This window comes from Shewanella subflava (assembly GCF_025971955.1).
Classification (GTDB): Bacteria; Pseudomonadota; Gammaproteobacteria; order Enterobacterales; family Shewanellaceae; genus Shewanella; species Shewanella subflava.
The window spans coordinates 1-57671 of record NZ_JAPDMX010000005.1 but is presented as its reverse complement, the minus strand read 5'-3'; the positions used below and the strand labels follow the sequence as shown (position 1 = coordinate 57671).

Genomic DNA, 57671 nt, shown 5'->3' with positions numbered 1-57671 from the left:
TTCTCTCCAGAAACCTTCTGGATTAACAATGGATTCCTGGTACATTTTTTTATATTGATCATTATCGACCAGTGCATTTTCAGCGATAGCGCTAGGCACTTTGTAAAGAGACTGCGAGCTCATAGGGGCTTCCCTTTCTATAAATGGCGTGGTGAAAGTATCATCTGCAACAGGCTTATAACACTATTAGACCTTGGTCTAGTTTGATAAAGTCCTTATTATTTAACCTGTTGCACGTGCTAAACTGTGACTCTTTTAAAAATGAATGTTGTGAATTTTATTGCGCAGCATGATATTGATTGTTTAATGGACAATCATCGAAGGCTTTGAAAAGATAACCAAATAATAACAAGAATGATATCGGATGACTCATTCAATAATTCAAGGTAATAAATCGCGTTATGAATTTAACCCTTTTTGTGGCAATTATTGCCGTGTGTTATGTGTCGCTGTTGTTTATTTTGGCTTGGGGGGCTGAGCGCTGGTTCACTAAAATCACCCAAAAAGCGCAAGTGTGGATTTATGGCTTAAGCTTGGCTGTGTATTGTTCATCTTGGAGTTTTCTTGGCACCGTGGGGCAGTCTGCCAGCAACCTGTGGTCTTTTTTACCGATTTTTATTGGTCCGATCATCATTTTTACCTTTGGTTTTGGTTTGCTTCGCAAAATGGTGGTGGTGTCAAAAGCACAAAATATTACCTCGGTGGCTGATTTTATCGCCGCTCGCTACGGTAAATCCCAGTTGCTCGCTGCTTTAGTCACTCTGATTGCTTTATTCGGCATCATGCCTTACATCGCGTTACAGCTAAAAGCCATGGTGTTTTCACTGAATTTATTCCAACCCAGTGACGCACCTTTAAATCATCAAGGGGTGCCTTTACTGATCACCTTTATTTTGGCTGTATTTGCCATTTTATTTGGAACCCGTAAGTTAGATGCCACCGAACACAATCCTGGCATGATGGTGGCTATTGCTTTTGAGTCACTGGTGAAGTTAACCGCCTTTTTGTTGGTGGGGGGGGTTATCAGTTTTGGCTTTTTTGATGGTTTTGATGACATTTGGCAGCAGGCAAATGAGCGCGATTTAATTGAATTTGGTCAATTAAGAATTGAGTCACTTTTACCCGAGTTAGTCGTGGGGATGGCGGCATTTTTGTGTATGCCAAGACAGTTTCATGTGATGGTGGTTGAGTGTGGTGGTGAGTCTATTCTCAAAAAAGCCCGCTGGATATTTCCTATATACTTAGCGTTATTTGGTATTTTCGTTGCACCTTTAGCCTTAGCAGGCAAAATATTATTAGGTGACAGTGTCGCCGCCGATACTTATGTTATCAACTTACCGTTGGCACTTGATCAACCCATTTTAGCGGTCATTGCTTTATTGGGTACTTTATCTGCGGCAACGGGTATGGTGATTGTGGCAGTGGTCACTATCAGTGTCATGATCAGTAATGAGTGGCTAGTGCCAATCATGCTTCGCACCGGGCAAATCAGGCAGAAAAATTTCAGCCAATTTTCACAGTTACTCCTCAATGCCAGACGTTTGGCGATTGTCATTATTTTAGGTTTTGGTTATATAAGCTACTTAACCTTAGTCGACAGTGATTCGCTGTCACATTTGGGGATGTTGTCATTTGGCGCATTCGCCCAACTTGCTCCTGCATTAATTGGTGGCTTGTATTGGAAATACGGTAATCGTAATGGGGTTTATTTTGGTTTAGGTGTGGGTTTTAGTTTGTGGTGTTACATTTTGTTTTTCAGTAACAATGATGTTAGCGCACTGGCACATTTTGGTGCTAATCAAGGGATATTAGATACCATCAAACCCAACGTGAGTGACATTCTGACCGCGCTATTGGCCAATATTGTTTGCTATGTTTTAGGGTCTTTGTGGTTTAGAGCCGGTGTTGCTGAGCGTATTCAAGCCAGTAACTTTGTAAAACCCTGGCATCTGGAACAAAATGACAATAAGCGTCAGGGACCTATTGCCCAGCAGGACTTGTTGATCCTTGCCAGCCGCTTTGTTAGCCCAACCCGCGCCTATGAAAGCTTTAGCCGCTTTTCAGCCGACGCCGTTAAAAGTGACAGTTGGCATAAAGCAGCACCGGATGAATTAATTGCTCACACAGAGCATATGTTGGCAGGGGTGCTTGGTGCATCAAGTGCAAAGTTAGTGATGGACTCTGTTATGCAGGGACGTGACTTGGCATTAGATGAAGTATTTAGCTTAGTAGATGAAGCCTCATCAAAAATCATTTTAAGTCAGGACATGCTCCGTGGCGCAATAGAGCACGCCTATGAAGGCATGAGTGTTGTTGATAAAGACCTTAATCTGATGGCGTGGAACTACAAATATGCCGAGCTATATCAATACCCTGAAGGCTTTTTGAAACAAGGCATGCCAATTAGTGAAGTGGTAAGGTTTAATGCCTCCAGAGGGTTTTGTGGATCAGGTGATATCGACCATCAAGTTGAGGTTCGTGTACAGCATATGCGCAATGGTACGCCGCATACTTCTGAGCGTGAACGAAAAGACGGCAAGGTCATAAAAATTCAAGGCAATCCAATGCCCGATGGCGGTTTTGTTATGACCTTTACCGACATTACTCAGTATCGGTTACAGGAAAAAGCCTTAAAGGAAGCCAATGAAACATTGGAAGAAAGGGTTAAAGCACGAACCTACGAGTTAGCCCTGCTCAACAGTGAATTACTTGAAGCGAAAGCCCAAGAAGAGCTTGCCAATGCTTCAAAAACGCGCTTTTTAGCGGCAGTCGGCCATGATTTAATGCAGCCACTCAATGCGGCAAGATTATTCACCGCGTCTTTATCTCAATATCCTAACTTGGATTTAGAAGCACGAACCACGCTCACCCATGTGAATAGTTCATTAAAAACGGCAGGTGAGTTACTGACAGATTTATTAGATATCTCCAAGCTTGATTCTGGCATGGTTGAGGTTAATCGTCGTGACTTTGCCGTCGGTGAGGTACTAAATGCTTTGGCGGTAGAATTTGATGCGATGGCGCAGGATAGCCACATCCATTTCACTCTAGTGCCTTCAACGTTAACGGTTAATTCTGATCCAGCATTACTTAGACGTATTTTACAAAACTTTCTCACTAATGCTTATCGATATGCCAGAGGCGGCAGGGTGTTAATGGGTTGTCGTCGTCGCGGTGAGCATATCGAAATACAAGTGTTCGACACTGGTTGTGGTATTGGTGCCGATGATATTAAAGAGATATTTCGTGAGTTTAAACGCTTAAATCATCCAAGTAGTCGCAATGTTAGCGGCCTAGGGTTAGGGCTAGCGATTGCTGACAGGATCAGCAAAGTGCTTGATCATGATATTAATGTCACATCCCAGTTAGGTGATGGTTCCATGTTTTCAATATTAGTGCCATTAGGTAAAACGGTACATGAGGTTGAAACAAAATCCCATTCCAGTTTGTTGCAACCATTAGCAGGTGTCAAAGTGTTATGCATTGACAATGAAGAAGCCATATTAGCAGGTTTAGAGTCATTATTAACCCGTTGGCAATGTGAAGTTGTGTGTGCCAAAGATTTAGCAGATGCGCGTATTAAACTTGGTTTGAAAGGCGTGGCTCCTGATATCGTACTGGCGGATTATCACCTTGATGATGACCAGAATGGGGTCGATGCAATGGATGGTATTCGTGCCCGCTACGGACAACAGTTACCGGGTATTTTGATCACGGCAAATACCAATAAACAATTAGTGGAAGATGTTGAAAAACGTGGTTATCACTATATGGCTAAAATGGTTAAGCCTGCGGCATTAAGAGCGCTAATTTCCAGTCTGGTGAAAAACTGATCGAGTCTATAACCCTTTGGGCATAAAAATATGTGGAGCAAAAGCAAAATATGTTAACTGTTTATGGTGATATTAAGTCAGGCAATTGCTACAAGGTCAAACTGGTATTAAGCCTACTTGGAATAGCGCATCGCTGGCATGATATGGATATTTTACAGGGCGATACGCAGGATGATTGGTATCTTCAAAAACACCCTTTGGGCAAAATTCCATTAATAGAAACAGCAAACGGTCAAATATTATCAGAATCGAATGCCATCATGGGATATTTGGCTGAAAACTCTGCACTGATCCCCAACGATCCTTTTGATAAAGCCAAAATGTATCAGTGGATGTTTTTTGAACAATACAGTCATGAGCCATATATCGCCGTCGCGCGCTTCATTCAGTATTATTTGGGCATGCCAAATGACAGACTTAATGAATATAAAGCTATCCATAAAAAAGGCTATAAAGCGTTAGATTTTATGGAGCAAACCCTTAAAAACTCAGCTTTTCTAGTGGGCGAGCAATTTACCTTAGCCGATATTGCACTTTTTGCTTATACCCATGTTGCTCATCAAGGTGGATTTGATTTAAAAGCCTATCCATCAATTAAACAATGGCTTGCTAATGTTGAGCAACAACGCGGATTTGTAGGGATGATGGCGTAATGTCCGCCTCTAAGTATATGATGATATTAATTTTAACTAGCCAATCGCAGATTCAGAACCGAAGAGATATATATGGAATTCATTGCTAAAAGTGTCTCAATGACAGTCTATCTTAGTTGCTCACAGCTGTGCTAATTGTTCCACTTTAATTAAACAGGACACTTTAACCATCTAATAGTCACCAACTATTGAGGTGTTAAATGATAAAAAAGTGAAATGTATGAACTTAAATGAAATGAGTTCAGTTGTTTAATCTGATTGCTGTATTGTCTGCTTATCGTGCAGCTAAAAATAATAACGGTAAAAGGGGCGCTATTTAGATTTAAATTGCGTTAAAAACGGGCCAAAAGTTTCATGCTTAATTTGATTATCTCGTCAATATTAGCTCATTAATGCCGCATAAGATGTTGAGCCTTGATTTATATTTGAAAAAACATGTTTTAACTCCTAATGTTAATTGGGTTTACTTTTTTTCGTATACAAAGTTTTCACAAATGCAGTAGATTAACTAAAAATAGAAAATAAAAATGTTGATTACTTGAAAGGGGATTTATGAATATAAGACGAAAATTAGTACTTGGTGCGACTGTGATTGGTTTTGTCCCAGTATTAGTGGCTGCTCTTGTGCTTTCTTGGGAGGCGAATATTAAAGGAAAAGTGCTGCTTGAAGCGCAAGCAAACAATCAGCTGATATCCGTCAGAGATGTGACTTTGGAAAATGTTGAAACCTATTTTGACTTAGTGAAAAAAAACATCAATTCAATCACAACGAGTCAAACAACAATAGAGGCGATGGCTGACTTTAGTGGCAGTTTTTCATCGCATGCCCAAAAAGCAGATTTACCCGTTGAGACAACAACCTCTTTAGTTTCACAATTCTATCAGCAAAAGTTTGCACCATTATATAAAAAATATAATGCAGAAGAGCCTGCTATCTCGTCTAATTTGAATAAGTTAAATGCAAATGCGATGGCATTACAATATAGCTATATCAGTCAGAATGATGCCGATTTAGATAAAAAAAATGCCCTTGTATATTCTCCTGATTATTCTGCTTACTCTGAGTCGCATAGTTTTTATCACGTTAATTTCCGTGAATTAATTGCAAACTTTGGTTATAAAGACTTATTACTTATTGATCCTAAAACCTCTGATATCGTCTACTCAGTTTCAAAGAATATTGATTTTGCCACAAACTTACAAAACGGCCCATTTGCTAATACGGGTTTAGCGCAAGCTTACAATGCCATTGTGGCGAATCCGGTGAAAGGTGAGGTATCAATAACGGATTTCTCAAATTATGAACCCAGCCTGGGGTTTCCTACCATGTTTATCGCCGCACCTGTTTTTGATATGGATAATTTCATCGGCGTGATAGTTGTTAAGTCTTCAATTAAACAATTAAATGATATTTTTACACATCATCAATCCTGGCAAAATATTGGTCTTGGTGAAACAGGTGAAACCTATGTTGTAGGGCAGGACTCAAAGCTGAGAAGTGTCAGTCGTTTGTTTATTGAAAACTCAGATAAATACCTATCAGATCGAGAGAGCCAAGGCATGTCTAAGCTTGATTTGAATAGAATTAAATTGAGCGGTTCGCTTGTTGGGGTGGTGCCAGTCAATACAGAAGCTGTCCAACTTGGTTTAAAAGGTGAAATTGGGTCTACTCGATATCAGAATTTGGCGGGAGACGTGGTGTTATCTGCATATCGTCCGTTTAAAATTGGTGATGCGAATTGGGTTTTAGTGAGCGAAATTAATGAAAATGAAGCTTTTGCAGCAACGGTGGAGTTGCAAAATGCTATTTTGAAAATCTCGATCGTAGTGATCTGCATTGCGTTAATGGTGTCAGCGTTAGCGGGTTATATTTTCTCTAAATCAATGACAAGCCCAATTATGTCAACGATCGATACACTGAAGAATATCGCCGAAGGCGATGGCGATCTGACTCAACGATTAGATGATAAACGTCAAGATGAAATGGGCGAGTTATCTAGGGAGTTTAATCGTTTTATTTCCAATGTGCATAATATTGTCATTCAAGTCGCTTCGAACTCTGCTGGTATTAAAAGTAATATTGATAAGTTAAATGAAATTAGTCATTCCACTACACTTGCCATGGTTGAGCAACGTAAACAAACTGATAATGTTGCAATATCATTTGGTAATTTGAATACCACGTCACAAGATACTGCCGAAGTGACATCTCAAGTGATGCTTTCGGCAAAAGAAGCGGCTTTAGTCACTGAAGATGGCCGGCAAGTTGTTAATAATAATCAAGAAACAATTCTTAGCCTTGCCACCAGTCTACGGGAAAGTTGTGGCACAATTGAGGCGTTGGGTAAAGAGGTAGAGAATATTGGTAGCGTACTTGCGGTAATACAAAGTATTGCAGAGCAAACCAATTTATTAGCTTTGAATGCTGCAATTGAGGCAGCAAGAGCAGGAGAGCAAGGAAGGGGCTTTGCTGTTGTGGCCGATGAAGTTCGCTCCTTGGCCGCTAAAACCCAAGATAGTACTGCGCATATTCAAGAAACGATAAACAAATTAAAATCTACAGCCAGTATGGCGACTAAAATGATGCACCAAAGTGAACAAATTGGATTAGACACTGTTGAGCAAAGTAGCCATGTTGGAAATGCGTTAAATGATATCTCTACTTTAATTAACAAAGTATCTGATGCATTAGAAAGAGCAGCAGCAAATACAAAAGTGCAATCTAGCTTAGTGTTTGAAATGGATAATAACATCCAATCCATTGCAACCTCTGCAGAGAGTGTTTCGTCTCAAGCACTCAAATCTGAAAATTTAAATGCAAATATTCAACAAAATTCAGATCGATTATTTGAGTTAGTAGGCCGTTTCAAAACATAACTTTAATAAGTATTAAAAATATTTGCTTGTTCATACTCAGTAAACCGCCAATTGCTGGTGGTTTTGTCGTACGCAGTTGCAAAAAGCGTGTTAATGTCGAGGTAATTTGCCTTGTAACTTGTAACGAGCGAGTTATTCAAGTTTAACTTAAGTTTTAGCGATTGAATTTAGACCATTTTAAGCTGAATACACTTACCTGTTACACAAAGCGTAGAAAATCCTCATCAGCAATTATCACCATTATTTATTGGATCATGGGAAGTTTTCATCCGATGAAAATGGATGTTTATACTATTTCAGCATGCTAAAAATACAGATGAGATAAGCTTTTAGATTTAGCTAACCAGTAGTTTGATAATACAAGTCAGTTAATACAGAAAAAGACAAAGGGCTTTACAAATTATTTTAATGTAAACACACTTGCAGGCAGTATCAGCCAGTTTGTTAAATAATGTTCGCCAGATTAATGGTTTAACTTTCCTAGCCCAATATGAAGCTTGTTCAAATCGAGAAGCAATGATGATCCAACCACACGTTTATTTTATCCCGTTAAATAACCCGCTTAGTCTAATTGAGTTTCAACAGGGGTTGGCTTTGGGCTGGTTAACTGACCATGAAATAAACAAGATACATCGTTATAAAGCTGAACAGGCTCAACATAATGCACTACAAGTTCGTTTAGCATTGCGGGCTGTTTTATCCCTGCACAGTTATGTGCTGCCGCAGCAGTGGCAATTTGAATATGGCGATAAAGGCAAGCCGAGTTTAGCTATTGAGCAATTCACGCAAACGGGGTTGCATTTTAACCTAAGCCACAGTGGTGACTGGCTAATGATTGGCGTGTTGCCGTGTGCTAATTTGAGTTCCCTAAATGTTGTAGATAACGCGGTTTTATTTGGTCTTGATATTGAGCGTCTGCGTACCAATACCAATATTAAGCCGATTCTAAATCACTATTTTTCTGCCAATGAAGTGGCTGATTTAATTGCCTTACCTGAAGCGCTACAACGGCAGCGTTTTTTTGATTTATGGACACTAAAAGAGGCGTACATTAAAGCAACGGGTGAAGGATTAGCGCAATCATTAAGCTCCTTTTCGTTTTCATTTAATAATAATCATGTGTTTCAAGCAGACTGTTTTTCTGACATGGCTCCATCGCCCAGATTATGCCGCCATGATGAAATCCACTTTAGTGCTCCGGTTAGCGATAACGGTCACTGGATTTGCCGCTTTGGGCGTTTGACTGATACCTATCGGTTCAGCATTTGTATCGGAATGAATGGTTTAGTGAAGGATAATAATGAAAAAAGCCGTGATGATGCAGCGAAACAAGTCAATATCTCTGAGCCAATAATGAGATTAACATCATTGGCTCAGTTGGTAGCCGTTTAGTACTTAGCCGCTTGATTTGGTTTAGGTAAACTTGAGAGAATAAATTCGCGTAAATCTTGGTTAGATTGTTTTAAATCCTCATAACGCAAATACATCATATGGCCACTTCGATAGCCTTTAAACGACAGTCTGTTTTTCATTTGGCCGCTGCGGTCTAACTGCCACATAGTGTACTTGGCATCAAAATAGTTGGTGGCGCCATCATAATATCCTGATTGGATCATGACATTGAGGTAGGGGTTTTGAGCCATCGCTAAACGCAAATTCTCTCCAGAATTATCATTACTTCTATCCCACGGATGAACTGGGCCAAACATGTTGTATTTAATATCTGTTTTATAATTTAGTTCAGTGCGAAGGTAGTCATTAATTGCAGGGGTAAAGCTATGCAACCATGATGTTAGCTCGGCGTTGTAATCTGGGCGTGCTCCGACCGTTTTTTTATCAATCCCTAAGTAGCGCGAATCTAATCGACCAACCGTTTGCTGACGTTCACGCAGTAAGGTTTTCCAAAAGTAGTCGGTATCAATATCTAGATTACTTTGCAACACCTCTTTGACGCTCAGACCTGAGTAGCGGGCAACTTGCTTAGCAATACGTTGTTTTTCTTCATCATCGATAAAACTTCCCTTGGCTAATGCGGGTAAATACTGGTTAATGGTAAAGTTTTCCACCTCAGCTAATAGCGGGGTTAAATCCTGTTGTTGTAGATCTTCTGCGAGGGCTTTATGGTACCACGCGGTTGCGGCAAAATAGGGCAGGCGATTAGCGGCTTTCACTGGCCCATTACGCTCAATACCTATGTCTGTAGGCGACACAAGGATGACACCATTAGGATACATCCACTGGTTTTTTTGTAGCTCTAGTGCCAATCCCGATACCCTTGTGGTGCCATAACTTTCACCAATTAAAAACTTAGGTGAACGCCAGCGCTCATTGCGTGACACAAAGGTGGTGATCCATTCTGCTAAATAACTCACATCAGCATTCACACCAAAAAACATTTTTTGTTGTTCATCTTTTGAGGGCATTTTGCCGTCGGCATCGGGCAGAACGCGTGAGTAACCGGTATTTACTGGATTAACAAAAACAATGTCGGCCACATCTAAAATAGAATAATCATTACTTTTTACCCCATATGGTTGTAGTGGGTAGCCTTCATTATCAACATTGAGTACCCGCGGGCCGGTGTAGGCAACATGCATCCACACCGACGCCGAGCCTGGTCCACCGTTAAAAGATATGACCAGAGGGCGGCTGCTATTATCTTTAATATCAGTGCGTTGGTAGTAAGTATAAAATAGTGTGGCAGTTGGATTACCTTCATTGTCCCAAACCGGTTGTGTACCGGTTGTGGCGCTATAAGCAACTTTTTTATCTAAAATAGTGGTTTTATGTTGAGTGATAACATGCTGATCTATTGGAATTTGTCGTTTTTTTCTGTCGGCGATATTGATGTTATTGCTGTGACTAAGATTATTGGCACCAATAGTATTATTGTTGTCAGCAGCGTGACTGACAGAAATCGATAAACTGAATTGCATGCAAATTAGCACACCGCAGAATATGACCAGAATTTTGCGCATGGTAACGTCTCATTTTTATTAGGATTTGACTGAAGAGTAACATGTAATTAAACAAAGTGAGTTTCGCTTACATCAGCAATTTGTAACACTTTATATAACAAAAAGCCGTCATCAAGAAAATTGATGGCGGCTATTTATTGGCAGTAGATCTTATGAAATATGCAACGGTAAGGGAAAAGTCTTTCAACCGTTAAACAAACTTACCATTGTGACTATAACCACATCATTTGATTAATAGCTCATATCTGTAACTTACAAATTGAATTTAATGATTAAACATTTTTGCTAATTTATCTGTCAGTGTGTGTAGCCGTTTTATACAGTAAAGTTGCTGGTAGTAGACGACTTTACTGCAGCACAACCAACCCAAAAGATTAATCGCAGCAGACTTATTGCCTTGCTAAGCGATTTGATTCCGGTGGATGTTCAAAGTCACTGCGGTAAGGGTTAATGTCTAAACCGCCTCTGCGGGTATAACGCGCATAAACCGTTAGTTTTGAACAACCACAGTACTTTTTCAAATCAACAAAAATACGCTCGATGCATTGTTCATGGAATTCATTGTGTTGACGGAATGAAATCAAATAGCGAAGTAAACTCTCGCGATTAATTTTGGCGCCTTGATAGCGGATCATCACGCTACCCCAATCGGGTTGCGAGGTAATTAAACAATTTGATTTTAACAAATTGGAATTTAAGGTTTCAGCAACATTTTTTTCTTCAGTGCTATCAAGTAAATAATCAGGATTAAATCCATAGTCATCGACTTCGATATCTAAGTCATCGATGCAAGTACCGGGTAATTCTACAATGCGTTCAAGGTTAAACTGTTTTGGTTCAATGACTTTGACTGAAACATCACCTTGGGCGCAACGTGACAGGTCATTTTTCAGGGTTTCTTCAACCACATCGACACTGTCAAATTTCGTTTGATTAAAGCTGTTCAAGTACAATTTAAATGACTTAGATTCAATTAAATTGAGGCTATTGATGTCTAATTGCACTTCAGCAATCGCCACCATAGGCTTACCTTTGCTGTTCAGCCAAGATAATTCATAAGCAGTCCAAATATCGGTGCCATGAAAAGGCAGTTCACCGGTTAATTCAATAGCGTCACGGTTAAGTTTACGCGGGACCCCTTGCAGCAGTGATGCATCATATTCAGCTTGATATGCAGTGGATTGGCCTAAAGTTAAGCCTTTAAGTGCTTCAGCATCACTATAAGGATCGTGATTTTGTGTCATCTAATCGGTTTCCATGTCAAAATATGGCTTTATTATAAACCACGAGAAGCACTAGTGTCTTGTTCAAACGCACTTGAAATTTTTATAAATAAGTATCTTATTGCCTATCAAGATGCTTTATCAGAGCTGCCCCGCTATTATGCCATGGGAGAGGATTCTGCCTGTATTCAAGAGCCGTTGAGTGATGATCTTGATAAAGCAGTATTTTTTACGCCATTCAAACGAAAAAACTGTGCAGATTTTCATAATGTTGAACATGCATTAAGCTTATCGCTTCATGGTGATATTCATCCGTTTTATGGGCAGTTTTATAGCGCACCGCTGATGTTCACTTCCGAATGGGGCGAGGGTGAACTACTGCAAGCATGGAATCAGCAAGATTTTGAGTATTTGCAGCAAAACATGATTGGTCATTTGATGATGAAGAAAAAGCTGAAACAACCACCGACTTGGTTTATTGGGGTGTTAGGTGAGGGCGATCAAATGCTAACGGTGGATAATGAAACTGGCGCGGTTTGCATTGAAATTCCAGGTGAGAAACCTTGCCAGAAGTTAGCGGATTCTCTTGAAGTGTTTTTAACTGCGATTACTCCAAGAATCACACCGCCAGTAAAGCCTGATACCTCGGAAGATGCCCAATGGCAACATCCGGGTATTTGGCAACGTATTAAATTAATGTGGCAATATTTATTACGTAAAAAGTAAGCTGTGGATGTTATTGATGATCCCACGATAGGTTAGAAATAATCCGGCAGGGTTCACAACGAAAGTGAAACATATCCAGTAAAGGGCTATCCAGTTTCCAATCTTCACAGCCACATTTAGGGCAAGGTCTATTTAATTCACTTTGAAGACTTTGCCCACCCACACGATACACATAATAATATGTTGGAATTTGGGTTAAATATTCAATTCTGCCGCGTAGGTCCCAACCACGTCTAAACATATCGCTGTCAACAGAGCTTATTTCATCTAATGCAGCAAACTCGGCTTTTGTGGCTGCCGCCATTTGTAATTCATCACATGCTTGCCATTCGCTTTGCCATTTAATAATGCGTTTATGGTCACCATTAAACGTCGCGGGAATGTGATATAGGGGAATAGGCAGTAAATTGTCACCGCTTCTCAGTGGTGAACACATGTGTACGTAACTGGTATAAAGCAGTTGCCAGCTCGCGGGCTCAGTATTACTGACCTCTGAATTGATATCCTGGCCAATAAATTTTTCTCTTGGCGCCAGCAGTTTAGCTTCTGTTAAGCCTGCTAATGTTGCTTTAACCCAAGGGCTATTGTGTCTATGCGCTAAACTGGTTTTTTCTGGCATCATTAAACGTACTTTAAATTCACCATCATTGTACGCCACAGCAAATTCACGTCCTAAAATTTGTCCGTTTGCCCTTAGGGCCTCTAGGTATTGATTAATGGCCTTTTCAGCCAAACTAATCGTGGTATCTGCAAAAGGTTCAAATCGTAATTCAATCACAAACATTATAGGGCCTTGTCGTTCAGCTGTTGTTCGAGAAGTGCCACACGTTGAAGTAATTCATTGATTTGCTGTTGCATTAACTGTTGATGCTTCATGATAGGTTCAAGTAGGGGGCTTTCGGTTGCTTCAACTTCATGTTGTGGTGCAACAAAGTCAGCAATGGTTTGCCATTCAGATTTAGGTAAGGCTTTAAATTGTTGAAGTCCTTGAACAATGATTGGCATGGGAATCTTTCCCACTCGAGCTTTAATTAACGCAACACTGGGTGTGTGACCATTGATGGCAATAGATTTTGCCGCCGAAATAACGTGTTCAATTGGACTCATAAATGGTGAAAAACCTCAGTTGTGGGTGGTAAAAATAACTAACCTTGTAATATTTGTATTATTGGTCTTTTAAAATCAATAGCTTAAAGTTGGCATAAAATTAGCATTTAGTTAAGTCACATATTGAGTCAGATAAGACTTAAACATGATTCGTTTATTCTAACAAAAAGGACATCACATGAAATCAAATTTGATTAGTGCAGCATTGATCACCGCAATATCTTTAGGCTTGAGTGGTTGTGTATTAAACGTGGGCGACCATGAATCAAGTAAGAGTCACGATTACTGGGAAGTACAACAAGAAAAAAATCGTACCAGTTTAACTCAGTTATCCCTGGGGATGACATTTGAACAAGTGCAGATCATTATGGGCACAGCGGATTTCAGTGAAGCATTTGTCAGCCAAAATAATGCTCAGTCAGATAAAGAACAAGTGAAAGTGTTATTTTATCGTACCCAATGGGCCAAAGGCGATGGCAAAACGACTAAAGATGAATGCACTCCGATTGTATTTAAAAATAATGAGTTAATTGGTTGGGGCGACGCTGCTTACAAGCAAATTTAATCCATTTAAGGTTATTCATTTCTTAACATCACGTCCAATTGGTCTATTACTTCCGACCATTGGGCGTCTTCATTTAACGCTTCCAATAAAAAGGCTTTTTGAGCTGATGTCCAAAATGGCGCTTCTGTTAAACGAGTTTCAGCGGGTAATTGATGTGCAATGATAAAATGATTGATGTCATCAGATTTATTCGATAAACCAAGCTGTTTAAATAAATGGGTTAAATCAGTTTTTGTTGTATCCATGATGCTTTCCTTGGATCTGTGGTTGAGCGCATTTTATTACTATAGAGCATTATTGACTGCTCAGCTTGCATGAACTCAATTTGATGATTGTTTCAACCTTGTTAACTTGCTAAGTTAGTTTTGAACGTAAAATAGTCAAGGAACAAACAAGAATGGAAAATAACCCCTTGGAAAACTACAAAGCAGTATATTTAACGGCTGAAGATTTACGTGTTGCAGCTTCAATTATTTACAATGCATATCATGATGACCCTTTTTTTCTAGAAGTATTTGGCCGAGAAGATAACAGTGTATATGAGCAGAAGTTAAGAGCCGCAATTCGAGAAGAGTTAAACACTTTATGGCAGCAAGACCAGCCACTGATAGGCTTGTTTGATGGTGAGCGTTTAATTGGCGTTGCGTGTGTGATTACCCAGCAAATACCTATTGGACAATCACGATACTGGCATTGGCGTTTAAAAATGGTGCTAGGTACTGGCTGGAAATCTACTCAGGGTTTAATGGAAAAAGAAACCTGTTTATTGAGTCATCTTCCATCTGAAAAATGCGGTATTTTGCAGTTTATAGCGTTAACGCCAACGGAGCAAAAAAAGGGCAATGGCGCTAAATTAGTCGAAGCCGTACTAAGTTGGTGTGATGAACAGCCAAATTTAGAGGGAATGGGCGTATTTGTTAATCACCCCAAGCATCATAAAGTTTTTTCAAATCAAGGTTTTAAAAGTCTGGCCCATGTAACCATCGGGCAAGTTAAAGGCGAAATCTTGTTTTACGCCAAATGAGGCTGGTGACATGAGTAAGCAATATCAAAGTTTTAAAGAATTTTATCCATTCTATTTATCTCAACACCAAGATCCCGTATGTCGGCGATTACATTATCTCGGCAGTACGATAATTATCGTGGTGCTAATTAATACATTGATTAACCAAGATTGGTGGCAATTAGTGTGGCTGCCATTTATCGGGTATGGGTTTGCATGGTTAGGGCATTTTGTGTTTGAAAAAAATCGCCCGGCAACCTTCACTTATCCGATATATAGCTTAATGGCAGATTGGGTCATGTACTGGCAGATGATAAAAAATAGACTAGCGAGTGCCTTTATTAAAAGTCATAAATCGTAGGCAGAGATATTATCTGCTGTAAAATGTAATTAGTGTGGCTGTGAAATCACGGCCACGGTTATTTGATGGCTATTAAACTCAGCTTTAACACCATTCTTAGTTTATTCCTCAATCTTGTCTTTTATTGCCATTTAATGATGTTAACTGAACTCGCTGAATAATTTATTGTTATCGTTAATCATTAAGTTGATAATATTTCAGAATCACTTCGAGTGGGGATCTACAGATGTTAAATCAACAATGGCTCACCACGTTTATTACTTTAGTGGAACTTGGGCATTTTACTCAAACTGCTGAAACGCTTTTCATGACTCAGCCAGGTGTTAGTCAGCATATTAAAAAACTTGAGCATCAGGTGGGGTGCGCCTTAATTAACCGTATTGGTAAGCGATTTGAGTTAACTGAGGCTGGCATTGCAATTTACGAATATGCGTGCGATTTGCAACGTCAACAGCTGGAGTTACTAAGCAGCTTACATGTGGATGAGACTTTTGCTGGCGAGTGTAAAATAGGTTGTTCAGGCTCAATGGCCGCCCTGTTATACCCATACTTGATTAACGATCAGCAAGCATATCCTGAGTTAATTATGTTGCTGGAGGCGGGGCCTAATAAACGTACCTTGGACGGTATCTTATCCAATCAATTAGATTTAGGTATTGTGACCCAGCAAGTTGTGCAACCTGAACTGACCAGTATTGATATTGGTAAACAATCATTGTGTTTGGTGATCCCCAAATGTGTTTCGGGCAAACCTATTGATGCGAAGGTCAACTATGAATTATTAAGCCAACTTGGGATGATTGATCACCCCGATGCCAATTTTTACTGGCAACAAATATGTTCAGCGTTTTTTAATTCGGAATCAGCAAAAAACATCAGAAAATCAGGATATGTTAACCAGTTAAATCAAATTCTTTTGCCGGTGGCTAAGGGGCTAGGTTTTACGGTTTTACCTGAATTTGCGGTGCGGTGTTTTGCACAATATGATGACATTCAAATAGCTTATATCGCCAATGATAAACCAGTCATGTTATTTGAGCCTTTATATTTAGTTCACAAACAACATCGTAAATTAGCAAAGCGATACCAACGTATAATTCAACTTATCAAATCACTTGTTAATAATGACTAAGGGGTTAAACGATGCTTTTTAATGCATCATTTATATTGGTGAATTGAAATCTAAACCCTTGTTCAAGAGCGCGAGTCGGGATCACATATTGGCCTTCAGTGAGTAATTCAGACATCTCCCCCATAGCTAACCTCAAAGCCAGTGGTGGGGTAATGATTTTGGCAGGGCGGTTTAAAGCCTTGGCTAGAGCTTGTGAAAAAACACTATTGCTAACCGGATTTGGCGCCGTGGCATTATAAACACCTTGAGCGCTGGGGGTATTGAGCATCCAGATAATGAGCGCAATTAAATCATCTTGATGCACCCAACTCATACCTTGTTGACCTTTACCTATCGGGCCACCTAAACCCAATTTAAATGGCGGTAACATTTTGGCTAAAGCGCCGCCATTTTTACCTAAGACAATACCAATGCGAGGGATACACACTCTGGTGGCTGCTGATTGTGCTGTCAAGGCTAATTGTTCCCACTTATGGCAAATCTCGTGACTAAATTCATCATGAAATCCACTTTGTTCATCGACCGGCTCATGGCCTTGTCTGCCGTAGTAGCCAATCGCTGATGCACTGATAAATGTTTTGGGTGGGGTTTGACTCGATTGAATAAGTTGGCTTATTTGTTGGGTGATATTCCAACGGCTATCACAAATAGACTGCTTTTGTTTTTTAGTCCAGCGTTTGGCGACGATCGGCTCTCCGGCTAAATTAATTACCGCATCAAATTCGTCTAAATTATTGAGTTGGGAAAGGTCTTCAATGAAAACATGTTGTCTGCCCAATACCTTTATTGCATTGTCTACATTACGAGAGAGAACGGTTAACTTGTGTTGCATAAGATGGGCAACTAAATGCTTACCAACAAATCCAGTTGCACCGGTAATTAATATATTCATACATCCTCTCGCATTCAGTAAATACAACTTATTTAAAAGTACGCTTTAGTTAGCTAGATTGATCAATGATCAGCTGGATGTTTTTTGATAACTCAGCTCCATTGAAACGGAATCGGCAAACCTTAGGGCGTGCGGTTTGTCAATTTCGACACTGGCAAATTCAACCCAATCGTGCTCGCTAGCAATGGCTAGGGTTTGGTTGGTTAGGTTTTCCAGCAGTGAGAAGCGATTGTTTTCAATTAAAGCAATGATTTTTTTTGTGATAGTGCGATAATTCAGTGCATCAGCCACATTGTCGCTGTTTCGTGCTTTATCTGCGCAATAATGAATGACAACATTGATGATGACATCTTGCTGATTTTGAATTTCATCTTCTTTGATCCCAATATAGGTGCGTAATCGAAGATTTTTTATGCGTATAATGGCAGTTTCTGGTTTCATAGCGTCTTCTAGTAATAAATATTGTTTTCAATAGGTAAGCTTAACATAACTAATTTGACTCTTAGGTAGCAATAAGGATTTTTTTCGATGAAGGGTATACATCAATCGTCTATGGCGGTACGTAGTTTTATCGTGATGGCGTGTGTTGTCATTGTGCTTGCAGGTATAAAAGCGGCCAGTCCGATTGTCGTACCTTTTGTATTGTCCGCATTTTTAGCGATGATTTGTAATCCAGCCATCAGGTTGATGTGTCGATTTAAAATACCAAAAGCATTATCAGTGATGCTGTTGATGTTATTTATCGTACTGTTAGGGCTTTGGTTGGCCAGCCTTGTAGGGAGTTCAATTAATGAATTTTCAAAGCAGTTACCTGTTTATCGAGCACAGCTTATTGAGCAGTTTGCTTGGGTACTTGATAAATTACAGTCGTTTAATATTCATATTTCTCGCCAAAAAGTCTTAGAGTATTTCGACCCAGGCATGGCATTGAGTATGACAACGAATATGTTATCAGGCGTAGGCAGCGTGATGGCGAACCTGTTTTTGATTATTTTGACGATCGTATTTATGTTATTTGAAGCACAGGATATGCCGAAAAAGCTGCATTTAGCACTCGATGATCCTGATATGCGCCTAAAGCAAATTGATAAATTTTTACATTCTGTTAATCAATACATGATGATCAAAACTCTAGTGAGTTTAGCGACGGGTATAATCGTTGGGATTGGTTTGACAATAATCGGTATTGACTATGCATTGCTGTGGGCTGTCATTGCCTTTTTGTTTAATTATATCCCTAATATTGGGTCGATTATTGCTGCAATTCCTGCGGTTTTACTGGCATTCATACAATTTGGACCCGGCGCGGCAGGTGCCACAGGTTTGTTATACCTTGGTACCAATATGGTAATGGGCAATGTCATCGAACCTAAGTTTATGGGTAAGGGATTGGGTCTTTCTACCCTAGTGGTGTTCTTATCCTTAATTTTTTGGGGCTGGCTACTAGGTTCTGTTGGCATGTTATTGTCTGTTCCACTGACAATGGTGGTTAAAATTGGTATGGAATCAAGCCAGTCAGGGATGTGGCTAGCAATATTATTATCCGATAATGTTGAGGTCGCAGAAGATAAAATGTCGGAGTTAGACGCTAATCCTCAGTCTGAAAACGCACTTTTAGCCAATGAGCATACAATTAAGCAAGATAATGGCGCAGAGTAAGCTAACCCAAGTAACGAACACAATAAAACTAGCCGAAAAAAGTTAAATACTTCTGGCTAATTGATACTTCAAGAGAATAAAGCATATTTATGTCAGGACTAATTTCTGCGCTTAACGAGTTTACTTTTAATCACCAAGTACAACGCATTTTTCATGGACGTGGTGGCTTATTTAAAGGAGAGGAACACCTGTGTTTAGACTGGTATCCTCCCGTGCTGTTACTTACAAGCTTTAAATCATTAGATGAAGCGCAGCAACAGTCTTTGTTCAATGAAATTATTCATCAAGTTAAAACGATGAGACCTGAGCAAGCTGTCAACTTGGTATTTCAGCATCGTAGTGGTGGACAAACTGTAACGGATTTAATCTGTGGTGAAGTACCAGAGCAGCATGTAGTAAACGAAAACGGAGCCTTATTTAACGTTCATATTTTACGGGGTCAAAATCATGGTTTGTTTTTGGATATGGCCAACGGGCGCAAGTGGGTAAAAGAGCATGCAAAGCATAAAAATGTCCTTAATTTATTTGCATACACTTGTGGGTTTTCAGTTGCGGCATTGCAGGGGGGAGCTGATGAAGTCGTCAACATGGACATGAGCAAAGGTGCACTTAGCATAGGTAAGCAAAATCATGTACTAAATGATCTCCCCCATGGCGCCCGATATTTAGGTCATGATATTTTTAAATCTTGGGGAAAATTAACAAAGTTGGGCCCTTATGATTTAATCATTGCGGATCCCCCAAGTAATCAAAAGGGCAGTTTTGTTGCCACCAAAGACTATGAGCGTTTGTTAAAACGTTTACCGAGCTTATTGGCTGAAGGCGGTGAAGTACTGTTGTGTTTAAATGCCCCAGAATTAAGCAGTGACTTTTTGATGCAGCAAGTAGAAACAACGGCACCACAACTGCAGTTTATTGAGCGTATTGCTAACCCGAAGGTTTTTGCAGATATCGATGAGCAAAAATCGTTAAAAGTATTACGCTATTCCCTGATTAAACCTTAACCCAGTTTAAAAGACGATTAAACGAGATTTATATTCACTATCTGATAATCCAATTTGAACTTTGTTTTGATAATAAAGCCATTTTCGCCTCTCTAGCGTTCTTGGCTTTGGTTCAAACCTAGCTCTATCTAGCTTATTGAACGGGGATATTGCACGTCAATTCAAGGCCGTAAGCGCGGCAAAGTGTTGTTTGATTTGCAATTATTATCTCGAGTGTCGGTTATTTAAATGTCTAACCCTCAAGTCAATTGAATGAGGGCTTTGTGATAGCCAACGATCATCAAACCCCGTTTATTAAATTCCATTATCGCAACACAGATCACAGTTTTATCTAAATTCGGACTTATCTCACCTCTTAGTTGTGAAGTTAATGTTAATTTAAGCTATGCTTATCTGCGTATAATTTGTTGTTAAAATTATTTTATTTAATCGATGTTTACGTTTAGAAACTGAGAGTTGAGTAATAGTTTGTGAATTTTGATGATCTAGATCAACTAAACACCTGTTTACCAATTTGTGAGTATATAGATCACAATTTGTTTAACGATAGAATCCACGTAAATCGAACAAATGACATAAACCAATAGGTTATGTCGTCATTCTAACCACTCTTGGAGGCTCCATGAGTAATGAGACCGCAAGTGAAAAAAGTCTAGAATTGAAGATTTTCATCTTCCTGACTGTATTTCTCGCCCCCATTTTATCTGTACTGCTTGTTAGCGCCTTAGGATTTAGCATTTGGTTTAGCCAAATTTTAACCGGCCCACCAGGCGTAAGCTAAATATAAAAATAAATAATAAATTGATGTGAGTGTGATTAATGAGCAATGAACTTCACGTAACCAGTTTAATTGTCCAAGTTCAGCCAGACAAAATGGCAGATGTAAGACAGCAAATAATGGCAATCGAAAACGCAGAGCTTTCAGCAAACAATGAAGTTAAATTAGTTGTTGTTATTGAAGGACCGAGTCAAAAATCACTAATGGATGATATATCAACCATTAATGCATTACCTGGCGTGTTATCTGCAACCATGGTTTACCACCAAAGTGAAGAGCTTGAAGAAGGTGAGATATGAAAATGAATAGACGTGATTTTATGAAAGCCAATGCCGCAATGGCAGCGGCGAGTGTTGCAGGGTTAGCATTACCCGCAACAGCAAGTAACTTGATTACAAGCTCTGAACAAACGAAATTAGAATGGAACAAGGCACCTTGTCGTTTTTGTGGTACGGGCTGTTCAGTTATCGTGGCCACCCGTGATGGTAAAGTAGTTGCTACCCACGGTGATGCAAAGTCTGAAGTCAACAAAGGTCTTAACTGTATTAAAGGTTATTTCCTCTCTAAAATTATGTACGGTCGTGACCGCATTCAAACGCCTATGTTACGTATGACCGATGGTAAATACGACAAACATGGCGAGTTTACGCCAATTAGCTGGGATCAAGCATTTGATACCATGGCTGAAAAATGGAAAGCGACCTTAAAGGCAAAAGGTCCCACCGCTGTAGGTATGTTTGGATCTGGCCAATGGACCGTTTTTGAAGGTTATGCCGCGGTTAAATTAATGAAAGCCGGTTTTGGTTCAAATAACATTGACCCGAATGCTCGCCACTGTATGGCGTCAGCTGTTGTTGGTTTTATGCGTACGTTTGGTATGGATGAGCCAATGGGCTGTTACGATGATATGGAAGCGGCTGACGCCTTCGTATTATGGGGTTCAAACATGGCTGAAATGCATCCAATTCTTTGGACTCGCGTGACAGACCGTCGTTTAAGCGCACCGCATGTTAAAGTTGCGGTATTATCTACCTTTGAACATCGTTCATTTGATTTAGCGGATTTACCGATTGTATTTACGCCTCAAACTGACCTTGCAATCTTAAACTTCATTGCTAATTACATTATCCAAAATGATAAAGTGAACAAAGACTTTATTAGCAAGCACGTTAACTTCCGCAAAGGCACAACGGATATTGGTTATGGACTGCGTCCAACTCATCCACTAGAACAGCAAGCTAAAAACGTGGCAACTGCGGGTGATTCAACACCGATTGATTTCGAGCAGTTTAAAAAGTTTGTTGCTGATTACGATGTTAAATCTGTCAGTAAGTTATCAGGCGTTCCTGAGCATAAGCTGATTGAATTAGCTGAATTGTATGCTGATCCAAATAAGAAGGTGACTTCATTCTGGACTATGGGCTTCAATCAGCACACTCGCGGTGTGTGGTGTAACAATCTGATTTATAACATCCACTTGTTAGTCGGTAAAATTTCAACACCTGGTAACAGCCCGTTCTCTCTCACTGGTCAGCCATCGGCGTGTGGTACTGCACGTGAAGTGGGCACTTTCTCACATCGTTTACCTGCTGATATGGTTGTGACTAACCCAGAACACAGAGCAACTGCTGAGAAAATTTGGAAGATTCCAAGTGGGATTATTCCGCCAAAACCGGGTTATCACGCCGTAGAGCAAAATCGTCGTTTAAAAGACGGGGATTTAAATTGTTACTGGGTACAAGTAAACAATAACATGCAAGCTGCGCCTAATATGAATGAAGAAGGGTTGCCGGGTTACCGTAATCCTGAAAACTTCATTGTCGTGTCGGATGCGTATCCAACGGTGACAACCCAAGCTGCTGACTTGATTTTACCTGCGGCAATGTGGGTTGAAAAAGAAGGTGCTTATGGTAATGCTGAACGTCGTACCCAGTTCTGGCATCAGTTAGTTAAAGCGCCTGGTGAATCGAAGTCAGATATGTGGCAGTTGATGGAGTTTGCTAAACGTTTTACAACCGATGAAGTGTGGCCAGCTGACGTGTTAAATGCGAATCCGCAATTTAAAGGTAAAACGTTATACCAAGTTTTGTATCAAAACGGCAATGTGGACAAATTCCCAATGTCAGATTCAGATCCTAAGTATCTGAATGATGATGGTGAACATTTTGGTTTCTACGTGCAAAAAGGTTTATTCGAAGAATATGCAACCTTTGGCCGTGGACATGCCCACGACTTAGCTGATTTTGATGTTTATCACAAAGAGCACGGTTTGCGTTGGCCTGTTGTCAATGGTGTTGAGACTAAATGGCGTTACCGTGAAGGTTCTGACCCGTATGTTAAGCCAGGTAAAGGTTTTGAATTCTATGGAAAGCCTGATGGCAAAGCGGTTATTTTTGCTCTGCCATACGAGCCACCAGCAGAAGCACCTGATGAAGAGTTTGATATTTGGTTATCAACAGGCCGAGTGTTAGAGCATTGGCATTCAGGTTCAATGACTCAGCGTGTTCCAGAGCTTTATAAAGCATTCCCTGATGCCGTGTGTTTCATGCACCCAGATGATGCTAAAAAGCGCGGTTTACGTCGTGGTGATGAAGTGAAAGTCATATCGCGTCGCGGTGAAATTAAAACACGTGTTGAAACTCGTGGCCGTAATAAGCCGCCAGTAGGATTGGTATTCGTACCTTGGTTTGACGCTAGCCAGCTCATTAATAAAGTGACGTTAGATGCGACAGATCCATTGTCGAAACAAACAGACTTTAAAAAATGTGCGGTTAAGATTGTTAAGGCCTAAGGAGAATAACCATGAATGCTCGTAAACTGATATCGATGGTAGCGCTATTAGGTTTGTCATTTAGCATAATGGCTGCCAGTGTACCTGAAGATAAAATTGATACATTACGTTTAGCGCCATTGAATGTTGAGCCGACACCTCCTGCAATGCAGCAAGTGATTAACTCAGACGTGAAGCAGGTGCGAAACTACCCAATGCAGCCACCAGTGATACCACATAAGATTGATGGTTATCAGATTGATCTTAAAGTGAATAAATGTATGCAGTGTCATGCTCGTACGAGTACTGGTCATTCACAAGCTCCTATGGTGAGTGTGACTCACTACATGGATCGTGATAATAACTTCTTGGCAGATCTTTCTCCGCGTCGTTATTTCTGTACCCAATGTCATGCACCGCAATTAGATGCAAAACTACTGGTTGAAAATGACTTTGTAGATATTGACCATCTGATTAAAGCGACAAAACCTGCTAAGCATTAGGAGCGATTATGTTGGCTAAATTGTTTGAAAAGCTGAAGTTAGTTTGGACGGTTGTTAACCGCCCAAGCGTTCACTACAGTCTGGGATTTCTAACATTAGGTGGATTCGTGGCAGGGGTTATCTTTTGGGGTGGATTTAACACTGCATTAGAAGTCACTAACCAAGAGAAATTCTGTATTGGTTGTCATGAGATGGAAAACAATGTCTACCAGGAACTGCAAAGTACGATTCACTTTACTAACCGAAGTGGTGTACGTGCAACCTGTCCTGATTGCCATGTTCCCCATAACTGGACGGATAAAATTGCTCGTAAAATGCAAGCTTCTAAAGAAGTTTGGGGCAAGGTTTTCGGTACAATTAATACACGTGAAAAGTTTGAAGCTAAGCGCCGAGAATTGGCAGAACATGAATGGGAACGTTTAAAAGCGAATGATTCTCTTGAGTGTCGAAACTGTCATAACTTCGATTATATGGACTTTACTCGCCAATCTAAGCGTGCATCACAAATGCACTCGACATCTTTGGCGAGTGGTGAAAAGACCTGTATCGATTGTCATAAAGGTATTGCACACCAATTACCAGATATGGCTGGGGTAGAAGGTTTCTAACTGAAATCGTAATCAATGATAAAAAAGACCAGCTTGCTGGTCTTTTTTGTTTTCCCTAAACCACTTACTTCAGTAGGGGGATATATTTACGGCGTCTTGTCAACGCATGGTAGGAAAGCGCCCTTTTAGGGCGTGATATCAAAGCCACCGTCTTCAGAAGGTGGATTCTTTACTTAATAAAATTACAAAGATGCCTTTTTTTTAATTTTTCAACTATTATTAACTTGCCATAGGCAGTTATCCCTATCCTCATCAATAACTGTTTATTATAGCTTGCGAAAATATTCGATAACGGCGTTAGATTTTTAGATTGTAGAATAATGACTAATTGTAAAAATCAGTCTTATTAGTACGCATTTTTTCTATGCTATTTCTGATCACTTTTTAACTCTGGTTGATATTATTTATTCTCAACTCGGGTTATTGAGATGTACTCAATAAGCTGAATTAAATAGATTTAGCTTATTATATAGCAAACGGGTCATTTGATTTGAAAACAAGGCGCATTAATACGTCAATAGCTGGCCTATGGCATGTTAATAAAGTGCAGTTTCAATGCAAGTGTCTGTTTGTTAGGTGTTTGTTATCATCAGCTTAGGTTGTTGAATATTGATTTCGCTGTTCGAACGGCATGAGGGATTTAATCAGCGTGAAATTATCTTTATTGAAAAAATGCAACCTTCGACTAACCATATTGTGGTCGCTAATCTCTCTTTCAGCTCACGCTCAAATCAATACTGACGGTCTTAAAATAAATCAATATAGCGGCCTAAAGGTGACTTCCGTTGTTGAAAATACTGACATCCCTGAATGGATCATCCAAGAGTTACACCCCAGCACATTATCATTAAGTGAGCAGCGACAGGAATTACAGTGGTTTAAATCCCAAGCGGTTCCTTTTACAGGGTTAACTATTCGGGTGGTGTCAGAGCACATTGATACGCACCTTTATGAGTCTGAAGTGTTAGCCAAAGCATTTTATGATTTAACTGGAATTCATGTCATCCACGAGCTAACGGGCGAAGATGATGTCATCAAAAAAATATCGGCACAAATAGTAACGGGCTTAAATTTATATGATGCCTATATCAATGATAGCGACCTTATTGGTAGCCATTTTCGAAGTGGTGCGATTACCACTATATCTGAACTGCTGACTTTTAAATCAGGTCAATACACTCTGCCAACGTTGGATTTAAATGATTTTATAGGTTTGCAGTTTACTCGTGATCCGTTTGGGATTATTTATCAATTACCTGATCAACAATTTGTCAATTTATACTGGTATCGCAGTGATTGGTTTGAAAACCCTCGGTTCAAAGCGCAATTTAAACAGCAATATGGTTATGAATTAGCGGTGCCACAAAATTGGCAGGCTTATGAAGATATTGCTCGTTTTTTTACTGATGATATTAAAACCATTGATGGTATCAGAGTTTATGGTCACATGGACTATGCCGCAACAGATCCTTCTTTGGGGTGGCGTATTTCAGATGCTTGGTTATCAATGGCTGGAGTCGGTGATAAAGGGCTACCTAATGGCTTACCTGTTGATGAATGGGGTATTAGGGTTGAAAATTGTCATCCTGTAGGGGCAAGTGTCAGCCGTGGCGGGGCATTAAATAGTCCTGCTGCTATTTATGCATTAGATAAGTATGTTGACTGGCTGAAATATGCGCCCGCTGAAGCGAGATCGTTAACGTTTTCAGAGGCGGGCAAATGGCTTGCCACGGGTAAAATAGCCCAGCAAATATTTTGGTATTCCGCATTTGTTAGCGACTTAACCCAACCAAATCTTCCAATTGTTGATGCCCAGGGGATGCCTAAGTGGAAAGTGGCTCCGTCACCAGTGGGCCAATATTGGCAAAAGGGGATGAAATCTGGGTACCAAGATGCAGGCGCGTGGACATTTTTAAAAAATACCCCAAAGGACAGACAAATTGCAGCTTGGTTATATGCACAATTTTTGGTGTCTAAATCGGTTTCGCTTAAAAAAACCTTAGTAGGGTTTACGCCGATCCGTTTATCGGATATTGAATCGGATGTCATGAGTAAAAAAGCGCCTTACCTTGGTGGGTTAGTGGAATTTTATCGTAGTAACGCAAGAAATGTTTGGACCCCAACGGGCAGTAATGTACCTGATTATCCTAATATGGCCGGATTTTGGTGGCAGTATGTTAGTAAAATCGTTGATGGAACTTACACTCCTAAGCAAGGTTTAGATGCCTTTGCTAAAAGGGTTGATGACCATTTAGCTCAACTGGAACAGACTATGGTAGATACTCAGTGTGCTCCAAAAATGAATCCCATTAAAGCAGAGTCCTTTTGGTTATCTCAGCCTGGATCACCTAAACCGCTGGATCAGAGTGTAATAAAAGGTCAGACATTGCCTTATGAGGAGGCTATTCGTGTTTGGAATTAAATTACTGTTGCTTGCTTTACTATCCATGTATTCCTTTGCGGTATGTTCAGCCGATAAATTAACCTTAGTGACTTACTCTGAGGTGCCTTTTGCGACACAGACTGGCAATGTAAAACAAGGGCTAGTCATTGAATTTATTGAAGCGTTATTCAAACAAACAGACTTGCAATATGAGATTTTATTTTTCCCACTCAAACGGGGTATGGCGATGGCAGAATCATCGCTGAATACTTGTGTTTTACCCATCGAGCGGAATCAACAACGTGAGGTACATTACAGTTGGATTGGGCCTGTAATGGTGTCACGTTATGGACTATTCAGCGCGAGCCCCTCTCAGCCACCTTTGGTTGCTTTAAATGATGCTAAGTTATCTAGCATTGGCAGTTTTCTGGGAAGTGGGATTGGCGAGTATCTTACCCAATTTGGTTATAGAGTCGATCTGACCAACAATGACACTTTGAATGTTAAGAAGTTACAGCGGGGACGAATAGACTTTTGGGCGGCAGATCTTGTGAGTGCTAAAGCGATTATGCGCGATAATGATATTCATTTTGGTGAGCCGAAAATTATATTTTTTACTTCCATTCGAGCCATGGCTTGTCATATCGATTTGCCTATGGCAACCCAAAAAAAACTAAACGATGCGTTGCTGAAACTGTATCAAAGCGGCTATATGGCGCAATTGCACCAAAAATATGGCTTATCATTATAAGGCAGCCCGCGGACTGCCTTATATAAATGATGTGAGGTACTTAACTGAGTTGTGATTCAATAATTTGAGTTAAATAGGTACTGAAATCATGGCCGTGATGTTGTAACATTTTTGGAAACATCGAAATCGGTGTTAACCCTGGGAAGGTATTAATTTCATTTAGTAAAATTTGGTTATCTGCGGTTAAGAAGAAATCAATTCTCGATAAATGGCGCAGCTTTAAACCTTTAAACGCTTTAATTGCATAAGCACGAATTTGATCACTGATGTCATCTGAAATATTAATCGCTTCAATGTAGGTTTTAGCTTTACTGTTGGTGGCATACTTCTCATCAAAAGTGTAAAAGTTATTGCTATCACACACAATTTCACCTGGCTTAGTTGCGACCACTTCACCCTGATATTCATACACCGCAACTTCCAGCTCTCTGGCCACAATGGTTTGTTCAACAATCACATAGGGTGAATAGCCGAACGCCTCTTTCAAGATATCAGCTATATCGGTTTTATTGTCAACTTTATAACAACCGACAGAGGAGCCCTGTGAAGCGGCTTTGATAAATAATGACCCCCATTTATCAAATGCTGCTTCAGTTTGCGCTATGGCTTCATCATCAAATTGATGTAAGAAAATATAAGGTGTATTTGGCACGCCCAACGCGCTGAACCACATTTTTGCGGTGATTTTATTAAAGCAGTTACTGGAAGCTTCAGACTCACAGCCGAAGTAAGGCAGTTGAATTAAGTTAAAATAAGATTGAATGTCACCGGTTTCAGCAGGGTAGCCATGGATACAGGGAATGACGTAATCCACTGGCCATGCTGCAATCGCATCATCTTCAAAACGCACTTCACGACGATTAGTTAATTCACATACTTTACCGTCTTGGGTTTTATAATGCCCCTGTTTATCAAGTTCTAAGCGTAATACCGAGAATTTATCTGACTTTGCTAGCGATGATTCAAAAAACTTTACAGACATTAATGAAATATCGTGCTCTGCACCACCACCGCCACATAAAAGTAACAGATTGATTTTTGGCATGATTGCTCCTAAAAAGAATAATATTGGGCAGGATGAATGCGCCCGAAAATGACCTGCTTATGATAAAGATCCTAAGTAGGTTCTGGCAAGTGAGGGTTAACAATATTTCAGTGATTATCCTCATCTGGTTATTTAAATGGTGTCTGCTCAGCTTACCGTTTGGATTACCTCTTAGCATAGCAAGTCGAAAATGCGTCCAATTAAACGTGACCTCATCAGCAAAAGCATCAATAAGCATCCGTTTGTTCAGCATGGATTATTTAATGCCACAATCGTAGTGCTAACCCCGATGCTCGGGTGGTCACTTGTTTTGCTGCGCGTTCAAATACCGCAGCACTGCCTAAACAGTAGAAATGATTTTTAGCACGGGTGATGGCGGTATAAACTAATTCTTTGGTCAATAATTGCCACTGCGCAATACTGGGTCTAGGTGGTAGGACAAAGCTGACTTGATCAAACTCACTACCTTGAGATTTATGCACTGTCATCGCATAGCAGGTGTCATGTTTAGGCAATCTGGCGGGTAATACTTTCAATAAGCTGCCATCCGCTTGAATAAAATGTGCCATCAAGCGTTTAGGATTATTTTGGTCCTGTAAAATTAAGCCGATATCGCCGTTAAATAGACCTAAATTGTAATCATTATTTTGGATAATAATTGGACGGCCAAGATAAAATTCCTGTTTAGGGTCGATAAGCTTTGCCTGACGTAAACTGTCTGTTATTGCTATGTTCATGCCTTCAACACCGTATTCAGAAGCGCGCATAGCACATAGCATACGATATTGATTATATTGCTCAATAATCTGCTCAGCACCATAAACGGCGCTATTGGGGACATTGTCAACAAATACCCCCTGATTGAAGTGGATCATCTGCAAATAGGGTTGATAAGCACTTACCGACAACGCTAATAATTGCTGCTTACCTAAGTTGTCTTGATGGGCATTGATTTGATGCTCAAACCAATTCAACTCATTGTATCCGTGCTGCCACACCTGACGAATACTCATTATGTCGGTGTTATTGACGGCATGGGCCAATTGTCCGATACCCGCATCGCCTTTAAAGCGGTGACTATGCATTAACATACATAAGCTATCACCAAATAGGCTTTTACTATCTATGAACTGACTGACATCCTGCTGGGTTAAGCGTTGGATGCTCTCTGCCTGTTGTGGGCTATAACGCATACGCCAAGGTGATGAGTTTTTGGGATTTTTAATTAATTTTGCAACCTGCAAGCCTTGACAAATATCAGCTAGTACAGCCCCGGCCTCAACCGATGCAAGCTGGTCTTGATCGCCTAATAAAATTAATCTGGCATGAGTTGGTAATGCACTCAGTAGCTTATACATCATAGGTAAATCGACCATTGAGGCTTCATCAATAACCAGTAAATCAAGGCGCAAAGGATTATCTTTGTTGTGCCGAAAATGATGAGATTGTGGAATAACCCCTAGCAATCGATGTAGCGTTGCTGCTTCTTCGGGAATGGCTTCTAATGCCGTTAATAAGGCTTGAGGCTGGCTGTTTTCTACAAGACTTTGTCTTAGGCGGTTTTTAGAGGCTTTAATTGACTCACTGAGTCTGGCCGCGGCTTTACCTGTGGGGGCAACTAACCTGATGGTCATACTTTGCTGCGTCAGCAACAGCAGCAATAATTTAGTCACAGTGGTCGTCTTGCCTGTGCCGGGGCCACCGGTGATCACCGCAAGCCCTTTGGTTAATGCCGTTGCCGTTGCAATTTTTTGCCAATCAAATTGGCCTTGATGATGAGGTTCTTGTGGAAATAAATCATCCAAATAACTGGGCAATAAAGGATTGTCGACAGTGATGTTCACTTGGGTTAATTGCAGTAACTTTTGCGCCACCTGGGTTTCAAAAAAATAGTACTTATTCAGATATAGCCTATCAAATTCAATAATCATCGGGGTATTGTCCCCAGGCTGACCAATGGCGTTAAAGGCACTGATTTGATTCATTAACTCAGCATGGCTTAATTGAATTTGGCAGGAGGAAACCGAGGCTATTGCAAAAGGATGCACGCCAATATCTTCAGCCATTGGGTTATCTAGTACGATATTGTTTAACACTAGACAGCTGTGTTGATTGGATAATTGTTGACTGAGTAAGGTGCAAATTAATACGAACAAAGGGTAACGTGCATCAGTTGGGTCAATGTGCTCGATTGCGGCCAGCTCAAGCGCAAAATGCCTATCTAATGCGGTGATTAATTTTGCGTCTTGCCATTTTTTTAGCAAAGATTTCATCGGCTGAGTTGTTATCAACATTATGCCTGCTCCATTTCTGCGTCTATGGCATGATCATCACTGGTGGCTTGTGAGAATAGCGCATCGAGTTGTTCAATTAATTGCGCATCAGGCTTATCAAAAAACACCCCAGAGCCGACAGCCTCAGGGCTCATGCCACGCAAGAATAAATAAAAACATCCACCAATATGCTGATCGTAATCATACTGAGGCATCCGCAGCCTTAAATAGCGGTGTAAGGCTAAGGTATACAGTATGTATTGTAAATTATATCTATGGCTGTTAATGGCTTGGGCCATTGCATTTGAGTTGTAATCTTGTAGCTGATGGCCTAAATGGTTTGATTTATAATCGGCGATAAAGAATTGACCTTGATGTTCAAAGGTTAAATCGATAAAACCTTTTAGCATGCCTTTTAAGGTGTCAAAACTAAAATCATTAACATAACCATATTGGCCTAATAAGCTATTTAGCTGTGTGGCTTGCAGTCGATTAATGGGCAGGTAAAACTCCATTTCAACTAAGGTGTGTTGAGGCGATAACTGCTGTAAACACAGCTGTGATTGATTGGGTTTTCTTAATGGCGTGGCGAGAATTTCCTGATACCAGTCCATTAATGGGGTTAACCACTGTTGTTGATCAAATCCGTATTGCTGCATGGCTTTGATTAACGCCGGTTCTAATGCGGTTTCTGCTTGGGTGAAATCAAATAATTCCAACACTAAATGCATAAAACTCCCTGCGTTTGCCCCGCGCTCAAAACTAAATCTGTCTAATACTTGCGTTGTGATAGGGACAATCTCAGCCAGTATCTCTTCACTGAAATCTTCATCATCAGCACCTGGGACGGTTTTTTCATGGGGAAGGTGCTTTACCAATCCAGAATAACTGCCAATTCGCCAAGGTAAGCCTAATTTTCTGCTGCTGTTTTTGGCCACAAAGGTTTGCTGTGTCGCTTGATTATCGCTTAATACCTCAGTGCCAATCTTGTCGGCTACATTTTCAACGCTAATCGCGCTAATGGTAGCAAGTTCGGCCACTTTGGTGGCCATGTGTTCCCCGTCGCAACTTTTGTCTGTGATCCCCAATAAATAGCCGATACCGGTTTCATGTAATTGGGAACTGATCCCCGCTTTTAACATTCGTGATTGGTTGGCAATGTATAAGTAACACGCATAAACCGGACGGGTTAGGGCTACATAAAGTAGGCGTAAGTCTTCGGCAAGGGCTTCACGTTTGTATTGCTCCCAGCCCTCATCACTGCCATGAATATCCCAAATTAATTGGCCATTATGGTGATAAAGCATAGGTTCTGGGCGGCGATTTGAGCCTCGGGCTAAACTAATAAATGGTACAAAACAAATAGGATACTCTAGCCCTTTCGATTTATGAATGGTGACAATTTGCACCAAATTTTGCTCGCTTTCTAAACGAAGCTGTTGCTCATCTTGAGCTTGATTACCCAGAAGCTGTTGTTCAAACCAGTTTATTAATGCGCTACAGCCATCCAGTTCGGTGGCTTTTTGTTGTAATAACTCACCAAGGTGGCGAAAATCGGTTAAGCGGCGCTCACCCGAGGCGCTAATACTGATAAATTCATCGTCGTCGACAGTGCCTGAAGTTAACTCCGTCAGTGGTGGTGTCGTATTGTTGTTAAGGTCATCACAGTTTGTGGATTTTGCCAGAAGCCGATGCACTAAGCGGGTGTCACTCGCCAAGCAAAGTAAAGCCGGCATAATGCCACTGGATAACCAAAATTGATGCCAATGATTAAACAAATCCAGCACTTTTTGGCGCAAAGCTTCATCTTGGTTAAATTGATGAATATGCGTTGCGTTGTACCCCATCAAGTCTGTGGCGAGGGCGGCGCGAATAGCCCGCTCATCTTTGGGGTTGGCGAGGGCTCTTAAAATGAGCGCCATTTCTTGGGCTTCAGTGGTATCAAATACGCTGTCACGGCAGAGAAATACGGCGCCAATATTTCGCTCACTTAATGCCGCTTTTACTACAGCGGCTTCATTGCGATCACGCACTAATACGGCAATGTTTTTCGCAATTAAGGTTTCACCATTAATGCTACACAGGCCTGATTGTGCTTCGGTCAGTAATCGAGTGATTTCAGCTGCCGTATCATTGGCAAGGATCTGCCTTGCTGTCGTTTTATTGAGTCCACTTTCAGCGGGCTCTTTGAGTAACTTTATTCTCAGTGCCGCAGTTTGCTCAGTGGCTTCAAGTAATATTTTATGGCGCGCAGATGCAGGCGTTTTTACGGCATCGTAAGGGATGGCGGCGCTGATAAAAGGGTCAGGGTGTTGCTTGAATAATTGATTTACACCTTCGACTAATTGCGCTGATGAGCGATAATTGATGTCGAGATTATAATGCGCTTGAGTTTGATTGCGGGCGTTAATGTAAGTGAAAATATCCGCGCCACGAAAAGCATAAATGGCTTGCTTAGGATCGCCAATCATCAGCATACCTAATGCCGAATGACGGTCAGCTTGTGGGTGTTCTGAATGCTCCGAAAAGGGTTGTGCGTCACGGCCTGTTATCAGCGATAAGTCGGGCGTATGATAGATGGTGCTAAAAATCTGAAATTGTAATGGGTCGGTATCTTGAAACTCATCGATTAATGCGATTGGAAAACGTTTTGCAATGGCGCTTGGTAGCGTATCGGCATTGTTTTCAAGCGCCTGTGCAAGACTAGTTAACAGATCGTCCGGTGTCATTAAATTTCGTTGTTGTTTTTGCTCAATAAAACGCTGTTTAATACCCGCTTGCGCACGGACTAAAAACGCGGGGATCACCTGATCTATTAAGGCGGCTAATCGTTCAATATGATCAAGTAAGGGTGCATCCGACACCGATGGGATCTCACCGCCTTTGTTGAGTTTTAACTCAGATAAAGCCAATTGTTCCAGCGGTTTTTGTGGCGGTAAGCCCTGGCCATAACTGACCCAATTGGATAATTCATCAAATAATTGTTGTAGTTTAGGATAACCATCGGTTTTTTTGCCAAATCGTTGACCATTTAATGGCAGTTCATTCAATAGGGCAAAGGTGGCTTCTTGCTCGGCAGGCCAACGCAGTTTAAAGCGCTGTAAACTTTGGATTAACGACTCAGACAGGCTGATAAATTCCTCTGGCGTATCTGAGGGCGTTGCCTGACTTGCTCCCAACAGCGCTCGTACCTTCTGGGCTAATTTTTCCGGCTCACCAACACTATTGCTGATTTGCTGGGCAAGCAACAAAGGAAGCGGATAACAAGCCTCACGCCAGAAGTCGCGCACCGCGTGGTGCAGGTATTCGCTATCATCTAGGGTGAATTCTGATTCAAATAGCAGTGATGATTCAAATGCCATATCGGCAAGAATACGCTGACAAAATCCATGAATGGTAAAGATGGCACCTTCATCTAGGGATTTAAGCGCCAAATCTAGACGTTTTAGGCCTATTGCGTGCTCACTTTCAGGGATATCTGCATAAAGTTGCTCAATAAAATGGTCTTGCGTGGTTACCCCTAAAAAACGTTTGTAAGCGACTTGAATACGTTTACGGATCCTGTCTCGCAGCTCTTCTGTCGCGGCATTGGTGAAGGTGACCACTAATATTTGCTCACAGAGCAGGGCGGGCTGGCCACCATGTCCTAGCAATAAACGTAAATATAAGCCTGATATAGTGTAGGTTTTTCCAGTCCCTGCACTGGCCTCGATTAAGCTAGTTCCGCTAAATGGCAAATGAAGCGCATCGAGTGCTGATACTGTGATATTCGCTGGTTTGGCATTATTCATAGGCTGTGCGTCTTGCTCCAATTCAGGGTCATGGCCATGGGGAAAATGTTGTATCAATCGATAAAACTGCAAAGTACGTCATTATCAATCCATTGCTTTAGCAATTTCAGTGGCATGTAGGCTAACGGCACCATCACTGACAAAGTCATCTAATTCACTGAGTTTACCTTTATGGTATAGGCTGACCATAGGTTGCAGTAAGGTTTGGACTAAAGCCCCAAATGTTGGCTCGCTAAAATCATCTGGAAACGTAAACAAACGTTGATGGTGAGGCTCAAATCCTTCGCCTAAGTGAGTTTGTTCATCACGCCATTGTTTTTGTGCCGCAAATAATTTTTCATTATGGGTACCCTCGGTTTGGGCATACATCCAGGCAGTGCGGGGGGCAAAACATAAAGGGTGCTGCTGACCATGAATAAACGATTGTACAAATTGGCTAAGCTTTTCTAAGGCATGATCGGCGTTGACGGGCGCAAAGCAATGAAAGTGTCCCATATCAAGTAGATAACTGTACTTCATTATTCCCTGTGCATTTAAACACAAATGACGAATATAACATTGAATTAAATCTCTACCGTGTGCGGTGCCCGGACGATAATTGATCATGCCTTTTGGGCTAACGTCATCGATGCGGCCAACAAGGTTTATCGCATTTTCATCAATGCTTGTCATGTTAGCCTGACGTTCATGACCTGGCTGAGTTAAGTGAGCCTTAATGGTTAAATCAATATTCACCGAGCCACTTGGTTGCTCATCCTGTAAAAAATGCACTCGGTTGATTAAAGGCGCAATATCACGTTGATATTGAGATAATAAAATATCATCAAAAGGTGCCATAGGCAGGCTGCCACTGGCTTTTAGCTCAGTTAACAATTCAATATCGACATCGTGATTAGCTTGGCTAAGCGCGGAATCAATGAGACTAGCTTGTAACTTATAACGACCCAAGCCATCAAGATTAAATGGCTCGTCGTTATCATCAGCTTGAAGATTTAAGTTTAAATCGACTTTTAAACTTCTATTAAAGAAAAACTGCGCTGGATTGCGGAAGAATCGGATCAAGGCTGATAATTCAAGCTCAGTATTGCCTGCAACTGGACTGTTTGTCGTGTTGTCTGGTTGTGCTAACAATATTGGCTTTTGCGGATTAAAAAAGCGCTTATCATACACTTGTTCCACTGGCGGAGGGCACCACCCTTGATGGTAACTTTGCATCGGACTGTTGGGGGTGAATAGTGTATGGTCAAACGGTTGTAAGGGCTGTGCTTGAATCAAGTGCTCACTGACAGCTTGTTCAATTAATTCAATATCATCAAGGGTTAATGATTGCTCTGCTAAATGGGCGGGTAAGTAGCTCATTTGGCAAAACTCGACTAATTCAGCAATCAGCATTGAAGGAATTCGCTCGGCATTATCGCGTTCGCTATGGCCAATATAACTGACATAAAGCTGCTCTCGTGCAGATAACAGCGCTTCTAAAAATAGGTATCTATCATCTAATCTGCGTGAGCGGTCGCCTTTTTGCGGGCCAAAGTGGGCCATTAAATCAAAACCTACAGGGTGCTGTACTCTGGGGTAAACGCCATCGTTCATGCCGAGTAAACACACAACTTTAAATGGAATTGAGCGCATTGGCATGAGGGTACAAAAATTAATGCTGCCGGCAAGATAGCGCTGACCTACACGCGAGTCATTCAAGGTTTGATTAAACCATTGCTTCAATACTTCTATATTTACCTGACCTTGATGGCCGGCTTCGATGAGTTCTTCAGACAAGGAAGCAAGGGCATTTCTGATGGTTAATATTTGGCTTTGCTCATCGTCGTTCGTTTGATAAAAGTCTTCAATTAATTGATTAATTTGTTGCAATCGCTCAGCGGTTGAACAAGCATGAATGAAGCCTTGAGCATGTTCATCAATGGCTTCTAAGAAGTTAAGCAGTTTCCCTAAAGCCTGTGCTGACTGGCCTTCCACGCCGCTGACGGGAAGGCTGCCTTGGTAGATGGGCGACTCATCATTCAGCGCGTAACCGAGTATTAATCGCTTAATACCAAAGGCCCAGGAGTTTTGGCTAAATGCTGGTAAACCTAATTGGCTGCGGCTATGTTCATTTCGTCCCCAGCGAACATTTGCATGAGCTAGCCAGCGCTTGATAATTTCAAAGTCGTCATCGTCTAATTCAAAACGCCTTAAAATGGCGGGGACTTCTAAAATAGATAACACTTCCGTTAACCCAAATCGACTTTGATTAATGTTCAATAAGGTTAAAAAGCTATTAATTAACGGCGACTCTTGTGCTGCACCACGATCAGCAATTGCATAGGGCATGGCCAGTTGCTTATGGTCTTTATTAGCCCGCTGAAAACTTGAATAATATTGGCTGTTAACAGTGCCAAATACGGCATCGATATAAGGCGCGTATGCGGCAACATCTGGCATCATCACAACAATGTCTTTGGGCTCTAAGTCCGGATGCGCGTCAAATAAACCCGCTAGGTGATCGTGTAAAGTTTCAACTTCTCGTAATGCACTGTGGCAACTGCGAAGGGTGATTGAATCGTCTGTAGGTTCAAGCTTACGGCGTTGGCTGATTTGTTGGTATAGCTGAGCATCAGGCCCTAAAGCTTGACCTAGGGTTTCCATTTGTAATATGTCGTATTGCACGCCATGCAAAAGGTTATCTGGCGTTGGCTCGACATAACAATCGTAGTTAAAATTGGTATTTTCAGGGGGCAAACTGAGCAGTAAATCTAATAATTCCCGCCCCATTTTGCCATTATTGGCTAATAACGGGTTACCCACCTCAAGTTTATCTTCCCAATTTTCGGCTAACTGTTTTTTATGGGTGTATTTGAGCGCCATTCTCGCTCTGACTTTGGGATCAATGATATCCCCCCAATAGTGCTGACAAGGACTTAAGGCAAGCATCACCACTTCAATGCGTTGTGCTAGCGCATTAATCACTGCTAATGTTTGTGGCGGCATTGATGAAATACCAAATACAAACAAACGGCTAGGTAGCATACTGATATCGGTAGCCGGCTCGGCCAGAGCATCGAGTAATGATTGGTGCAAATTGGCCCTGTGGTATTGGCTTGCCTGCAAGGTATTGTGGTTATAATCGACTAATGCTCGCCAGAGCTTAGGTTGCCATAACTGATTAGTATCTAATCGCAGTTGCGCATTTAGCTCACTAAGCGGTTGGTTGTTTTCCCATGCCTGGATCCAATCGGGGCGATATACCAGATACTGGTCAAAAATATCGGCGATTCGGTTACAAAGCTGGTAGAGCTTAATTGCATCTTGTTGTTTTGATTTGTAATCTTCGCCGCGCAGGGCATTGCCATTACTTAAATAATGCTGCAAAGGTGCGTAATCAATATCATTGAGTAAGCCTGGTAATAAATCCATCAACTTCCATGTCATCGCGGCTTTGGTAAAAGCATTTTCTTTGGGCACGTTGGGCAGTAATTGATGGCAAAGCTGCCAAATGAAACTCGATGGCAGAGGAAAGGCCAGTGCCGCTGCGATTTGATTATGTTTAGCCACTTCTAGGCGCAGCCAGGTCGACATCCCCGGACTTTGTACTAACACTTGTTCAGTGGTTAATAAGTGGCTGTTACTCAATGGGGTTGCCAACATTTTTGCCAGTTGTTCAGACAACACTTCCATTTGATTAGATTGAATTAATGACAGCATAGGGCACTCACAATAGAACATCTGTAGCCATTCTATGGGGTTAATAGGCTGGCATCAATGACAAACCTCCCCATAGCGAAATAATCGAACATTAATAGGACGCATCGCAAAAAATAATGTAAAAGTGATGATTAAACCGTTGCTTACTGTGTTTGATGGTGACATTTTACGCCAGTGTCACCTTGATGGAATGCGTTTGCTATTCATGACAGATTGACCAGAGTAAGCAAGCTATTGCATAGGTTTACTCATCAATAAGCCTAGACGTAATGTCCAATACAAACGATTAAATCGGCGTAAGTGCTGGGAGTGCTGCTCAGTGGTTAACGGCTGATATTTAAGTGCCACAAATTCGGCTGTAAATTGATGAAAACGTGGCAGCCATTGAGGGGCAGATATCGCCCATCGGGCTGATAATGCTTGTGCATAAGCCTTGGGCGGCAGCTGCGCCTGATCTGGCGCCCCTTTTAACATCATCTTTTGAACGATTGCTTGGTAACGACGACTCTGCCTATCTTGCTTGGGCTTGCGCTCAAATAAGCCCGCAAAATAAGCAATAAACAATAGGATTACCGTGATACAAATTAGCATCGCGATGGCAATGTTACGGGGGTTGACCTCACCAAGGAGTTTTTTTAATACCGCTTGTTTACGTTGTTCGTCAAACCCTAATATCCAGACACTCCAATAGTAATCCATACTGGCTATCTGGTTACGAATATTATTCAACCAAGGGTATTGTTTCAGGCGCAAAGGACTAAATGGACGGTCTAATAGGTAACTGGATTGGCTATCAAACGTCGCATCAAAGCCATCTAAAATACGTTGGGGGGCAATCATCGCAGTGGGGTCAAATCGTTGCCAGCCTTCATTTTCAAACCATACTTCTGTCCATGCATGAGCCATATATTGATACACACTGTAATAACCCGCTTTGGGATTGTATTCACCGCCTTGATAACCAGTGACCATACGTGCGGGTATGCCGCTTGCTCGGGCTAAATACACTAATGCAGATGCATAATGGGCACAAAATCCGGCACGATTTTCAAATAAAAAGTCGTCAATTTGCTCATTACCGATCGCCGGAGGGCTTAAGGTGTAGTAATAAGCTTGCTCGGCAAAATAATTCATCATTGCGTTAATACGTGCTTTGGGCTGCGGATACTGCTGAGTAAATTGTTGAGCTAACTGCCAGGTTTGTGGATTGGCATTTTCAGGCAAGGTTAAATTAATATCACGGAGCTTGGGCGTTAATGTGGGATCCATTTGGCTATTAGGATAAGACACTACACGATAGCTTTGGCGTTGATCTAACGGGCGCATTGCATAAAGGGTGTAATCAGGCAATTCGACAATGCTGTTATCTTGACTAAAAGCTTGATCCAACCCATACAACCAACGCTGGTGGCTAGGCTCACTGATCACCACATAGTCGAGTTGCTTTTCTTGCAAATCGGATTGTTTATCGCCAAGTTGCTCGCTATTGGGTAATGGTCTTTTGCTGGGTTGATAAAATGATTGACGTTGCAACTCTTTGATACTGGGGTGCTGACGCCATGTTTTGCCATCATAGTTTTCCATGACTAAGGTACGCCAATATAAATCAGCGTTTGCTGGGCCTGATTTACTGCCGTCGCTATTTTCAAAGCCAACCCGAAATGCAAGTTCGTCTGAACGTGTCAACTTGCTGATATCGCCGAATGACATTTCATCGGATAAGCCCGTTTTGGCGGACTTCATACTTGGCACGAGCCATAGCGGCCCCAGGCGCGGAAATACCACAAATAGGACTATTGCGAGCGGTAAACTGTGCAGCATAATTTTGAAGCTAAAACGCAAGTTAGCACTCGGTTTGCGGTTATCTTGATACACACTCACGAGCACGCTGGTATTGATAACGGCCACTAAGGTTAAATGCACAGTATTGATAATGGCTTGTTGGTCAAGCAAGGTTAGCGCAATGATAAAGTAGCCCACAAGCACGACGGTTTTAACATCTCGTAACTCGCGCATTTCAATGTACTTTAACGCATAGCCCAACAACAAGAGATTGATTAATGCATTCAGTAAGCCAATTTGAGACGACACTAATGCCAAGGTGGTTGCGGCGCCGATGGCAAGTGATGTTACTAACAATTTAGGCGGAGCTGCCACTTTGCCGTAATAAATCCCCATGCGCCAAACAAAGCAAATTGCACAAATGGCTGTGGTCCAAGGAGTAGCATGCTCAAACTGAGGTGAGAGTACTGCCACATTGGTTATCAATAACCAAAATAAGGTGTTACGGCTAATGATGCTGTCAAAGTTATCCTGCATTTTTGCCCCCTAGGTGGTGATCACTTTGGAGATCAAAACTGGGCCTATATAACGCCAGCGCTTTTTGGCAGGCGATACGATGTGACTCCCCAGAACTTTGACTGAGGGTGTGATTATCAATAATCAAACCGAATATCTGGTTTTTTCGAGCCAGAGTATTAACCTGCCAGCTCAGTTTACTCAGGCGTTGTTCCAGATCATGACCTTGGGTATCTGCAAGCGATAACCAAACAGGTGCGCCTTCGGGTTCGTTAAACTCTTTAGTGAGCATGCCTTTATTTTGTGCCCATTGTTTCCAGGCAACCTGTTTTAACGATTCACCCGTCACATAACTGCGAAGCCCAGTGTAATCATCCACACCTGGACGAATTTTACCATGGCTAATGTCGTTATTGTCTTCATCAGCTTGGCTGGTTAAACGAATATCGCACTCAAGTGGCGCGGCAAAAACCACTTGATGTAAATCTAAATCAACATAAGACCAAGCTTTAAATAAACCTAGCGGAAAATGCGACCACACTTTAATTCGCCCAGGGGTTAATAATCCGCGTTTGGGATTGTCATATTGGACGGTTGCAATTGTTTGTTCTTCCGTGTGTTGTAATCTGATGTGGCGCTGACCATTAAACTGCATACAAATTTGCTGATGCGTGGTGTCGGGGCGTTTTGGGTTAGCATGTCCGGTCAACATTATCGGAAAAGTATGGGGTTGTTCGGCGTAGGCATCGGCAGGGGATACCGCACTAAATGTCAGCCCTGCTAGGTTTTTATAGCTGTATATAATACAAGTGTGAAATACACTGGCGAGTAATAGACTGAGGCCGATAACTAAGTTGTTTTGATAGTTGGTGCCAAAAAGATACAGCAAAATGATTAATGCCAACCAAGCTATACCAAATGCACTGGGTAGGATAAAAATGCCCTTGTGGCTTAGGGTGACTTTTTCTTGCGGCGGTAAGCGCCGCCCAATCCAGCGCGACCACTTTTGTTCGGCTGCTTTTGGGATAAGCTTAGTTAACCAACTGGTTTGGTTAGTTTGCTTAACCTTTGCCTTGCGGCTAAACACTGCGCATCACCATTAGCGAATTGGATTAACGCTAGCAAGTAAGGTGTCTGATAAGGCTTTGCCCTGAAAAACGCCGTGGGCGCTGATTCTGTGCTCTGCCACTGCATGAAAAACTGCTTGAATATCTTCAGGCACAAGGTAGTTGCGCTGTTCAATAACGGCCCAGGCCTTCGCCGCTTGTAATAGGGCTAAACTGGCTCTAGGTGATAAACCCGTAGCCTGTTTTTGTTCCCGTGACATACTCACCAATGCCAATAAATATTTAAGTACCGCATCTGAAGTGGACACTTGGTTGACTTCAGCTTGAAGGGTTAATAATTCGCTAGGGCTGATGCATTGTTGAATTGGGACTTGCTTATGGCCGTGTAGCTGATTTTTCAGCATGGTCATTTCTGCATCTTGGCTAGGGTAACCGATAGAAATGCGCATCATAAATCGGTCTAACTGCGATTCAGGCAAGGCAAATGTGCCAGATTGATCCTGCGGGTTTTGGGTAGCAATAACAAAAAATGGGTTGGGTAATGAATAAGTGGTGCCATCTTGAGTGATTTGCTGCTCCGCCATAGCTTCTAACAACGCACTTTGGGTTTTGGGGCTGGCACGGTTAATTTCATCCGCCAGCAACATTTGATTAAACACCGGTCCTTTATGAAAAGTAAATTGCTGCAGCGTTTTATCATAAATAGACACCCCCAAAATATCAGCGGGTAACATGTCGCTGGTAAATTGGATACGTTGATAGCTCATGCCTAAACTGGTTGCAATGGCATGGGATAAACTGGTTTTGCCCATGCCGGGCAAGTCTTCAATTAACAAATGACCTTTTGCCAAAATACATGCCACAGCTAATTTTATCTGCATGGGTTTACCAAGAAGGATGTGTTCAAGTTGATTAATTAGCTGTGTAATAACGGTATGCGGCACTGGCACTCCTTTGTTTTTATTCCGATAAATCTTGTTTTAATAAACGTAATTCCATTCTTTATCGGTAAACATACTGGCATTGGGGTTATCTTGATGTTGATAGATCATCCGATAGCTTAATACCGCTTGAACATATTCACGAGTTTCAGTAAACGGAATGGTTTCAATAAAACTCATGGCATCTAATGAACCATTGGACACTTTCAACCAACGTCTAACGCTACCTGGACCAGCATTATATGCCGCCGTGGCTAATACGCGATTATTATCAAATTGTTTTAATAGCTCAGCATAATAAGCACTGCCCAACATCACGTTAACTTGTGGTTTATATAAGTCTTGTACGTCATTAAAGCGAATATTGTTCTTTTTGGCGGTTTGTTTTGCTGTAGCGGGCATTAATTGCATTAAACCACGTGCGCCTACACCTGAGGTTGCGTAATGGTTAAAAGCACTTTCGCGGCGAGAAATTGCCCGAATTTCATTAATATCCACTTTATATTTTTGACTGGCACGGGCAAATTCAGCATCGGCAGCTTTAGGAAAACGCAAGTTTAAGGCATTCCATTGCTGGCCTTGTATACTGGATTCAACACTGAGGTCGTACCAACCTTGCTCCAATGCATATAAGCCATATTCTGCTGTCATGGGACCATCATGGCGACGCATAAGGTAAATCCATTCGCTACGCGAGTCTAAAAACTTATCTAATGCCCTTAATTCCACAACCCGAGCTAAGCCGGCATCATCAAATAGTTTTTCACGAAGTTTTGGATTTGATACTAAATTATCGTCGTTAAGTGATAACGGTTTTTTAATTTGTTTTGCAGCGTTAAATCCGTAAAAGTCGCGTTGTTGCGCTAATGATGAAAGTTGATTTTCTGATTGCTGTTGGTCTGAATTCATTTTGGCTTGCCAATATTGCCAGCGTGAATTAGCCATTGCCTGTTCGCTCAGTAAAGGGAGGTAAGTGTTAAGTGTGACAAAATCTTGCTGACGAATAGCCCAGCGCATGCGCATTTCAAACAGTTCGTCAGAAGCTAATGACACCAGTGAACTATCGATATGGCTTTTAAGGTTATCGTCCTGATTGATTAACGCACGCCTTACTAGATAATGATTTAGCTGTTTTCCTTGGGTATCGTTAAATCGATTCGCTTTGTCATATTTAACATATAATTTGATCGCTTGTTTAAGATCTTTTTTGGCTAATTTTCTTAGTCCAGCATCAACAATATCCGCCACGATAGGCTGTGAGCTACGAAAACGTTTTGTGTGTCTTAAGGTGTTAGGGTCTTTATAAACGGCTAATAATAATTGGGCATCGTCACGGTGTTTGGTTATTTTGTTGCTCAAATAGCTCAGTAGGCTAGATTGTCCCGCATTAAAGCTAAGTAACATGCGTCCCCAGATAAGCTCCTGTGTGCGATAACCATCTTTTGCCCACTGGGTAAATAAAGGATCACATTCTTTAGGGCGAGAGTAGCCATGAAGCCATAATTTATCCGCACCTTTATAAGCCGCTTTTTTATTGCCAGTGGCTAACTGCGCCCTTAGGTGGTAACACTGCAGGCGCATATCGTTAGGGGAGTTAGGCGAGACCGCTAAAAAATCTTGCCAACGCGACTGACTACCTGCTTTCATCAAATAACGATACCGAGCCGAATTATAAAGCGGCATGGTGTTAAATGCTTCTATCGCCTCGCTAGCCCTTGTACCTGGCATATTAAGAATCTCATCAATTTTGATGTGATAATCGAGGTAAACGGTTAGAGGATAATCGTCCAGCTGGGCTCTTAATTGTTGGTAGCGACTCATTTGTCTGGTATCTAAAGCTTTTTTAGCATCCAGATAACGTTGTTGTTCAGGGGTATAAGCGTTGGCAGTGTTACTGAATAACACGGGTAAAACGAAAACAACTAGGGTAGTTGTTAGCACTTTAGATAAACATGCATTAATCCATGTAGTACGCATTTAAATGAGAGTCTCCGCCTCAGTACATCGTTTGCGATTAGTTTTGTTAATTATATTTTTACACTTACATTCATACCGTGACACTATTAAGTATTGATTAAATCCGCTTTGTTATCCTTCATTTTTGTCCAATGATTCATCAAGCGCTCGATTGAGCAGCTGTTTATCAAGTTGTTTACTGGTATCTACACCTAAACGTTGTAAGGTGTGGGCCTGACGAATTAAATTTCCTTTACCGGATGACAATTTACCCATCGCCTGCTGGTAACTTTTATCTGCGGTTTCAAGTGCTCGACCTAGTTTTTCCATGTCATCTACATGGCTACATAATTTGTCATAAATTTTAGCCGCTTGCTTGGCAATCGTTTGCGCATGTTGATTTTGATATTCATAGCGCCAAATATTGTTGATGGTACGTAATGCCACCAATAAATTAGTGGGGCTAACCAACATAATATTTTGCTCTAATGCAAAATTTATCAAGCTTGGATCGTACTCAATTGCCAGTAAAAAAGCAGGCTCGACTGGAATAAACATTAGCACATAATCTAAGCTTTTTAGACCATGTAATTTATGATAATCCTTTTGACTGAGTCCCTTGATATGTTGGCGCATTGATAAGGCATGATCTTTAAGCGCTTGTTCACGAATGTCTTGATCATCACTGTTAAAATAGCGCTCGTAAGCGATTAAAGACATTTTGGCATCAATGACAACATCTTTATTTTCAGGTAAGTGGACAATCACATCGGGCTTAAAGCGTTTTCCCTCATCATTTTTTAAATCTTGTTGAGTGTCATATTCATGGCCTTCACGTAAACCACTTTCTTGCAATACTCTTTCAAGAATGACTTCGCCCCAATTGCCTTGTTGCTTATTATCACCTTTAAGCGCTTTGGTCAGGTTGATCGCATCTTGGCTCATCTTCAAATTCAGTTCGCGCAAATGATTCAATTGATGCTTTAACGCGCTGCGTTCAGATTGTTCATGGTTGTAAGACTGTTGTATCTGCTGTCTAAATCCATCTAATTGCTGTTTTAAAGGCCCAAGCACGCCATCAATTTGGGTTACATTTTGCTGTTTAAAGTTTGCACTTTTTTCATCAAAAATTCGGTTTGCGAGGTTTTCAAATTGAATTTTTAACCTTTCTTCAGCGGTTTCAAGTAAGCTGATTTTATCTTCAAGAGCTTGATGCTCCGCAGCCGCTTTCGCCATAATGGTTTGTTGCATGGCATTTGACTTTGATAGATTTAACTGCGATTCCAACACTTTACGGTTGCTATCTTCGAGTTGTTGCTCCAAATGAGGAATACGCTCAACTTGCGCCTGTGCTCTGGCAAGTTGGCTGATATAAGATTCAAGCTTAGATTGTAGGTGGTTTAAATTATCAATTTTATCATCTAATACATCTTGAATTTGAGCCACTAAACGTTGTTGTTCGGTAATGGTTTGTGTGGTTTCAGCTTCATATTGTTGCTTTAATTGTTCCCAGCGCTGACGGGTTAATCTTTGGTTTAAAAGTGCGCCAATGAGTAAACCTAAAAAAGCAATGGCTACCATAGCGGCAATTTGAGGAGGGGTGAAATCAACAGCGAATGGCATAACCTAACCTTTTGAAATAGAAACTCGATAAGGTTCGCATGACAATGTTTGCCCTGCAAGTATTATGATTGACAATTTAGTGTTTTTTGATTGATTAGCTTATTTTTGAATCGAAATGAAATTTTATTGCGTATTAACCTGTCTTATGAATAACTTGCCAAATTTACCGAGGGAATAATATGACCCATCATACGCGCTTTACTAAAGGGATCAAACGTCAGTCAGCTTGGGATTTAGCGGATAATCAAGTTACCCCAGAATCGGTTTTTAAAGACCGTCGCAGTATTGTTAAAGCTTTAGGCTTAGGTGCATTGGGTGCAAGTATTCCTGGCTATGTGCAAGCCGGCTTATTTGATTTTGGCAGTAATAAATCCACTTCAACTTTTACTACTTCACCTTTGCAATTTTCCCAACCTAAAGCGTTTGCTATCCCAGACCCTTTAACTCCTGAAAATAAAATCACTCGCCATAATAATTTCTATGAATTTGGCACCAGCAAACAAGACCCTTTCGACAATGCCCAAGCATTTAAGGTTAATCCTTGGTCTTTGCAAATTGATGGACTTGTTGATAAACCCATTACCTTAGATTTAGATGATCTGACTAAACGTTTTGCATTAGAAGAGCGCCGCTATCGATTACGCTGTGTTGAGGCGTGGTCAATGGTTGTGCCTTGGGTGGGTTTTTCATTAGCCAGTTTATTAACAGAAGCGGGGGTACAGTCATCTGCAACCCATGTGGCATTTGAAACACTATTTGACCCAGAGCAAATGCCAGGGCAAAAAAATCGTCTTATGGGCGGTGGAATTCATTATCCCTATGTGGAAGGATTAACTCTGCAAGAGGCCATGAACCCTTTGGCATTTCTTGCTGTCGGTTTGTATGGCAAAACTTTACCACCGCAAAATGGTGCACCAATAAGATTAGTTGTACCGTGGAAATACGGTTTTAAAAGTATTAAATCCATTGTCAAAATTCACTTAATGGACAAGCAGCCGCCGACCAGCTGGAATCAACTCGCGTCACATGAATATGGCTTTTATGCTAACGTGAATCCTGAGGTGGATCACCCAAGATGGTCACAGGCATCGGAACGCAGTATAGGTGAAGGGGGCTTGTTTTCAGCTAAACGTATCCCAACGCAAATGTTCAACGGTTATGGTGACCAAGTTGCAGGGTTATATAAGCATCTCGATTTAAGGAAATATTATTAATGCGGCTTACACCCCGTGGATTGTGGTGGTTAAAAGGCGGTTTACATATCGCCTTTACGTTGCCAATACTCTACTTAGTTTATTTAGTGTTAACTGATAATGCGGGTGGCGATCCTGTGCAGTATATTATTCACTACACAGGTATGGGGGCATTAAACAGTCTGCTGGCGGCTTTGGCGGTTTCTCCTTTGGCCAAATACCTCAAGCAAGGGCTATTATTACAAACACGGCGTTTGATTGGTCTATATGTTTTTGCCTACGCCACTTTGCATATCGCGGCATTTATCAGTTTAGATTTATTGTTTGCGTGGGGATTTTTGCTCGAAGAAGTCATCAAGCGCCCCTATATACTGTTAGGTGCGCTGGCATACACTATTTTGCTTTTACTCAGTGTAACTTCGTTTATGGTTGTTAAGAAGAAAATGGGTAAGCGTTGGCAACAACTGCATAACTGGGTTTACCTTGTTGCTTTACTGGCACCCATTCATTTTTATTGGTCTGTTAAATCAGAAATCATTGAACCCAGTATTTATATTGTGATTTGTGCAGCGTTAGTTTATTTACGCAAACAAAAGCTCGTAAAATACTTACCAAAGCGCTAACAGATATTGAATAAGTCGCTTCAGGGTTAATGTTGCGACTTAATAATATAAGTGTAATCCTTTGTCTCTCGTTGTTAAGCCATTACAGCAATAGGCTGCAAATAACGTAAAAGCCATCACACCCGACATAATACATGCTAGCCTTAACCAAGGGGCATCCATTGCCATACGCATTTGTACAAAATCCACTGTTGATATACCCCAAACAAAAATACAGCCTAGCACTAAGCCTAATTGTAATAATCTAGTGGCAACAACATGTTTTATCAGCATTAAACTCGGTAATATTGCCGCAAAAATGGCTAATTCTATCTGGTTAAACCGCAGAAAATGCGCACCAATTAATAAATAAGCGATTGCAATAATCAATACTCTCCACCACATAAGTTAGCTCCACATACCATTTCAGCGTTATTCTACGCTCGATTAAAGCGGTATTATGTTTGCTTGTTCACAATAACTGGATTTACACCACAATCTCCAGTGATACAGTACTTTTTGGTTAACCAAAATCAACGGTTTTGGTGGCTGTTATTTGATGAGTAGAAAAATGAAATGTTATTAATTCCTTGTTTTACCCGAAAGTTAATTTAGATATTGATTTATGTCCACCTCATCTATTTGATTCGGGTCTAAAAATCTTTGGGCGTACTCAAGATAAACGCCGCTACTGAGAAACAATTTAAATACCTCAATATCCACGTGCTGTTCTAATGCCATCTTATGTAAAATACTGATGGCTACGCTCATCGGCTTAGCTTTTTTATAGGGTCTGTCAGCCGCGGTAAGGGCTTCAAATATGTCTGCTAATACTAAAATTCGTTCTGGAATAGAAAGCTGTTCAGCACTTAATTTTCGCGGATATCCCGTGCCTTTAAGGGTTTCATGGTGAGTGGACGCATAGCGTGGAACTCTGGCAAGCTCAGGCGGAAACGGTAAATTTTCTAACATTTTAATGGTGCTGGTGATGTGCTCATTAATTTTAAATCTGTCTTCGGCAGTGAGAGTACCTCGTCCAATGGCTAAGTTATGCAGCTCTCCCTGATTATATAGGTGCTCGGGGATGTCCATTTTAATGCCAAATTTTTCATCAAAATGCACCGGAAAATCTCGTTTGATAATGTGTTGCGGCTTATTACTCAATAACGATTCAGTGACAGGAAGCGATTCTTCGCCTTGAGGGTAATTTAGCTCTTCGACTGGTGATAGGCCGATTTTATCGCTGAAATGTCTTACCCACTGTGTTTTCGCTAGTTGATTTAATTTGTCAATATGTGCCTGATCCATAAACTCACCGCCCACATTGGCATTGGCGATAAAGGTAAAATCTTCCGTCAGCTTGCTAAAGGCTTTATCGAGCTCTGCCTTATGTGCTTCCTGTTCATCGGGATTGGCGATGCATTGGCTGTAGTAATGGATTTGTGCATCACGCCAAAGCACTTCAAAGCGCATTCTAATCTCATGAATACGATTATAAATGACCTCTAATTTTGTGCCTTTATCAACGATATGTTCTGGGGTGGTAATTTTGCCACAATCATGTAGCCAAGCAGCAATTCTAAACTCACGGTGTTCATCGTCATTTTTAAATTTAAAGTCTTTAAATGCAGGTAGTTTGGAGTTTGAGGCACTTTCAGCAAGCATAAGCCCAAGCTCAGGTACACGGTTGCAATGGCCGGCTGTATAGGGCGATTTATCATCGATGGCTTGTGCTATGAGCTTAATAAAGGCTTCCATCAATGCCTTTTGATTTTGCTCATGCACTTTTATTGATTCAGACATATCCACCATCGAGAATGCTAGGTCATCGATTTCTTTAATAAACGATTGAACTTGTAAAACATCATCATATTGGCGGTTTTTAATTTTAGTATTTTCAAGCGCTAATAAATTGATTGGCTTAATAATCGGTGAAGCAAATAGCCAAGACAGCGGCAACACCAACAACAAGCACAGCATGGTGACCAAAATTGATTTTTTGACCTTGTCGTGGGTGGATGCCAGTAACACATTTGTAGGCACAACTATGGCAAAGTATTCAGTTTCAGCAGACTTATGGCCAAGGGGGGTAACGTAAACAAAGCGTTCTACACCATCAATCTCTAACACGTTTAATACTTTTTGTAGGGTTGGGTTAGCTGATATGTCGATAAGCTGCTTGTAGGGAACGGTTCCTTGAACCAAATCAGGAGCCTTACTTTGCCCTTCAGAAAACCATTTATTGCGCAGTGCATTTATTTGCGCTGGGGTGATATTTTTTATCGCTAAATTGATTATCTCAATCAACTCAGCATGCTCTGGTTTCATTACTATACTTAGGCCAGAATCTATTTTAGCGGGCGAGTAATCGACCGTTTCGTGAAACTGTAAATTGTCAATAAAATATTGTTTTGCAGTGTAGTGCAGCACAATGCTGTTATCTAATGCCGCAAATACCTCGTTGCGATGAACAGCCTGTAAAATATCTAAAGTAGATTGATACTCAACCACTTCAATATCAGGAAAGTACTGCTTGACAATGGTGCCAATGCTCCAGCCTTTAGGGATTGCCACTCTTTTATTGTTGAGCTCGCTCATGGCTGTAATTTGTGTGGTTCCATCTTGGGTGACCACAGCAAAGGGCAAGTTGAGAAAAGTGTCACTAAACACACCTAAATTGGCATTTTCTTCAATGTTCATCAGTGAATGTAGGATATCTATTTCACCGTCTTTAAACTTGTCGATAAACTCAGCCCAGGTAAAACCATTATTGTATTTGATGGTTAGCCCTGTCATTTCTGCCACAATATTAAGCAAGTCAATACTATAGCCTTGAGGCTTACCTGAGATTGCAAAATCAATAGGGGGCCAATTAGTTTCGTTTGAAGCCATAAGCGGTAAGGTATTAGCGATCACTGCTTGTTGTGCTGGGGTCAATTGTAATGGTTTGGACGCGGGAATAATGACTTCATCGGTTTGAGCAATATTTGAGGCGATCACATCGCCACTGGCCTCAAAAATAAACACTTCTTTACTGTTTTCTCCTTTAACGTCTTTACCAAGCCGATTTAAATAATCTGAAATACTCGAGAGCGCAATATCAACGCCTAATACTGCGTTGCCATAAGATATTTGAGTGGAGTAGGTCACACCCGGAGATTGTAAGTTTTGAAATAGATAAGGCGGTGTTTTACTAACCTGTTCAGCAATGGCATGGGTATACCATGGACGAATGTTTGCTCTGTATTCAGTGGGTTCGCTATTCATTGTCCTGAGGGTAAACTCATTATCGTAATAGCGCATATGTCGGACTCTGTTTTCCCCTTCATCTTTAATCTCAATAATTACCCATCGATCTGCTTGCGATGCACCGAGTTGGTTACGCACAATTGAGTGGGCATTGAGGTTAACCAGTTCAAATAAATCACCATTATCCAAGCCGATATAAATAGCATAAATAAACGGGAGTGAATTCATCACATCGGTAAACATATTAAGCGAGTCTGGTGTTAAGCCATTATCGTCATAAAGATCATTGTAATGCGCTAAAAGGCGTGTGGTATTTATCGCTTGGTTATCGACCTGGGTAAGATATGACCCAGTGGTATTGGCATTGTGATCGTACAAGGTCAGTGCAGCTTCAGTGGCCAGACGCTGACTAAAATAAAACTGCAATCCAATAGCGATAGAGGCAGTAAATAGGGTGGCAATAATGAAAATGCTTACAACAGTAAAGCGTATCGTAAATCGCTTGTATTGCCTTTTTCCCCCAGCGCTCATCAGCTATTCCTTGGTGCTTAAATTTATAGTCGATTTAATAGTATAACAAGTCTGTTACAAGTCAATCTGAGCTGTAGATTAAAATAATAAAATCAATAACTAAATTAGACTGAAATTATGCATTTTACTTTGTGTAAGGCAAAAAAGCGCTTAAATGGAGATTAAAACAACGCATTTTAAATGATTGCAGCATTAACACTTTGCATAGATTAATCACGCAGAATTTTTATCTTCTGAACAGTGGTATTACTCATGCTAAATGCTTAGCCACTTTTCTATAATAGTGGCCAATTTTACTTGACTGCTACAGTGTTATCTGTGGGTAGGCGAATGTGTTTAAAGTGATCAGCAAATCGCATACTTAAATCACGTCTATACCAGTTCCAGCAGCGTTGTAATGCACAAACATCACGTTTGGCTGATGCAGGCTTAACCTTTGTTAATCGCTTGTCTATGAAGCTTCTGATGATTTCAGGGTTCAAGTCAATCATACGATATTGCCCTAGTTCTTTTTTTAAACATTTAAAGCGGTATTGCTCAGAGTTAACATAAGCTTTTTGATATTGAGCGACATGACGAATGTAATAATCAATTACCTGTGAAATAGCGCTATGTAAATGTGGTGCAGAATGGGTTAATAATTGTACGTTCAAAACACTGTTCCTTTGGGTTCATGCAAAGTGACAGAGGTGAAGCAGTAATTTTGAATCAGTGATTAGCTTTGTTTCGGTGATATGTGCTAGCCAAGCAAGGTGATTTTTACCTTGCACAACAGGGGCTTGCCCCGTTCTGTCATGTCAAAAAAGCAAAAAGCCAGCTTATTAGCTGGCTTCTTTAATTTGGTCGGTATGAGAGGATTCGAACCTCCGACCCCTGACACCCCATTCCAGCAAGAGCGTAATACCACTGATTAAACTATTCATTCGAAATGCTTCAGCACTGTTGTTATGAAAATTATCATAGACCACCAGCATTAATCAATTACTCATCTTATGGGTTTTATTTTTTTAGTCGTATACACCATATATGCTAAACACCGTTATTTTGCCGATAATGCTTACATATGCTTTTAAAGCATGGTTTCAGGGTATGTAGGTAACTCACATTTGATTAATTGTAAAAAGGGGGGAGCGTCATTGTGGTTAAAGTGTAAATGTTGTTGCCTTAATGATTTCTGGTTGTTGTTTTTTAATTGGTAATTAACCTGTTAAGTTTGGAGTTGTATGTGCATAAAATATTCAAGGGTAAAATTGATTGTTTTTTACTGTTTTTATATTTGATATCCAAGGCTGATTTGTTATGAAAAATTTTATGGTTTTTGTGGTTTTTTATACTGCTATTGTATCGACCTGTTTAGCAGATACGGCAAGCCCACATGAGATCATACGAGATTGGTCTAGAGGCAGTACACTATCAATGTTTATCGATTCAGTTGATGGTTTTGATGAGACTTGGCTCACTGAAATTGCCCATACAAGCAGCGGTAGGCAGTACCTGATGTTTCAAAAGTTGAATGGCGACAGTAATACATGTACACCTAATGCATCAGAATCTGACATTAGAACTAATGTATGGCAGTTTAATGGCCAGTCAATTCAAATGGTGGAATGGTGTCTAAAGTATTCAGATTCAGATACTTATTATTTGAACGCGGCTATAAAAACTGATGATGGTGAATCGTGGGTTCATGATTTATTCACTAAATCTGAATGGGTAGAAGTTAAGCAAGGAAATGAATCTAAAGTACGAATTAGTGCTAAGGGCTTCTCTAAAAACTGGTTAGAGGCTGGTGGTAATGCATTGTAATTTTAGCGAATATGTAACTCACTCTTTATTGATTGAAATATAGGGTGGAACATATGTTCTGCTTTTTTAAGCACTGTAGTTGTGGTTAATTAGACTGTAATTAATATGCAGTATTGTGAAAGTTCAACGTAATACTTTATTGTTAGTAAATAAAAATCTTTTAATTCTATAATAGCGTAAACATCAATGAAAAAAATATTTATATTATCATCAATATTATGTTTGGTATCACCAAATATAAATGCCAGTGAGCTAGAGTTATTCTGTCAATATGCAGGTGAACATGATGGTGAACAAATGCAATTAAAAGTATCAGATAGTACTTTACTTTGGACAGAAGTTACTTCTAATCTTGGAGTGCAAAAAACGTCTTACGAAAGAATACATGGCGATTATTCTGTTGAGAGGTATGCTGGTAAAGAAAAGGGCGGAAATTCATACTTTTCAATATATAAGGAAGGTGTTAATAAATGGCGGTTTACAGCAGCGAGCTTTATGAGTGACGGTTCACTCTATTTGGGTGGTAATGAATCTCTCATCTGTATTAAGAGTTGATTTAAAACTGCTGGTTCATTTGTGGCATATTTCTCTTAAAGAAAAAGCATACTGTAAAGTGAAAAGATAAAATCAAGTCACGTTAGAAATATGAGTATCTGTTTTAACTCATTTTCTTTATTTTCTGAACAGTGGTAGTACTGATACCTAGTTGGTTTGCTATTTTTCTAATTGACATCCCTTCACTTAAAAGGGTTAAAACTTCAGCTGGTTTAACTGATAATGGTCGGCCTTTATATTTACCAGCTGACTTAGCTTTAGCTATACCTTCTCGTTGACGCTCTAGCATCATTTCACGTTCAAACTGATATACTGAACCAAGTAGATTTAGCATTAATGTATTCATTGGGTTTGATTGGTCTGTGGTAAAGATCATGGCCTCTTTTAAAAATTGGACTACTACTCCTTTGTCATTAAAGAATCTAATCAAGCTAATTAAGTCTTCAATATTACGTGCTAAACGGCTTATGTCATGCACAACTACTGTGTCACCACTCCTACAGTATCCTTTTAATTCAATCAACGCAGGGCGCTCTACAGTGCTTCCTGAGCAAGTATCCGTATAGATTTTATCGAGTCGGATAGCATCTAATTGTCTTACTGTGTTTTGGTCTGTAGTCGATACTCTTATATATCCGATTGTTTGTGGCATAGTCATTGTGTCACTTAAGTCTTAGATGATGGCATTGTAATGTGTTAGATCTAAAAATCAACTTAAATGACACGATATTTAGACCATGTGTGATACGTGTCACTAGGGTGTGGTTATCTGGAACGTTGGATTTCATTAGCTTACGTAAATGTTTGATGGGATATGCCTTATTATAAAGCAGGGCGTCAATTTCAAACGAGTTTATTGGCTAATTTTTATATATTTAGGTATATTGCTGGAGTGAATTCATTGAAAAGGATTGGTGGTATGGAAAAGGGATTGGTAACCTTCTTTGATGTTAAGGAATGTGGGTTTTATCGTATCAGGAGGGGAAAGGATTCTGAGTATGTGAGGGGATCTCTTTCAGAGACAATAGGGTCTATTTATTCTTGGGTAAAAGGTAGGGATACTGACCAGACAATTCCTTGGTGTACCAAGCGTCATCCAATGAGAACTCAAATTTATTGCAAGTCAGCTTCATATGATGAAGAAACGGGTGATTATTTTTTTGTATTTTGGAAAAAGTACGGAGAAAGCAACGGCAATGTAAGTGGTGTGCTTGCAAAGTCTAAAGTGAACGATTCAAAGAAAGACACTCATAAAGTTAATACTCAAGTTAAGGGGCAGCAGGTCATCTTAGGTGAGCCGATGTATTATTGGTTTATTCCTGAGCACAACATTATTGCATCAGTCAAATTGCCACACTCATTAAGCGATTCTGACAACATGTTGAATTATCTTAAGAAGTGTGTTGATTTACGAATTGAAATTCCTGGTAAATCTGCTGCCGAAAGAACAGTCTATAACTCAAAAGCTGGAAGAGATGTCATTATCAAAACTGTAAGCTACCAAAGCGATGATAAGAAGTTCTCACTGAACTTTAAGCTAAGTGCAGAGCTAAAAGAGCTTAATGTGAATAGTGTTAGCTTAAGTGCATTGTCAGAGCAAATCACCCACCTTGTAGTGAGGGAGACTATTACATCCTCAAAAGATGTAAAAAAAGACTCTATTTTCTCTCTATTTGACCAAATATCTATGAAGAAAAGGCAAAGGATTTCAATGAGTAAGCAGGTTGAGATTATTACTGAAGAGAATTTAACCTATACCGAGTTGTCTAATATTATCAATATGTACAATAACGATTTTGATGCTGGTGACTCTGTATGGGATAACATTGGTTTTAAGGTTGATGGTGTTGAAGGTAGTACCAAATGGTTTGATAAGTATGTTGAAAGAAAGCATGTGCTGATTGAGCCTAAGCACAAAAAAGATGATAGCTATTATCCCGCTGAGCAGTTTTTAAATGAAGTTAAGCGAGAAAGAAAATCGCTTTTAGATTTCATTGCTATTGAAAAGGAGCAAGCTAAACTGGCTGTAGGGAGTGACATATAATGTTGAAGCTTATTTTCAAGCTCTTTTTTATAGGTCTAGTTAGCTGCTTACTAGCTTTTTTTACATACGAGTATGTGGCTATTGCGGAACTTCAACCTGTTGTGTCAACGCTGCAAAATATTTCTGCAGCGATTTTTACCATATCAGGTATTTGGATTGCCTATATGTACCCTGAAGCTATCAGTGCGTATACGAAAACTGATAATGTGGCTTTGCTAAAAGGGGCTGATAATATCAAAAGGATAACGGATTTAGTTTTGATTATCACATCATCCGCTTTTGTATTGATAGGAACCTTGTTTTTTAATTTAGCAGATGTTTTTTTGATTAACCCTAAGTCAGCTTTATTTGTGATTTATGAGTTGAGAATCAACTTCATTATGTTGTCAATATTACTATCGCTAATCCTTATACAATTGAATGCTGTATGGGGGATAATTGTTAATAACATTAAATTTGTTGATAGACTATATAACCTTAAAACGCAAAAAGAGGTTAATGATGACCTTTAGTGGGTAAAATCATGGAGTGGTTCATTTGTGGCATGGCTCTCTTAAAGAAAGAGCGTACTGTAAAGTGAAGAGATATAAGTAATATCTAGAGACTACTATCCTGTGCTGCAATGACCATTTTATCTATGGGACATCATAAGAAAATTTTCTACCCTCCTACTTTTTCCAATTTTCTGATATCCGCCTGTACTTCCCTCTCGATAATCCAACATCCTCACAAGCCTTTCGCTCACTTAGGCTTTGAGTGTGTATGAGGCTATAAACTTCTTTAGCTAGATCTTCATCTGACTCTTTAGCTATTAGACCTGAGCCATTTAATTCATCATAAAACTCTTCTTTAAGGCGGCTAACTTGTTTTCTATCAACTCCAAAGCGCTCGTAAACCTCTTGTTTTCCTCCGTGCTTAACAAACATTAGTTCGCCCAAAAGCTCAAAGGCTAATGCTCGTCTTTTATTTTTAGCTTTATCATATTCAGTCTGTAAATTGTGAAGTGTGAATAGGTAGCTAGTGTCGATAGTTGCATTAGGTATCCATTTAATCAGCGCATCAGCACAAGCCTCGTCAGGTACAACAAACAAGTTTGGTGATTTGTCACTTTCTACGTAAGCGGTCAATAAACCCCACATACCAATAATACTCACGCTTTAATATAGTACCTTTTTCACCGGAGGTACTATGA

46 protein-coding genes (1 of these 46 running past the window's edge) are annotated in these 57671 nt (G+C 40.6%); 24 read left to right on the top strand and 22 right to left on the bottom strand.

Annotated features, from left to right (window positions below; all coding sequences use genetic code 11):
• Positions 1-123, bottom strand: the beginning of a protein-coding gene (gene acs / locus OHT75_RS04335; protein WP_264725226.1) for an acetate--CoA ligase. 1830 nt of this gene lie to the left of the window's left edge; the window shows 123 of its 1953 coding nt (coding positions 1-123); the start codon lies at positions 121-123; the stop codon falls past the left edge of the window.
• A gap of 278 nt (positions 124-401) precedes the next feature.
• On the opposite strand from acs, the gene OHT75_RS04330 reads away from it, so the two are divergent.
• The 4 genes from OHT75_RS04330 to OHT75_RS17975 all read left to right on the top strand — a co-directional run bounded on the left by OHT75_RS04330 (position 402) and on the right by OHT75_RS17975 (position 8755).
• Positions 402-3833 carry a hybrid sensor histidine kinase/response regulator gene (locus tag OHT75_RS04330; protein ID WP_264725225.1) on the top strand — a complete coding sequence of 1144 codons (3432 nt, stop codon included), beginning with the start codon at positions 402-404 and terminating at the stop codon, positions 3831-3833.
• A gap of 50 nt (positions 3834-3883) precedes the next feature.
• Positions 3884-4486, top strand: coding sequence for a glutathione S-transferase family protein (locus OHT75_RS04325; protein ID WP_264725224.1), 603 nt, complete (start codon positions 3884-3886; stop codon positions 4484-4486).
• Between the two features lie 552 nt (positions 4487-5038).
• Entirely contained in the window at positions 5039-7363 is a 2325-nt protein-coding gene (locus OHT75_RS04320) for a methyl-accepting chemotaxis protein (RefSeq protein ID WP_264725223.1), read from the top strand.
• A 420-nt stretch (positions 7364-7783) separates the two neighbouring features.
• Positions 7784-8755, top strand: coding sequence for a 4'-phosphopantetheinyl transferase family protein (locus tag OHT75_RS17975; RefSeq protein WP_319803625.1), 972 nt, complete (start codon positions 7784-7786; stop codon positions 8753-8755).
• Here the strand turns inward: OHT75_RS17975 and OHT75_RS04310 are convergent.
• Both OHT75_RS04310 and queF read right to left on the bottom strand, forming a co-directional pair.
• Positions 8752-10341, bottom strand: a complete 1590-nt coding sequence (locus tag OHT75_RS04310) for a S10 family peptidase (protein WP_264725222.1) — start codon at positions 10339-10341, stop codon at positions 8752-8754. The genes OHT75_RS17975 and OHT75_RS04310 overlap by 4 nt on opposite strands.
• Positions 10342-10730: 389 nt before the next feature.
• A complete protein-coding gene (gene queF / locus OHT75_RS04305) occupies positions 10731-11585 on the bottom strand; it encodes an NADPH-dependent 7-cyano-7-deazaguanine reductase QueF (RefSeq protein ID WP_264725221.1) in 855 nt (284 codons plus the stop codon).
• A gap of 54 nt (positions 11586-11639) precedes the next feature.
• Between queF and syd the strand changes: the two genes are divergently transcribed.
• Complete coding sequence (syd, locus tag OHT75_RS04300; RefSeq protein ID WP_264725219.1) at positions 11640-12290, top strand: SecY-interacting protein; 651 nt, start codon at positions 11640-11642, stop codon at positions 12288-12290.
• 10 nt (positions 12291-12300) lie between these two features.
• Here syd and OHT75_RS04295 read toward each other — a convergent pair whose 3' ends face one another.
• Positions 12301-13074, bottom strand: a complete 774-nt coding sequence (locus tag OHT75_RS04295; RefSeq protein WP_264725218.1) for a Zn-ribbon-containing protein — start codon at positions 13072-13074, stop codon at positions 12301-12303.
• Positions 13074-13397 carry a hypothetical protein gene (locus OHT75_RS04290; protein WP_264725217.1) on the bottom strand — a complete coding sequence of 108 codons (324 nt, stop codon included), beginning with the start codon at positions 13395-13397 and terminating at the stop codon, positions 13074-13076. The genes OHT75_RS04295 and OHT75_RS04290 overlap by 1 nt, the downstream gene beginning before the upstream one ends.
• A 178-nt stretch (positions 13398-13575) precedes the next feature.
• Here OHT75_RS04290 and OHT75_RS04285 point away from each other — a divergent pair, with 178 nt between their 5' ends.
• A complete protein-coding gene (locus tag OHT75_RS04285; RefSeq protein WP_264725216.1) occupies positions 13576-13962 on the top strand; it encodes a DUF3192 domain-containing protein in 387 nt (128 codons plus the stop codon).
• 11 nt (positions 13963-13973) lie between these two features.
• On the opposite strand, the gene OHT75_RS04280 is transcribed toward OHT75_RS04285, so the two are convergent.
• Complete coding sequence (locus OHT75_RS04280; protein WP_264725215.1) at positions 13974-14207, bottom strand: DUF2789 domain-containing protein; 234 nt, start codon at positions 14205-14207, stop codon at positions 13974-13976.
• Between the two features lie 152 nt (positions 14208-14359).
• Between OHT75_RS04280 and OHT75_RS04275 the strand changes: the two genes are divergently transcribed.
• The 3 genes from OHT75_RS04275 to OHT75_RS04265 all read left to right on the top strand — a co-directional run bounded on the left by OHT75_RS04275 (position 14360) and on the right by OHT75_RS04265 (position 16458).
• Positions 14360-14986, top strand: coding sequence for a GNAT family N-acetyltransferase (locus tag OHT75_RS04275; RefSeq protein ID WP_264725214.1), 627 nt, complete (start codon positions 14360-14362; stop codon positions 14984-14986).
• Between the two features lie 10 nt (positions 14987-14996).
• Positions 14997-15326, top strand: coding sequence for a DUF962 domain-containing protein (locus OHT75_RS04270; protein ID WP_264725213.1), 330 nt, complete (start codon positions 14997-14999; stop codon positions 15324-15326).
• Between the two features lie 226 nt (positions 15327-15552).
• Positions 15553-16458 carry a LysR family transcriptional regulator gene (locus OHT75_RS04265; RefSeq protein WP_264725212.1) on the top strand — a complete coding sequence of 302 codons (906 nt, stop codon included), beginning with the start codon at positions 15553-15555 and terminating at the stop codon, positions 16456-16458.
• A 4-nt stretch (positions 16459-16462) separates the two neighbouring features.
• Here the strand turns inward: OHT75_RS04265 and OHT75_RS04260 are convergent, their stop codons facing one another.
• Complete coding sequence (locus OHT75_RS04260; RefSeq protein ID WP_264725211.1) at positions 16463-17350, bottom strand: TIGR01777 family oxidoreductase; 888 nt, start codon at positions 17348-17350, stop codon at positions 16463-16465.
• Between the two features lie 69 nt (positions 17351-17419).
• The gene (gene folX / locus OHT75_RS04255) at positions 17420-17791 is read right to left on the bottom strand and encodes a dihydroneopterin triphosphate 2'-epimerase (RefSeq protein ID WP_264725210.1); all 372 of its coding nucleotides are present in this window, start codon (positions 17789-17791) and stop codon (positions 17420-17422) included.
• 87 nt (positions 17792-17878) lie between these two features.
• On the opposite strand from folX, the gene OHT75_RS04250 reads away from it, so the two are divergent.
• From OHT75_RS04250 to OHT75_RS04210, 9 genes are all read left to right on the top strand, one after another.
• Complete coding sequence (locus tag OHT75_RS04250; protein WP_264725209.1) at positions 17879-19009, top strand: AI-2E family transporter; 1131 nt, start codon at positions 17879-17881, stop codon at positions 19007-19009.
• 89 nt (positions 19010-19098) lie between these two features.
• Positions 19099-20013 carry a class I SAM-dependent methyltransferase gene (locus OHT75_RS04245; protein WP_264725208.1) on the top strand — a complete coding sequence of 305 codons (915 nt, stop codon included), beginning with the start codon at positions 19099-19101 and terminating at the stop codon, positions 20011-20013.
• Positions 20014-20635: 622 nt separating this feature from the next.
• Positions 20636-20794 carry a periplasmic nitrate reductase, NapE protein gene (locus OHT75_RS04240; RefSeq protein WP_261298526.1) on the top strand — a complete coding sequence of 53 codons (159 nt, stop codon included), beginning with the start codon at positions 20636-20638 and terminating at the stop codon, positions 20792-20794.
• Positions 20795-20832: 38 nt separating this feature from the next.
• On the top strand, positions 20833-21090 hold the full coding sequence (locus tag OHT75_RS04235; RefSeq protein ID WP_188843724.1) for a chaperone NapD: 258 nt from the start codon (positions 20833-20835) through the stop codon (positions 21088-21090).
• A gap of 2 nt (positions 21091-21092) precedes the next feature.
• On the top strand, positions 21093-23582 hold the full coding sequence (gene napA, locus OHT75_RS04230) for a nitrate reductase catalytic subunit NapA (protein ID WP_264725293.1): 2490 nt from the start codon (positions 21093-21095) through the stop codon (positions 23580-23582).
• Positions 23583-23593: 11 nt separating this feature from the next.
• Complete coding sequence (locus OHT75_RS04225) at positions 23594-24064, top strand: nitrate reductase cytochrome c-type subunit (protein WP_264725207.1); 471 nt, start codon at positions 23594-23596, stop codon at positions 24062-24064.
• A gap of 20 nt (positions 24065-24084) precedes the next feature.
• Positions 24085-24672, top strand: coding sequence for a cytochrome c3 family protein (locus OHT75_RS04220; RefSeq protein WP_264725292.1), 588 nt, complete (start codon positions 24085-24087; stop codon positions 24670-24672).
• Between the two features lie 775 nt (positions 24673-25447).
• A complete protein-coding gene (locus tag OHT75_RS04215) occupies positions 25448-27094 on the top strand; it encodes an ABC transporter substrate-binding protein (protein WP_264725206.1) in 1647 nt (548 codons plus the stop codon).
• On the top strand, positions 27081-27806 hold the full coding sequence (locus tag OHT75_RS04210) for a substrate-binding periplasmic protein (RefSeq protein WP_264725205.1): 726 nt from the start codon (positions 27081-27083) through the stop codon (positions 27804-27806). The genes OHT75_RS04215 and OHT75_RS04210 overlap by 14 nt, the downstream gene beginning before the upstream one ends.
• A 40-nt stretch (positions 27807-27846) precedes the next feature.
• Here OHT75_RS04210 and OHT75_RS04205 read toward each other — a convergent pair whose 3' ends face one another.
• The 9 genes from OHT75_RS04205 to rmuC all read right to left on the bottom strand — a co-directional run bounded on the left by OHT75_RS04205 (position 27847) and on the right by rmuC (position 46499).
• Complete coding sequence (locus OHT75_RS04205; protein WP_264725203.1) at positions 27847-28851, bottom strand: D-alanine--D-alanine ligase; 1005 nt, start codon at positions 28849-28851, stop codon at positions 27847-27849.
• Positions 28852-29111: 260 nt separating this feature from the next.
• Positions 29112-31145 carry an exodeoxyribonuclease V subunit alpha gene (recD, locus tag OHT75_RS04200; RefSeq protein ID WP_264725202.1) on the bottom strand — a complete coding sequence of 678 codons (2034 nt, stop codon included), beginning with the start codon at positions 31143-31145 and terminating at the stop codon, positions 29112-29114.
• Positions 31145-34915, bottom strand: coding sequence for a UvrD-helicase domain-containing protein (locus OHT75_RS04195; protein ID WP_264725291.1), 3771 nt, complete (start codon positions 34913-34915; stop codon positions 31145-31147). The genes recD and OHT75_RS04195 overlap by 1 nt, the downstream gene beginning before the upstream one ends.
• Before the next feature lie 84 nt (positions 34916-34999).
• Positions 35000-38614 carry an exodeoxyribonuclease V subunit gamma gene (gene recC, locus OHT75_RS04190; protein ID WP_264725200.1) on the bottom strand — a complete coding sequence of 1205 codons (3615 nt, stop codon included), beginning with the start codon at positions 38612-38614 and terminating at the stop codon, positions 35000-35002.
• A 231-nt stretch (positions 38615-38845) separates the two neighbouring features.
• On the bottom strand, positions 38846-40933 hold the full coding sequence (locus OHT75_RS04185; protein ID WP_264725199.1) for a transglutaminase family protein: 2088 nt from the start codon (positions 40931-40933) through the stop codon (positions 38846-38848).
• Positions 40923-41999, bottom strand: coding sequence for a DUF58 domain-containing protein (locus OHT75_RS04180; RefSeq protein WP_264725198.1), 1077 nt, complete (start codon positions 41997-41999; stop codon positions 40923-40925). The genes OHT75_RS04185 and OHT75_RS04180 overlap by 11 nt, the downstream gene beginning before the upstream one ends.
• 12 nt (positions 42000-42011) lie before the next feature.
• Positions 42012-42923, bottom strand: a complete 912-nt coding sequence (locus OHT75_RS04175; RefSeq protein WP_264725197.1) for an AAA family ATPase — start codon at positions 42921-42923, stop codon at positions 42012-42014.
• A gap of 36 nt (positions 42924-42959) precedes the next feature.
• Complete coding sequence (locus tag OHT75_RS04170; RefSeq protein WP_264725196.1) at positions 42960-44897, bottom strand: transglycosylase SLT domain-containing protein; 1938 nt, start codon at positions 44895-44897, stop codon at positions 42960-42962.
• A gap of 111 nt (positions 44898-45008) precedes the next feature.
• Positions 45009-46499 carry a DNA recombination protein RmuC gene (rmuC, locus tag OHT75_RS04165; protein WP_264725195.1) on the bottom strand — a complete coding sequence of 497 codons (1491 nt, stop codon included), beginning with the start codon at positions 46497-46499 and terminating at the stop codon, positions 45009-45011.
• A 179-nt stretch (positions 46500-46678) separates the two neighbouring features.
• On the opposite strand from rmuC, the gene msrP reads away from it, so the two are divergent.
• Together msrP and msrQ are read left to right on the top strand one after the other, a co-directional pair.
• A complete protein-coding gene (gene msrP, locus OHT75_RS04160; protein WP_264725194.1) occupies positions 46679-47713 on the top strand; it encodes a protein-methionine-sulfoxide reductase catalytic subunit MsrP in 1035 nt (344 codons plus the stop codon).
• Complete coding sequence (gene msrQ, locus OHT75_RS04155) at positions 47713-48315, top strand: protein-methionine-sulfoxide reductase heme-binding subunit MsrQ (RefSeq protein WP_264725193.1); 603 nt, start codon at positions 47713-47715, stop codon at positions 48313-48315. Before msrP ends, msrQ begins: the two co-directional genes overlap by 1 nt.
• Positions 48316-48354: 39 nt before the next feature.
• On the opposite strand, the gene OHT75_RS04150 is transcribed toward msrQ, so the two are convergent.
• The 3 genes from OHT75_RS04150 to OHT75_RS04140 form a co-directional block, all read right to left on the bottom strand.
• Positions 48355-48699 (bottom strand): hypothetical protein, encoded by a 345-nt coding sequence (locus tag OHT75_RS04150; protein ID WP_264725192.1) that lies wholly within the window; start codon positions 48697-48699, stop codon positions 48355-48357.
• A 201-nt stretch (positions 48700-48900) separates the two neighbouring features.
• A complete protein-coding gene (locus tag OHT75_RS04145) occupies positions 48901-52074 on the bottom strand; it encodes an HD domain-containing phosphohydrolase (protein WP_264725191.1) in 3174 nt (1057 codons plus the stop codon).
• A 293-nt stretch (positions 52075-52367) separates the two neighbouring features.
• Positions 52368-52727, bottom strand: a complete 360-nt coding sequence (locus tag OHT75_RS04140) for a hypothetical protein (RefSeq protein ID WP_264725190.1) — start codon at positions 52725-52727, stop codon at positions 52368-52370.
• A 646-nt stretch (positions 52728-53373) separates the two neighbouring features.
• Here OHT75_RS04140 and OHT75_RS04135 point away from each other — a divergent pair.
• Together OHT75_RS04135 and OHT75_RS04130 are read left to right on the top strand one after the other, a co-directional pair.
• Complete coding sequence (locus OHT75_RS04135) at positions 53374-53880, top strand: hypothetical protein (protein ID WP_264725189.1); 507 nt, start codon at positions 53374-53376, stop codon at positions 53878-53880.
• Between the two features lie 186 nt (positions 53881-54066).
• Positions 54067-54435, top strand: coding sequence for a hypothetical protein (locus OHT75_RS04130; protein WP_264725187.1), 369 nt, complete (start codon positions 54067-54069; stop codon positions 54433-54435).
• Between the two features lie 103 nt (positions 54436-54538).
• Here OHT75_RS04130 and OHT75_RS04125 read toward each other — a convergent pair whose 3' ends face one another.
• Positions 54539-55093 (bottom strand): recombinase family protein, encoded by a 555-nt coding sequence (locus OHT75_RS04125; protein WP_319803624.1) that lies wholly within the window; start codon positions 55091-55093, stop codon positions 54539-54541.
• A 261-nt stretch (positions 55094-55354) separates the two neighbouring features.
• Between OHT75_RS04125 and OHT75_RS04120 the strand changes: the two genes are divergently transcribed.
• Positions 55355-56479 (top strand): hypothetical protein, encoded by a 1125-nt coding sequence (locus tag OHT75_RS04120; RefSeq protein ID WP_264725186.1) that lies wholly within the window; start codon positions 55355-55357, stop codon positions 56477-56479.
• Positions 56479-56991: a hypothetical protein gene (locus OHT75_RS04115; RefSeq protein ID WP_264725185.1), complete on the top strand. Its 513-nt coding sequence runs from the start codon at positions 56479-56481 to the stop codon at positions 56989-56991. The genes OHT75_RS04120 and OHT75_RS04115 overlap by 1 nt, the downstream gene beginning before the upstream one ends.
• A 156-nt stretch (positions 56992-57147) precedes the next feature.
• On the opposite strand, the gene OHT75_RS04110 is transcribed toward OHT75_RS04115, so the two are convergent.
• Positions 57148-57633, bottom strand: a complete 486-nt coding sequence (locus OHT75_RS04110) for a hypothetical protein (protein WP_264725184.1) — start codon at positions 57631-57633, stop codon at positions 57148-57150.
• Positions 57634-57671 lie beyond the last annotated feature (38 nt).

Coding starts and splice junctions, on each gene's coding strand:
- OHT75_RS04150 (WP_264725192.1), bottom strand. CDS start 48,699: ATGTGGTGGAGAGTATTGATTATTGCAATCGCTTATTTATTAATTGGT.
- OHT75_RS04195 (WP_264725291.1), bottom strand. CDS start 34,915: ATGAATAATGCCAAACCAGCGAATATCACAGTATCAGCACTCGATGCG.
- OHT75_RS04285 (WP_264725216.1), top strand. CDS start 13,576: ATGAAATCAAATTTGATTAGTGCAGCATTGATCACCGCAATATCTTTA.
- OHT75_RS04115 (WP_264725185.1), top strand. CDS start 56,479: ATGTTGAAGCTTATTTTCAAGCTCTTTTTTATAGGTCTAGTTAGCTGC.
- OHT75_RS04295 (WP_264725218.1), bottom strand. CDS start 13,074: ATGTTTGTGATTGAATTACGATTTGAACCTTTTGCAGATACCACGATT.
- OHT75_RS04125 (WP_319803624.1), bottom strand. CDS start 55,093: ATGACTATGCCACAAACAATCGGATATATAAGAGTATCGACTACAGAC.
- OHT75_RS04290 (WP_264725217.1), bottom strand. CDS start 13,397: ATGAGTCCAATTGAACACGTTATTTCGGCGGCAAAATCTATTGCCATC.
- OHT75_RS04205 (WP_264725203.1), bottom strand. CDS start 28,851: ATGCCAAAAATCAATCTGTTACTTTTATGTGGCGGTGGTGGTGCAGAG.
- OHT75_RS04145 (WP_264725191.1), bottom strand. CDS start 52,074: ATGAGCGCTGGGGGAAAAAGGCAATACAAGCGATTTACGATACGCTTT.
- OHT75_RS04120 (WP_264725186.1), top strand. CDS start 55,355: ATGGAAAAGGGATTGGTAACCTTCTTTGATGTTAAGGAATGTGGGTTT.
- queF (WP_264725221.1), bottom strand. CDS start 11,585: ATGACACAAAATCACGATCCTTATAGTGATGCTGAAGCACTTAAAGGC.
- recD (WP_264725202.1), bottom strand. CDS start 31,145: ATGTTGATAACAACTCAGCCGATGAAATCTTTGCTAAAAAAATGGCAA.
- OHT75_RS04135 (WP_264725189.1), top strand. CDS start 53,374: ATGAAAAATTTTATGGTTTTTGTGGTTTTTTATACTGCTATTGTATCG.
- OHT75_RS04275 (WP_264725214.1), top strand. CDS start 14,360: ATGGAAAATAACCCCTTGGAAAACTACAAAGCAGTATATTTAACGGCT.
- OHT75_RS04320 (WP_264725223.1), top strand. CDS start 5,039: ATGAATATAAGACGAAAATTAGTACTTGGTGCGACTGTGATTGGTTTT.
- OHT75_RS04325 (WP_264725224.1), top strand. CDS start 3,884: ATGTTAACTGTTTATGGTGATATTAAGTCAGGCAATTGCTACAAGGTC.
- rmuC (WP_264725195.1), bottom strand. CDS start 46,499: ATGCCATTCGCTGTTGATTTCACCCCTCCTCAAATTGCCGCTATGGTA.
- OHT75_RS04245 (WP_264725208.1), top strand. CDS start 19,099: ATGTCAGGACTAATTTCTGCGCTTAACGAGTTTACTTTTAATCACCAA.
- napA (WP_264725293.1), top strand. CDS start 21,093: ATGAATAGACGTGATTTTATGAAAGCCAATGCCGCAATGGCAGCGGCG.
- OHT75_RS04250 (WP_264725209.1), top strand. CDS start 17,879: ATGAAGGGTATACATCAATCGTCTATGGCGGTACGTAGTTTTATCGTG.
- OHT75_RS04330 (WP_264725225.1), top strand. CDS start 402: ATGAATTTAACCCTTTTTGTGGCAATTATTGCCGTGTGTTATGTGTCG.
- OHT75_RS04235 (WP_188843724.1), top strand. CDS start 20,833: ATGAGCAATGAACTTCACGTAACCAGTTTAATTGTCCAAGTTCAGCCA.
- msrQ (WP_264725193.1), top strand. CDS start 47,713: ATGCGGCTTACACCCCGTGGATTGTGGTGGTTAAAAGGCGGTTTACAT.
- folX (WP_264725210.1), bottom strand. CDS start 17,791: ATGAAACCAGAAACTGCCATTATACGCATAAAAAATCTTCGATTACGC.
- recC (WP_264725200.1), bottom strand. CDS start 38,614: ATGCTGTCATTAATTCAATCTAATCAAATGGAAGTGTTGTCTGAACAA.
- OHT75_RS04185 (WP_264725199.1), bottom strand. CDS start 40,933: ATGCAGGATAACTTTGACAGCATCATTAGCCGTAACACCTTATTTTGG.
- OHT75_RS04170 (WP_264725196.1), bottom strand. CDS start 44,897: ATGCGTACTACATGGATTAATGCATGTTTATCTAAAGTGCTAACAACT.
- OHT75_RS04270 (WP_264725213.1), top strand. CDS start 14,997: ATGAGTAAGCAATATCAAAGTTTTAAAGAATTTTATCCATTCTATTTA.
- OHT75_RS04310 (WP_264725222.1), bottom strand. CDS start 10,341: ATGCGCAAAATTCTGGTCATATTCTGCGGTGTGCTAATTTGCATGCAA.
- msrP (WP_264725194.1), top strand. CDS start 46,679: ATGACCCATCATACGCGCTTTACTAAAGGGATCAAACGTCAGTCAGCT.
- OHT75_RS04280 (WP_264725215.1), bottom strand. CDS start 14,207: ATGGATACAACAAAAACTGATTTAACCCATTTATTTAAACAGCTTGGT.
- OHT75_RS04265 (WP_264725212.1), top strand. CDS start 15,553: ATGTTAAATCAACAATGGCTCACCACGTTTATTACTTTAGTGGAACTT.
- OHT75_RS04260 (WP_264725211.1), bottom strand. CDS start 17,350: ATGAATATATTAATTACCGGTGCAACTGGATTTGTTGGTAAGCATTTA.
- OHT75_RS04130 (WP_264725187.1), top strand. CDS start 54,067: ATGAAAAAAATATTTATATTATCATCAATATTATGTTTGGTATCACCA.
- OHT75_RS04240 (WP_261298526.1), top strand. CDS start 20,636: ATGAGTAATGAGACCGCAAGTGAAAAAAGTCTAGAATTGAAGATTTTC.
- OHT75_RS04225 (WP_264725207.1), top strand. CDS start 23,594: ATGAATGCTCGTAAACTGATATCGATGGTAGCGCTATTAGGTTTGTCA.